Raw genomic sequence first — 57,671 nt, 5'->3', positions numbered from 1 at the left:
AATGTAATTTCTCTGGCAGGCAAGGCTTGATTTGTGGATACATTTCATAAACCATGTATTCTGTACGGACCATAGCGGCATAGATACGCTCAACGATTTCTTTTAGAAATGCTGCATTGCGGTCGTTAGTTGTAATAACTCGCTCCCAGTCCCACTGGTCAACATATAGAGAGTGTAAGTTACCCATTTCTTCGTCAGGACGAATGGCGTTCATGTCAGTGTAGATACCATATCCTGCTTCGATATTGTAATCTGCCAATGTCATTCTTTTCCATTTGGCTAATGAATGTACCACTTCTGCCTGCATATCTCCCATGTCTTTTATGGGGAAAGATACCGGGCGTTCAATCCCATTTAAGTCGTCATTGATCCCCATTCCTTTAAGTACAAAGAGTGGAGCAGTAACGCGGCGCAAACGAAGTTCAGATGAAAGATTCATCTGAAAAAACTCCTTGATTTGCTTAATGCCAAGCTCTGTTTGTTTCAAATCAAGTATGGGTTTGTAATTCTGTGGTTTTATAAGGTAACTCATAAGTTGACTATTAAAAATTGCAGGCAAAGATAGGAATAATATTCATATATTGTCTTTGATATAGTTAAATTCTTAGCAAAATGATTGTTGTTTAGCGAAATGCCTTTCCAAAATAATATATTGTGTGCTTGCTTTTTGAGGAAGTAAGGAAAAAATAGCAAATCATTAGGAGCATGCAGAGTTTTTTCTTAATTTTGCAACTGCTTTTCGAAGTGATATAACTTTGAATATACATCTGCACCTGTAGTTCAATGGATAGAATGGAGGTTTCCGGTACCTCAGATAAGAGTTCGATTCTCTTCGGGTGTACAAATGATAAATCGCAAGTATCTGGTATAGATTCTTGCGATTTGTGTTTATGATGCTTACTTCCGGAAGAATCATCTATTCTTTAAGGACCTTATAAAGTTCTTCCCATGCATTGCAAAATGCTTGCATTGATGGAAACAACAGGTTGGCACCGGCATCAAGCAAGACTTTATCATCCAATGGCCCTGTATTGACTGCTATGGTGAATATTCCCGCTGCAACTCCGGCTTCTACTCCTAGTGGTGCATTTTCAACAACAATAGCCTCATTGGGCTTTAGATTGCCTTTCTCCAATGCCATGAGATATGGTTCGGGGTTTGGCTTACCATATTTGACATCGAATGCCGTAACCATAAGGTTCTGCTTGAATGTATGTGGGAAGTTATTTTCAAGTCGGTCGAGTAAAGAAGTTTGCCCGGAACCGGTTACTACCATAGGTGTTAGCCCACTTGCTTTTACTTTTTCCAGTGTACCCTTTGCTCCCGACATTGGCTTTGCTTCAGGAAAACTGTTAAATGCAATTGTCTTTTCCTTGTATATTGCTTCGATCTCTTCCTGGCTTGCTTCTCTGTTTTGTTCCCGGTGGCATACGATATTGATTGTGCTGGCTCCGGTTCTTCCCTCATGCAGGTATGCCTCCTCACGGCTTAGCGGCATTTGATGTTCGCACATCACTTTATGCCAGGCTTCTGCATGGTAGGGCATAGAATCAAACAGAACGCCATCCATATCAAATAAAACGGCTTTTAAGTTGATTTTGTTATAATGATGGGTATGGAGATAATTGTTGATTGAATCCTTATACATGGTTTAAGTGTGCTAAAATGAGCGGCAAAGTTACATAATATTGCCGTAAGTTGTCCTGTAGCGGCTTTATTTTTTGTGTATTTGCAGATTATATGTATTTTTGTGGCACAAGAATCTATATGCTCATGAAGAAATATTCATTACTATCTTTATTGCTATGTTTTCTATTTGCTTGTTCTGATGATAAAACGGACATGCCGCGGATAGAGTTATCGAACCTCTTTTTGAATGGAGAAGATAAAGATTACTCCCGTAACCTGAAAGATATACTTCCGCTAAGTGCAGGAGATTATATAAATGTTTCTTTTAGATTGTATGGTAATGAGGCCGATTTAGCTTCGTTTGTAGTAGGGAACGAGGATAGCAATATTAATGCTAGGATATCTTCTTATCCGGAGAATGAAGTTGCCAGTGATTTCTTGCCAACTGACGACGAGATGTTACGATATAAAGATGGTATCAGGAGTACTTGGGTGGAAGTAACATTGAGGGTGAGGTCTGCAAAAGAAGAGGAAGTAAGACCTGCTTTTTACTTGAACTCTAAAGCACCCGATTGTGAAGGAGCTGTTTACTATCTGGATTTAACTACTACTGCAAAGCCTCGGGCAAGCGAGGAAGAATAATATAAACGAAGTAATAATAAATAAATATCCCCAAAGTTTCAGAGAGAACTTTGGGGATATTCTTTTATTTTCAATCAATATAAAACTGGCATTGGCACCTTGCCGGTTGCCGGTTATAGTCTTGATTGGATAGCTTTTGATTCTTCTTCGTATCCGGGTTTGTTGAGTAGTGCAAACATATTCTTTTTGTATGCTTCTACACCTGGTTGGTCGAATGGGTTTACTCCAAGAATATAGCCACTGATACCACAACCTATTTCGAAGAAATAAAGTAGTTGTCCGATATTATATTCGTTTAATTCGGGGATAACGATGCGGATGTTAGGAACGCCTCCATCAATGTGAGCGATTTGGGTTCCAAGCTCGGCCATTTTGTTTACTTCATCTACATGCTTGCCTGCCAGGAAGTTTAATCCATCTAGGTTAGCTTCATCAGAAGGAACGGAAAGACTATAGTTTGTTTTTTCTACAGAAATGACAGTTTCGAAGATTGTGCGCTCACCTTCCTGTATCCATTGTCCCATAGAGTGCAGGTCGGTAGAGAAATCTACGGCAGCAGGGAAAATACCTTTGTTTTCTTTTCCTTCCGATTCTCCGTAAAGTTGTTTCCACCATTCGCTAACATAGTGAAGTTTAGGATTATAATTGACCATGATCTCGATCTTCTTGCCGTTCTTGTAAAGCTCATTACGAGTTGCAGCATAGATCATAGCAGGGTTTTGAGCAAATGGTACATCTACTGCACAGGTTTTTTCCATATCGGTTGCACCGGCTACAAATTTAGTAATATCGAATCCAGCAATGGCGATAGGCAACAAACCTACAGGAGTCAGAACAGAGAAACGTCCACCTACATTATCAGGGATGATGAATGATTTATACCCTTCATTATCTGCAGTAATACGTGCTGCTCCTTTTTTGGCATCCGTAATGGCTACGATTACTTTCTTGGCCATTTCTTTGCCTCTTTGGTCCTCGCATTGTTTTTTCAACAAGCGGAAAGCAAGAGCCGTTTCAGTTGTTGTTCCTGATTTGGAAATATTGATAACACCGAATTTCTTGTCTTTCAGGAATCCGGTTAGTTCATACAAATAGTCTTCGCCAATGTTATGTCCGGCATATACGATAACCGGGTTCTTTTTATCGTTCTGTAACCAAGTGAAGCTATTAGAAAGTGCTTCAATAACAGCACGTGCGCCCAGGTAGCTTCCTCCGATACCGGCAACAACTACGACTTCGCAGTTTTCTCTTAGCGTATTAGCAGTTGATTGAATATCAGCAAGAAAATCCGCGCTGATGGAAGACGGAAGGTGTAACCATCCTAGGAAATCGTTGCCTTTTCCTGTGCCGTTTTCCAAAGCTTCTCTTGCAACTTTAGCTTTTGCTTCGTACGCTGCTACAGCTTCTTTGGATATGAATCCGAAAGTCTTTTCAATGTTTAGGGTAATCATACTTATATTTGTTTTAAAGGTTGGTGACAATGTACCGCAAGGAAACCTCGTTGCGGCACGTTGTCGCTATCTAAATGAGTCTGTAAGCAATTTAATCTCGATCATAGGTGATATGCGTTCATACAGAATGTTGTACATGGCATCCAGTATTGGCATATTTACGTGGTGATGCTTATTTAGTTCTTTAATACATTTGGTTCCGAAATAACCTTCCGCAATCATTTCCATTTCTATTTGTGCACTTTTCACGGAATATCCTTTTCCGATCATTGTGCCAAATGTACGGTTGCGGCTAAAGTTCGAGTAAGCGGTGACCAGTAGGTCGCCCAGATAAACAGAATCGTCTACGTTTCTGTCGATTGGATGTACGGTGTTCAGGAAGCGGTTCATTTCCTGAATCGCATTTGATATGAGTACAGCCTGAAAGTTGTCTCCGTATTTTAGCCCGCTACAGATACCTGCTGCGATGGCATATACATTCTTTAGGACGGAACCATACTCAATCCCGGCAACGTCATCGCTGATAGATGTCTTTACATAGCTACTGCTTAACCTGCGTGCCATGATTCGTGCCTTATCTTTGTCAGGGCAGGCTATGGTGAGGTAGGAGAGACGTTCCAGTGCCACTTCTTCCGCGTGGCAGGGTCCACCTAGTACAGCTATATTGTTAGGATCAACCCCATAAACTTTGGCGAAGTAATCGGATACGATCAGATTCTCGTCGGGTACGATACCTTTGATTGCTGTAATTATGAATTTATCTTTTAATTTTAACTTGAGCTTTTTGAGATGAGCTTTCAGGTATGGGGAAGGTGTGGCAAAGATCAGTGTATCCGAATCTTTTACGATGTCGTTTATGTTGGAGCTGAAATTGATTCGTTTGGTATCAAACCGCACACCTGTAAGGTATGACGGGTTGTGTCCCAATCGTTTAAATTCTGCTATGCGATCGTCTCGACGCATATACCAGTTTATCGTATCTTCCTGGGCCAGAACCATTTTTGCAATGGCGGTGGCCCAGCTTCCTCCTCCCATTATGGCTATCTTACCGGGTAGTTTCATGTCAACAGAACTAAGGCGTTAAGCGTTGAGTTTCTTGATCCATTCAGCTACATCGTTAACCGACAGGCTGCTTAATTCTAATTTGTATTTTTTGTTGATACCCGAGATATCCTGGTGTAGTTTTTGTGGATTTACATCCTTCATTTCTTCTACTAGGTTATATCCGACTTTTTGTATTGCGGGTACCCATTCTTCGGGTACACCTATTTCTTGGTATTTGCTTGCAGGGTCTTTCTTAACGGTTTTTTCCGGGCGCATTTGCGGGAAGAACAGTACTTCCTGAATGGTGGTTTGTCCCGTCATAAGCATGGTCAGACGGTCCATGCCGATACCCATTCCCGATGTCGGAGGCATTCCGTATTCCAACGAACGTACAAAGTCCATATCAATGAACATGGCTTCATCATCGCCTTTTTCGCTTAAGCGAAGCTGATCCTGGAAGCGTTCCAACTGGTCGATTGGGTCGTTCAATTCGGAATATGCATTACACAGCTCTTTACCGTTTACCATAAGTTCAAAACGCTCTGTCAAATCCGGATTGCTGCGATGGCGTTTGGTCAACGGAGACATTTCAATTGGATAATCGGTGATAAAGGTGGGTTGTATGTAGTTTCCTTCGCAGAATTCACCGAATATTTCATCAATGAGTTTTCCTTTTCCCATTGTGTCGTCAATCTCCATGTTCAGCTTCTTACAGATTTCACGGATTTCATCTTCGTTCTTTCCTGTGAGGTCATGTCCTGTAAATTCTTTGATGGAGTCGAGCATGGTAACCCGTTTGTATGGAGCCTTGAAGTTAATCAGGTTGTCGCCAACTTTAACTTCGGTGGTGCCATTTACGTCAAGGCAAACTTTCTCAATCATTTTTTCCGTAAAGTCCATCATCCAGTTGTAGTCTTTGTAGGCTACGTAGATTTCCATAACGGTGAACTCCGGATTGTGTGTGCGGTCCATGCCTTCGTTACGGAAGTTCTTTGAGAATTCGTAAACTCCCTCAAAACCGCCTACAATAAGGCGTTTTAGATAAAGTTCATTGGCAATGCGAAGATATAAAGGTATATCCAGTGCATTGTGATGTGTAATGAACGGACGAGCTGCCGCTCCACCCGGTATGGATTGTAGAACGGGTGTTTCTACTTCAATATAGCCTTGGGCATTGAACATTTCGCGCATGGAGTTATACACCTTTGTGCGTTTAATGAATGTTTCTTTGATACCTTCATTTACGGCAAGGTCTACGTAGCGCTGGCGGTAACGAAGTTCTGGGTCTTCGAATGAATCATAAGCCACACCATCTTTGTATTTAACGATAGGAAGCGGTTTGATTGATTTGGCCAGTACGGTAAGTTCTTTGGCATGAACGCTGATTTCGCCCATTTGTGTACGGAACACAAATCCTTTGATACCAACGAAATCACCTAAGTCGAGCAAACGTTTAAACGCCGTATTGTATAATTCTTTATCTTCTCCCGGACAAATGTCGTCGCGGGTGATATACACTTGTATACGTCCTTCAGAATCTTGTAATTCGATGAAAGATGCCTTACCCATGACACGGCGGCTCATTATTCTTCCGGCGATAGATACCTGGCGAGGCTCTTCTTCGTCCTTGAATTCGGCTTTTATGTCGGTTGAATAGGCGTTAGTTACATATTCTGCTGCAGGATATGGGTCGATACCCATAGCGCGAAGTTCATTCATGCTGTTGCGGCGAATGATTTCTTGCTCACTTAATTCTAATATGTTCATTTTGTAGCGTATTTACACAATTCGGGGCAAAAATACGAAACATTTCCTTAACTTTGCATACTTTTAATAAAAATAGGTATGTCAGGACAGAAAATACCCACGGCGTTGGGTACAGAAAAGATTGGTAAACTCTTAATGCAATACGCCATTCCGGCTATTATCGCAATGACAGCCTCCTCTCTTTATAATATGGTCGATAGTATTTTTATCGGGCATGGAGTGGGCACATTGGCTATTTCAGGACTAGCATTAACATTTCCTTTGATGAATTTAGCTGCGGCTTTCGGCTCACTGGTAGGAGTAGGGGCGGCTACGTTGGTTTCGGTAAAGCTGGGACAGAAGGATTATGATACGGCGAAGCGTGTACTGGGGAATGTGGTCATACTCAATGTGGTGATTGGGATTGTATTCTCTGTGGTTACATTGCTTTTTCTTGATCCGATACTTTATTACTTTGGTGCCAGTGAAGATACAATTGGTTATGCCCGCGATTATATTAAGATTATATTAATAGGGAATGTCGTAACGCATCTATATTTGGGTTTAAATAGCGTACTGCGTTCTGCCGGTCATCCCCGGCAGGCTATGGTGGCAACTATTGCAACGGTTGTAATTAATACGGCGCTTGATCCGATCTTTATTTATTGGTTTGATTGGGGAATCCGCGGTGCGGCTATTGCTACGGTGGTGGCGCAGGTTTTGGCTTTGTTGTGGCTGATCCGGTTGTTTATGAATAAGAATGAGCTGATTCATTTCCATAAAGGAATATTCCGGTTGAAGAAGAGTATCGTGACGGCTTCCTTATCTATAGGTATGTCGCCTTTTATGATGAATCTGGCGGCTACGGTGGTGGTTCTTCTTATTAATCAGGGGCTAAAGGAGCATGGTGGCGACTTGGCTATCGGGGCTTATGGAATTGTTAACCGTTTGGTATTCCTGTTCCTGATGATTGTGATGGGGCTTAACCAGGGTATGCAACCCATTGCCGGATATAATTTCGGTGCCCAGCTGTATCCTCGTGTTACGCAGGTGTTGAAACTTACGATTTATATCGCCACGGGAATTACTACGGTTGGCTTTCTGATGGGGATGCTGATTCCCCGGTTGGCGGTATCCATATTTACCTCGGATGCAGAAATGATTGATCTGGCTTCGAGAGGGCTGCGGATTGTTGTTATGTTCTTTCCTTTTGTTGGTTTTCAGATGGTTACTTCCAATTTCTTTCAAAGTATCGGAATGGCAAAGAAGGCGATATTCCTTTCGCTTACCCGTCAGGTGTTGTTTCTGATTCCTTGTTTGTTGATTCTTCCGGATATATTGGGTGCAACGGGCGTATGGATGAGCATGCCCATTGCCGATTTGGTGGCGACTATTACAGCGGCTATCATGTTATGGCGTCAGTTCCGCGTTTTTAAGTTGAAAATTGAAAGTTGAAAGTTGAAAGTTACCATGCCGCATCGTAACTTTCAACTTAATTAATTATATTTGGTTACTGAAACAAACAAATAAGGATAATGAACGATAAATATGTGATCAATATTGGCCGTCAGTTGGGGAGCGGCGGTAGGGAGATCGGAGAGAAACTGGCCGTACGCCTGGGAATTTCTTTTTATGATAAAGAATTAATCAATCTGGCTTCCAAAGAGAGCGGACTTAGTGAGGAGCTTTTTGAGAAAGCCGATGAGAAACCCTCGCAAACCATCATTGGCGGATTGTTTGGTGCCCGCTTTTCATTGTTTACAGATAGCTCCTTGCCTTATACGAATTATTTGAGCAACGATGCGTTGTTCAAAATCCAAAGCGACGTGATCCGTAAGCTGGCAGCAGAAAAATCGTGTTTGTTCGTTGGCCGTTGTGCCGATTATATTTTGCGTGAGAACCCCCGTTGCGTCAATGTATTTGTGACGGCCTCTCTGGAAGAACGGATAAAACGTTTGTCTGCATCGGGCGATTTAACCAAAGAACAAGCCGAAGAACTGATTGCTAAGACGGATAAAAAACGTTCCGAATATTATAACTACTATAGCTATAAAACCTGGGGAGCCGCATCTACTTATCATTTGTGTATTGACTCTTCCGTATTGGGCATTGAAGAAACTGTGTTATTCATTGAACAGTTTGTCAAAAGGAAGTTAAATCTGTTTCATTCTTAATATTTTATTCTTTTCAGAACTATGTCCGGTTTAAGGCGAATGTGTTATTCCTTTCGTCTGTCACACGGAAATTGCAGTGCTTTTATTTGACATATTAGTGCGTGTTTTCTTTCTAATTAATAGGATGAAGAAAAAAGGCATGAAAACTTGAAAAAACGCCCCTGGAGGGCGTATGGCGCCACTTCTTACTCATCTGTTTTTTTTGATGCGATAAAAAATAATTTTTGATGCATCAAAAAAATATTTTCGTCGAATCAAAAATTTATTTTTGTCGCATCAAAATTCCAGGGGATATTAATCTGGAAAAATAAAACAGTATAAAATCTGTATAAATCCATTTTAGTAAATAGGTTCGTGATGCATGATAAGGATGACCGACGCATATATGGATTATGTGTTATCAATAAGATAACCCGTCGTGCGAAAAATCCCTAAAAAAGGATATTGGTTTTAAGTAATTCTGTATATTTGCAGGGTTTACGTATAACATATAGAAAGAATTAAAGAAAAAAATCATTATATAAACTGATTTTAATTTTAAATAAACTATGGCAGACAGTAAAGAAAAACTCTTCTCGGATTTTCCTTCCGTTTCGACCGAAAAGTGGATGGAGAAAGTAGTGGCCGACCTCAAAGGGGCTGACTATGAGAAGAAACTCGTTTGGAAAACAAACGAAGGATTTAAGGTAAAACCTTTCTACCGCATGGAAGACATCGAAAGCCTGGCTACGACCAACGCGCTTCCCGGAGAATATCCTTACCTGAGAGGCACAAGAAAGAATAATAACTGGATGATTCGCCAGGAAATTCGGGTGGAAGATGCTAAAACAGCAAACGCTAAAGCATTGGATATTCTGAATAAAGGAGTCGATTCTCTTTCTTTCCACGTGAAAGCAAAAGAACTTAGCCCCGAGTTTATTGAAACGTTGTTGAACGACGTTCATGCAGGAGCTATTGAATTGAACTTCTCAACCTGTCAGGGTCATGTAGTGAAGTTGGCCGAATTATTGGTGGAATATTTCAATAAGAAAGACTACGACTTCAAAGAACTACGCGGTTCAATAAACTTCGACTATTTCAACAAAATGCTGACCAAGGGTAAGGAAAAAGGTGATATGGTGCAAACTGCCAAAGCATTGCTTGAAGCCATCCAACCCCTTCCTTTATACCGTGTGTTAAATGTAAACGCATTAACCTTGAACAATGCCGGAGCATATATCTCGCAAGAACTTGGCTACGCATTGGCTTGGGGAAATGAATATATGGAGCAACTCACCGATGCAGGTATACCTGCCGGATTCATTGCTAAAAGACTGAAATTCAACTTCGGTATCAGCTCTAACTACTTCATGGAAATCGCGAAATTCCGCGCCGCACGTATGCTATGGGCCAATATCGTTTCCATGTACAAACCCGAAAGCCTTTCCGACTGCGAAAACAGAGGACCAAACGGAGAGTGCCGTTGCGCAGGACGCATGCACATCCATGCCGAAACCTCTTCTTACAACCTGACTTTGTTCGATGCACACGTAAACCTGCTTCGTACCCAAACCGAAGCAATGAGCGCGGCTTTGGCTGGTGTAAACTCAATGACGGTTACTCCATTCGATAAAGCCTATCAAACTCCCGATGAATTCTCGGAACGTATGGCACGCAACCAACAACTGCTGTTGAAAGAAGAATCTCATTTCGACAAAGTGGTTGACCCCGCTGCCGGATCATATTATATCGAAAACCTGACTGTTTCCATCGCTCAACAAGCCTGGGAAATCTTCCTTAAAGTACAAGAAGCAGGTGGTTTCTATGCTGCATTGAAAGCCGGAAGCGTACAACAAGATATCAACGAAACCGGTAAAAACCGTCATAAGGCTGTGGCTCAACGCCGCGAGATTCTGCTGGGTACCAACCAATACCCTAACTTTACAGAATTGGCAGGCGATAAAAGACCAGTTGAAAAGGCCTGTTGCTGTGGTGGCGATCACGATAAATGTGAAAAGGATGTGGAAACATTAAACTTTGACCGTGAAGCCAGCCAGTTCGAAGCCTTACGTCTGGAAACAGAGGCGTCGGGCAAGCGTCCTAAAGCATTTATGCTGACCATCGGTAACCTGGCCATGCGTCAGGCTCGTGCTCAATTCTCTTGTAACTTCTTCGCATGTGCCGGATATGAAGTGATTGATAATCTGGGATTCCCAACCGTTGAAGCCGGAGTTGAAGCCGCAATGGCTGCAAAAGCAGACATCGTAGTGCTTTGCTCGAGCGACGATGAGTATGCCGAATATGCTATTCCCGCATTCAAGGCTTTGGCCGGCCGCGCTATCTTCGTAGTAGCCGGTATGCCTGCAAATGCCGATGAACTGAAAGCTGCCGGTATTGAGAACTTCGTCAACGTTCGCTCTAATGTGTTGGATACATTGAAAGCTTACAATGCACAATTATTGAGTTGAAAATTGAAAGTTGAAAATTGAAAGTTACCATGCGGCATCGCAACTTTCAACTTTCAATTTTCAACTTTCAACTAAATAAAAAAACAATGAAACCAAATTTTAATAATTTAGATATATTCGCCGGACTTCAGCCTGTAAACGGTGCTGAATGGCAAAAGGCAAATAATGTCACAGCAGGCTGGGAAACCCCGGAACATATTGCTGTGAAACCGATTTATACCAAAGAAGACCTCGAAGGCATGGAGCATCTGAACTATGCAGCCGGTATTCCTCCTTTTCTTCGCGGACCATATTCCGTGATGTACACCCTTCGCCCATGGACCATCCGTCAGTATGCCGGATTCTCTACTGCCGAAGAATCAAATGCATTCTACCGCCGTAACCTGGCTTCCGGTCAGAAAGGACTTTCGGTTGCGTTCGACTTGGCTACGCACCGTGGCTATGACCCCGACCACGAACGTGTAGTTGGCGACGTAGGTAAAGCCGGTGTATCCATCTGCTCGCTCGAAAACATGAAAGTGTTGTTTGATGGTATTCCATTGAATAAAATGTCAGTGTCTATGACCATGAACGGTGCCGTACTTCCTGTATTGGCATTCTATATCAACGCCGGTCTGGAACAAGGCGCACAACTGGAAGAACTTTCCGGTACTATCCAGAATGATATCCTTAAAGAATTCATGGTGCGTAATACATACATTTATCCGCCAGCATTCTCGATGAAGATCATCTCTGATATTTTCGAGTATACCTCTCAAAAGATGCCTAAGTTTAACTCCATCTCTATCTCAGGCTACCATATGCAAGAAGCTGGTGCTACGGCAGATATTGAGCTGGCTTATACATTGGCCGACGGATTGGAATATCTTCGTGCAGGTACTGCTGCCGGAATCGACATCGACGCTTTCGCCCCTCGTTTGTCATTCTTCTGGGCCATCGGTATGAACCACTTTATGGAGATTGCTAAGATGCGTGCTGCCCGTCTGTTATGGGCTAAGATCGTGAAGCAATTCAACCCGAAGAACCCGAAATCACTGGCATTGCGTACACACTCGCAAACATCTGGTTGGTCGCTTACCGAGCAAGACCCATTTAATAATGTAGGCCGCACTTGTATCGAAGCAATGGCTGCTGCACTGGGACACACTCAGTCGCTCCATACCAACGCGTTGGATGAAGCTATCGCACTTCCTACCGATTTCTCGGCACGTATTGCCCGTAATACACAGATTTATATTCAGGAGGAAACCTATATCACTAAGAACGTTGACCCATGGGGTGGTTCTTACTATGTAGAGTCTTTGACGAAAGAGATTGCCGACAGAGCCTGGGAACTTATTCAGGAAGTTGAAAAACTGGGTGGTATGGCGAAAGCTATCGAAACCGGTGTTCCTAAAATGCGTATCGAAGAGGCTGCTGCCCGTACACAGGCACGTATCGACTCTGGCTCTCAGACTATCGTAGGCGTGAACAAATACCGTCTGGAAAAAGAAGATCCGATTGATATTCTTGAAATTGACAATACGGCTGTTCGTAAAGAACAAATCGAACGCCTGAAAGAACTCAAAGAAGGTCGCGATGAGGCTAAAGTACAGGCTGCCTTGGAAGCTATCACCAAATGCGTGGAAACCAAAGAAGGCAACTTGTTGGAACTTGCAGTAGAAGCCGCTCGCGTACGTGCTACATTGGGCGAAATCTCTTACGCATGCGAAAAGATCGTTGGACGTTATAAAGCAGTAATCAGAACAATTTCAGGCGTGTATTCAGCAGAAAGTAAAAATGATGCGGACTTCAAACGTGCTACAGAATTGGCAGAGAAGTTTGCGAAGAAAGAGGGCCGTCAACCTCGTATCATGGTAGCTAAAATGGGACAGGATGGTCATGACCGCGGTGCAAAAGTTGTTGCCACAGGTTATGCCGACTGTGGATTCGACGTAGATATGGGACCATTGTTCCAGACGCCTGCCGAAGCAGCCCGTCAGGCCGTAGAGAATGACGTAAACGTGGTAGGTGTTTCTTCACTTGCTGCCGGTCATAAAACGCTTGTGCCACAGATTATCGACGAGTTGAAGAAACTTGGACGTGAAGATATCGTAGTCATCGCCGGTGGTGTAATCCCTGCTCAAGACTATGACTTCCTGTACAAAGCTGGTGTAGCAGCTATCTTTGGCCCTGGTACCCCGGTAGCCAAAGCAGCCTGCCAAATCCTCGAAATCCTTCTCGACGACTAGCAGCGAGGCGCTGCACCCAGGTTTCCCTGCGGAAAGCAGGGTGGCGGCAAGGTGCCGCTGCCAGGTTAATAATAAAAAAGAAGTCTGTCTGAAAAGAGTTATCCTTTTACTGTAGGAGCGGTTCGCGAACCGCCCAAGTCCCAGGGAGTCATTCTCTGCGTGCTATCGGGCGATTCGCGAATCGCCCCTACAGTAAATCTTTAACCTTTGGGACAGGCTCTTTTTATTTAAAATGTTCTATATCACTTGTGAAAATACAAGGATTGTTCTATTTTTGTCATTTCCAATAAATCTAATACTCTAAGGACAAATGCAAGAGAAAACTCCGGATAGGCTCTATATAAAATTGGTGGGTATATTTTTAATTCCACTTATCGCCATAACGGCTTATTCCTTTGTAGGAGAATTTACCTTGGGAGATTTTACACTGCAACAGGCCAAAATCGCTTCACACTTCAAGCCGAAAGCCGACGAACCTGATATTTCACTGATTGATTCCACTTTATTATCCGTAAGCGATACCGCTGTTGTAGATACAACTGCACAACGCATCTTGTTACTTGGCGATTCGATGGTCGAAGGATTAAGCAAGCGTATGCGGAACTATGCTGCTGAGAATGGGCATGAACTGCTGAATGTGATCTGGTACAGCTCATCCACTAAAATATGGGCGCAATATGATACATTGAGCCATTACATCCGTCAGTTTGATCCTACATATATAATGCTTTGTTTGGGGGGGAACGAACTCTCTGTCCGCGATCTTGATAAACGTGATGAAGCCATCCAAACCATTATTTCTAAGATCGGCGACCGCCCCTTTATATGGATTGGCCCGCCGAACTGGAAACAAGATACAGGCATTAATGAACTGATAAAGAAAAACGCAGGTGCAGGCCGCTATTATCCTTCCAAACGATTAACTTATAAAAGGAAAGAGGATGGTGCACACCCCGTTCAGGAATCTTCCAACCAATGGATGGATAGCGTGGCCGTATGGGTAGCCGATAGTGCCGCTTATCGAATCCGGATGGTTCCGCCACAAAGTACCGAACAGAAAGGACGGACTGTAATTTTATCTCCTCTGAAATAAATCTTCTCAAATGAACTATACAATGAACGACATATGGAGCGGGTTAAAATCGCTGTTGGCACACAACGTTGGTGAGCCACTACTCTTTTCATCGGGTACGTTCTGGGTAATGTTCATTGCATTTATCCTATTATATGCTGTAGTACAACAACGAAAAGTGCAGATGATGCTGTACGTAACAGCATTCAGCCTTTTCTTCTATTACCTGTGCAACGGCATGGCTTGCCTATTGCTGCTCTTTACAGCAATAACCGACTGGATGTTGGCACAACGTATTGCTCAGTCAACAGAGAAAAAACAAAAGAAACTGTATCTCACGCTGTCTATCTGCCTGAGCGTGGGCATACTGGTATATCTGAAATATTCAAATTTCCTGATAGATACCTGGAACAATCTGTTTTCCGAAAACTTCCGGTTGCTGGATTTATTCCTTCCCGTGGGTATATCGTTTTATACATTCCAATCCATCAGCTATGTGGTCGATGTATACCGTGGTAAGGTAGAGCCAACGAAATCTTTCTTACAGTATATCTTTTACCTGTCTTTCTTTCCGCTTATCCTGGCGGGGCCTATCATGCGTGCCGGAAACTTTTTCCCACAAATACAAGAAGGTAAGCGGATAACCAAAGCCATGATCTACGGCGGACTGTGGCTTGTGATACTTGGTGTCATGAAGAAAGCAATACTCGCCGACTATATTGCCGAATATAATAGTTGGGTGTTTGATGCTCCTTTACAATATTCCGGCTTTGAAGGAGCAATGGCAGTATTAGGTTATGCCGCACAGATATATTGCGACTTTTCGGGGTATAGTGATATGAGTATTGGTATGGCGTCCATTATGGGATTCAACCTGGGCGAGAATTTCAACTTCCCTTATCAGGCGCGTAACCTGAGCGATTTCTGGCGGAGGTGGCATATCTCCCTTTCTACCTGGATGCGCGATTATATTTATATACCGCTTGGCGGAAATCGTTGCAGTGCCTGGCGGTCATACCTGAATAATATGCTGACTATGCTCATTGCCGGTTTATGGCACGGGGCATCGTGGATGTTTGTGATCTGGGGAGCCGGACATGGCTTGGGACTCATTATTCAGAAAATGAATAAACCCTGGCTGGACAAGTTGCCGGATAATTTCCTGGTACGTTTCTGCTCATGGTTGCTGACCTTTATTTTTGTTTCGATTCTGTGGGTATTCTTCCGTTCGTCCAGTATGGAGCAAGGCATTGCACTGCTTACGCGTATCGGAACGGACTTTGATATAGCGTATGCTATTCCTTTCCTGAAAGCACGCTCAACCTGGTGTTTATTTATTGGTCTGATATTTCTATGGCACACCATTAATAATCGTGCATACGAGCGGATAAAAGACATTTTTATTCGTCTGCCTTGGTGGGTAAAAGTATTGATGTTTACAGTTGTAATCCAATTAGTGCTTCAATATCAAACAGATAGTGTACAACCATTCATTTATTTTAAGTTTTGATATATTAAAACTTTTGGAATTATTGCATGTTCTTTCTTAGCTTTGAACATATTTATTCATTCAAAACTAAGGTATGATTATGAATATATCCGAATTAATATCAAAATTAGCGTTTGAACTCCAATCAGAAGGGAGTGAACGCACTCGCGGATATTCTATGCATATGAGGAAAAATAAAAAGAAGCTTTACTCTCCGCATAGTCTCCATTTATAATGAAAAAAACATGTAAACAATCCTCATAACGCCTCTGTATGTTCTTGAATAACAAGGAAGATCACTCCCAAAAGAAATACTACCTATCTGACAAAATAGAACAAAAGTTTTTTTGTAATATAAATTAAATTTATAAAACGAAAGCAAGTAGAATATTTGCATTTACTTTCTACAAAGATTTGCATATACTCTACAAACGGATAAAACAGCTTTCATTTATTGTAATGATATTTATCCTATCTTGATAATGAGTGTTTTTTCTACTATTTAGCCATAAATTTGCGTATTTGAATCTAAATACTTATGTTTGTGCTCGAAAATGTCTCTCATTCCCTAGATGAGGGACATGAACTAAAGCAAACGACAACTTGTAGTAGAGACCCATATGCTAACTGAGATTACTCAGATTATCATTACCATGCCTTATATATGGGATGGTTTTATTACGTCTATTGATCATACCTTTCCGGTATCTTCTTTTCAGCCACGTATTTTATGGGATAATTCCACTACTTATTCACCAGGAGGTAAATGAGAAGGAATCTTCTGCATATTAATTCAGTTTCGGCCGGCACTCTGTTGCTTCCGGTTGTGACTTCTTGTGTAGGTTTGAGAGTATTACAAATAAGTTGATGATATTAAGAGATTTCTTTCGGCAGCGGCCGGAGGAAATAAATGCCGAGCGTCGCAATTGGCATTATAACGGCGACCGTACGTTTCAGGATCTATCCGGTTGTTAACCGGAACCTTGCAAAAGGCATATATTCCCCTGTATGTTAAAGAATACTCTGGGATGCTACGGTCGCTTTTATGAAGATATGATTGAAATAAGATATATATAACCGTTGGGTTATAAAAGAAACTTCACTGTCCAAGTCAGCATGGACAGAGTCGTGTTAGCGTGAGGCGTCCATGATGTGAATCACGATTGTCGCTAAAGTTGTTTATATGACTCCCCTAAACCAAGCGAGGTTAAGGGGAGTTTTTTTCTGAGAAAATACTACCTTTGTGTTTCATTAAGAAATAAAGAATGATAGTTTGTATAGCCGAAAAGCCCTCTGTGGCACGCGATATAGCCGATATACTTGGCGCCAGAACCAGAAAAGAAGGATATTATGAAGGAAACGGGTATCAGGTGACCTGGACATTCGGACATCTGTGTACCCTGAAAGAACCTCATGAATATACTCCGGGTTGGAAATGGTGGAGCTTGAGTAGTCTGCCCATGATTCCCCCACGCTTTGGAATTAAGTTGATTGAGAATCCCACGTATGAAAAGCAGTTCCACATTATTGAAGGCTTGATGAAACAAGCCACTGAGATCATAAATTGTGGTGATGCCGGCCAGGAGGGGGAGCTTATACAACGTTGGGTAATGCAGAAAGCCGGAGCGACTTGTCCGGTGAAACGTCTTTGGATATCTTCATTGACTGAGGAGGCCATAAAGGAAGGTTTTGCCAAACTGAAAGACCAATCGGATTTTCAACCTCTATATGAAGCCGGTCTTTCGCGGGCCATAGGCGACTGGTTGCTGGGTATGAATGCCACTCGGCTTTATACAGTGAAGTATGGGCAAAATAAGCAAGTGCTCTCTATCGGGCGGGTACAAACACCCACACTGGCACTTATCGTGAATCGACAATTGGAAATCGAGAACTTTAAGCCCGAACCTTATTGGGAATTAAAGACAATTTATAGAGAAACGACGTTCTCTGCCACAAAAGGACGGTTTACCTCAAAGGAGGAAGGAATGGAATTTCTGGATACAGTGCGACAATCGGACTTTACCGTGACGGATGTTTCGGCAAAGAAAGGGGTAGAGTATGCCCCTCGCTTGTTCGACCTGACTTCACTACAGGTAGAGTGCAATAAGAAATTCGGTTATTCAGCCGATGAAACACTGAAACTAATCCAGTCTCTATATGAAAAGAAAGTGACCACTTACCCCCGTGTAGATACCACTTACCTGAGTGATGATATGTATCCTAAATGTCCGGCCATACTGAAAGGAATAAAGGATTATGAGGCGCTGACTGCTCCACTTGAAGGTGCTAAACTACCTAAATCAAAGAAGGTATTCGACAACTCGAAAGTAACCGATCACCATGCCATCATTCCTACCGGAGTTCATCCGCAGAACCTGACGGATATGGAGCGCAGGGTGTTCGACCTGGTTGCCCGTAGATTTATCGCTGCATTCTATCCGGATTGTAAAATTTCTACCACTACGGTTTTGGGCGAGGTGGATAGGATTGAATTTAAAGTAACCGGTAAACAAATCCTTGAACCGGGGTGGCGAGTTGTGTTTGCCAAAGAACAGGTAGAAGAAAAGGAAGAGAAAGAGGGCGACGAAGAACGGGTGCTTCCTACTTTTGTAAAAGGAGAAAGTGGGCCACACATTCCGGACTTGAACGAAAAATGGACGCAACCACCTAAAGTTTATACGGAAGCGACTCTATTACGTGCCATGGAAACTGCCGGCAAGTTGGTCGATAATGACGAGTTGCGTGATGCATTGAAAGAAAACGGTATCGGTCGCCCGTCTACCCGTGCTGCAATTATTGAAACCTTATTCAAACGCAACTATATCCGTAAAGAGCGAAAGAACCTGATAGCTACTCCAACAGGCGTTGAACTGATTGGGCTAATACGCGAAGAACTCCTGAAATCCGCAGAACTGACCGGTATCTGGGAGAAGAAACTACGTGAGATAGAGAAGAAAACTTATAATGCCGGGCAGTTTCTGGAAGAGCTGAAGCAGATGGTTTCAGAAGTGGTAAACAGTGTACTGTCAGACAATTCCAATCGCCGGATCACCATACAGCAGAACACTGCACAGGAATTGGAAGAACTGGCAAAGAAAAAAGTCGCGAGGCGCGATGGCCAGAAAAAAAAGGCTACAGCACCAAAGCCAAAGAAGGAGGCAGCGGCTCCGAAACCGGGAATCGCACCGGAGGCCAATCAAGAGGATAAACTGGTGGGTACTCCCTGTCCGCTGTGTGGGAAAGGAACGATTATTAAAGGAAAAACAGCATACGGGTGTTCGGAGTGGAGGAACGGATGTACATACAGAGCTTCCTTCCCCGACGCAGATTCATAATAAGCATTTAAATATTTCGCTCTATGGACTCAACGACTACTACTATTAAACGCCAGGCAAGAGGCGTGATTTTTCGAATTATTCTGTTTGTATTGGTGTATATCCTGCTAATTGCATTAGGAGTGGCACTGATTTACCTCTCTGTACTCGGGGCTATATATGGAGGGGCGGTTATCTTGGCTCTGGGCATTAGTCAGTTGGGAGTAATATTGGCTCTTGTGATTGTAGGCATACTGGGCTTTGCATTTATGTTCGGATTATATCTGATTAAATTTCTGTTTTCCGGTACCAAAAACGAGAATCCCGGGCGTCGTCAGATAAAGGAGAGTGAATGTCCGGCATTGTTTCAGGCTATTCGTGAAGTAGCAGAATCCACAGCATGCCCGATGCCTAAGAAGGTTTTTCTTTCGCCTCATGTAAATGCTTGTGTGTTCTATAATACAAGCTTCTGGAGTATTATTTTCCCGGTGAAGAAAAATCTGGAGATAGGTTTAGGGCTGTTTACTTGTATGAATGTAGATGAACTGAAAAGTATTCTGGCACATGAGTTTGGCCATTTCTCGCAGAATAGTATGAAGGTGGGAAGCGGCGTTTATGTAGCAAATACGGTGATCTACAATCTGGCCTATACAGAAGATAAATGGGATAGATTTGTAGAAGGCTGGTGCCGTGTTGATATAAATATATTGGCTCTTTTTGGCGCACTGACCAGGGGATTTACAAATTGGGTGAAACGGCAGTTACATGGAATGTATGGGTTTGTAAACCGGGCCTACATGAAATTATCGCGTAGCATGGAGTATGATGCTGATGCTATTGCCTGCCGGTACATCGGTAAGAAGGTGTTTTCATCGGCTTTGCGCAAAATAGATTATTTGTCTTATTCCAGTAACTTTACGAACGGAATGATAGCCGAATTGGCTGCCAAAGGAGAGAAGCCTGATAATGTATTTCAATTATATGATGTGATGACGAAATTGTTGGCCGAAAGGGAGGATATTCGTTTCGGGCATGAATTGCTTATGACATCGGGAGTTAGCTACGGATATCCTGAATCGCGGGTGAAAATAGAAAACGTGTGGGATACTCATCCTTCGATGGACGACAGGATAGCTTTTGCATCGGGTGAGGTGAAGAGAGAGACGGATTTACGGTCGTCATGGGTTCTGCTTCCAGAAGAAATGATCAGGGAGGTATCGGATTCATTCCAGTTGCAATTCCAACAACAGGATGTCGAAGTTGGGCATGTATTGACAAATGATGAACTAAAGTTGCGCAGTGAATCGTATTATGAAGAAAACTCAATTCCCCGTCCATATTATGTGTTTTTGAATAGACATGTGTTCATGCCCGAAGTTACTTCGTTTGTTTCTACTGCCGTCGATAATCCTTTTACTCCTGAAAACTTTGAGTTGATCAAAGAGCATGTAATAGCATCGGGCGATATGGTGACCATGGAGGCTATTGTTGCGAAGGAAATCGAAGTGGAGCATGTGTATTATCAGGGTAAGGAATATGATGTGAAGAAAATGCCGGTTGATGAACATCGGGTGTATATGGAATCACTGGAAGCTAAAGTAAAAGCTATTGATCAACAGGTATATAAATATGCGGTTGTCACTTCACCGGATGAGAAAGAAGCTGATGAAGTACGTTTTTTATATGATGCTATGGCTTTTTCCGAAAAGCACAAAGACGAGTATGGTATAGAAATCCTCAATCAGATAAATGCTGTTTGCTATCATCTGAACCGGGGGATTACGCGTACAGAAGAAGAGTGGATAGATATCAAGAAATTTATCTTTAATCTGGAGATTCAAATACAGCAAATGATGAAAAAAGGGAACTGGGATATGATTGCATACGCCACTAACTCCTCGGAAGAACAACTGAATATGTTACAAGAGTTTTCCGGGAAAGAAAACTCCCATTATGTAAGGTCGGACTTGGATGTTCAATATGTGAATAACATTTTCTATCATGGAAATATGTATATAAGTTTGCTGGATGTGCTGAACTGGAAGGCAAAAAGCCGGTTGGGGAAAATATTGAAAGAGCGTGAATAGAGTGTTACTTGCCACTCTCGCCAACTCTTCATTTAAGCCATCACACCGAATGGGGTGACATGTGAATAACCGCGGGTGAGCGAAGCGTAACCCGCGGTTATTCACATATAAGCCCTGCGGGCTATTCACTCGACATCTCTCATCTGCTTCATACCGTTTTGATGTAAATGATTAACCGTAGGGGCGGTTCGCGAACCGCCCGAAAATGGCTTACTGTACATGCTGTGCATTGGGCGATTCGCGAATCGCCCCTACAGTGAGTTATTTGCTAATTAATATGCCTGATGGAATTCCACAACCGCTTCAATCCCCTTGCGGAAAATATCCAGATTGAAATTCTCATTAGGCGAATGTATTGCATCAGATTCCAGTCCGAATCCCATAAGTACGGTCTTTATGCCAAGTACTTTTTCAAAAGTAGAGATAATCGGAATACTACCTCCCCGGCGTACTGCTAGCGGTTTCTTACCGAAAGCGATTTCAAACCCTTTTTCGGCGGCTTTGTAAGCTGGTAGTGTGATTGGACAAACATAACCCTCGCCGCCATGCATAGGAGTTACTTTGACTTGTACGGTTTCCGGAGCTATGGAAACAATATAATCGGCAAACATGTTGGAGATGGTATGATGATCCTGATGAGGCACCAAACGGCAGGATACTTTAGCATAGGCTTTCGAAGGGAGTACGGTTTTTGAGCCCTCTCCGGTATAGCCACCCCAGATACCACATACATCAAATGACGGACGGCAGCTATTACGCTCCAGTGTAGAATATCCTTTTTCTCCGAAAAGCGCTTTAACACCAATCGCTTTCTTGTACTTTTCTTCGTCGAAAGGTATGTTAGCTATCATATCGCGTTCCGCTTTGGACACTTCCTCTACATCATCATAGAATCCAGATATAGTAATGCATCCATCGCCATCAACTACTTTGTCAATCATTCCGCAAAGTACATTGATCGGGTTGGCTACGGCACCACCAAAATGTCCGGAGTGCAGGTCGCGGTTAGGACCTGTAACTTCTATTTCCCAGTAAGCCAATCCGCGAAGTCCGGTGGTAAGTGAAGGAAGGTCGGCACCCAACATGCTGGTATCGCTTACCAGAATAACATCTGCTTTCAGCAGTTCTTTGTGTTCCTCGCAGAATGCTTCCAGGCTGGGAGAACCGATTTCTTCTTCACCTTCAAAAATGAATTTTACGTTATTCTTTAGTAGGTTGTGTCGCACCAGATATTCGAATGCTTTTACCTGTATAAAAGCCTGTCCCTTATCGTCATCTGCTCCACGAGCCCAGATATGACCGTCACGAATCTCCGGTTCGAAAGGTTGGCTCTTCCATAGTTCCAATGGCTCGGCAGGCATCACATCATAATGAGCATACACCAATACAGTTTTGGCAGAAGGGTCTACGATCTTTTTTCCAAAGACAATCGGATTTCCGGCAGATGGCATAATCTCAACTTCGTCGGCTCCTGCTTGCAGCAAAAGCTCCTTCCATCTTTCGGCACAGAGGGTCATGTCACTCTTATGCTCAGGCAATGCACTAATACTCGGTATGCGGATAAGGCTGAACAAATCGTTCATCATAGCCGCTTCATTTTCTGCAATGTATTGTTGAATCTTGTTCATAATATTTTGATTTATAATTTAACTACAAAATGAAACCTGGCTGCGGCACCTTGCAGCTTATAACTGGGTTGTTCTATCTATTAAATAAAAGTCAAGCAAGGTCATGGCAGCCATGGCTTCAACGATAGGTACGGCACGGGGCAGTACACAAGGGTCATGTCGTCCGCGGGCTTTTAAAGTCGTATCCGTACCATCAGCATTTACAGTGTGCTGCTCCATCAGTATAGTAGGTACAGGCTTGAAGGCTACCCGGAAATAAATATCCTGCCCGTTGCTGATTCCACCTTGAATTCCGCCCGAATGATTGGTTCGCGTTTCAATGCTGCCTTTATTATTATAAAAGATATCGTTCTGTTCAGAACCCTTTTGCTTTAATCCCTTGAAACCATCGCCATACTCGAATGCTTTGGCGGCATTAATGCTAAGCATAGCACCACCCAGTGCAGCATGCAGCTTTCCGAACACAGGCTGACCTATTCCGATAGGGCATCCTTTAACAACACAAGTGATTACACCACCTATGGTATCGCCATCCTTTTTGATCTGGGCAATGTACTCTTCCATTTCTTTAGCCTTCTCCTGATCCGGAGAGCGTACCACATTGTCCTCGATCTTACTCAAATCGTAATCCGTATAATTACCTTCAAGTTTAATAGGCCCAACCTGCGAAGTGTAAGCAAAGATTTGAATACCAAGCTGCTTCAGTGCGATTTTAGCTAAAGCCCCACCTACCACACGCGAAATGGTTTCGCGGGCAGAAGAACGCCCACCTCCCCGGTGGTCGCGGATGCCGTATTTGGTCTGGTAAGTAAAGTCGGCATGCGAAGGACGGTAAATCTCCTTCATATTATTGTAATCGTTAGAAAGCTGATTCATATTCCGGACGATAAAGCCAATAGGCGCTCCCGTTGATTTTCCCTCAAAGATCCCTGAGAGGAATTCTACCCGGTCGCCCTCTTTACGATTAGTCGTAATGGCCGATTGTCCCGGTCGCCTGCGGTCTAACTCCTGCTGAACATATTCTATGTCGATAACTATTCCCGAAGGAAAACCATCAATAACACCACCGATTCCTTTTCCGTGCGATTCGCCGAAACTGGTGAGCCTGAATATATTGCCAAATGAATTGAACATAGTTTTTTTAATTTATAATTAAGAATTTAGAATTAATAATTCTGTAGGTACATGCAAATATAATACTCACAAATTGATTTTACGTTATCTCATCGCATGAATTCTTAATTCTTAATTCTTAATTCTAAATTAAATCTTACTACCTTTGCATTGTAATTATTGGTTATATATACATATGTCTAAATTTCCCCTTTCCGGAATGACCCTTTCGGAGTTACAGTCAATTGTGAAGAATCTGGATATGCCCGGCTTTACAGCCAAGCAAATCACTTCCTGGTTGTACGACAAGAAAGTTTCTTCCATTGACGAAATGACAAACCTCTCATTGAAACATCGCGAACTCCTGAAAAAAGAGTATGAAGTTGGTGTTTCGGCTCCTGTCGAGGCTATGTGTTCTGTCGACGGAACCATAAAATATCTGTACCGCGTGGCCGGAGATTATTTTGTGGAAGCAGTATATATTCCTGATGATGACCGTGCAACCCTCTGCATCTCCTCACAAGTGGGTTGTAAGATGAACTGCAAATTCTGTATGACTGGGAAGCAGGGATTCTCGGCTAATCTTACCGCCAATGAAATCTTGAATCAGATCCATGCTTTGCCCGAACGGGACAAACTAACCAATATCGTTTTAATGGGAATGGGTGAGCCGCTCGATAACCTGGACGAAGTATTAAAGGTACTGGAAATCCTGACCGCCTCTTATGGCTACGGATGGAGTCCTAAGCGAATCACCCTTTCTACCATTGGCCTGCGTAAAGGATTGCAACGATTTATAGAAGAAAGCGACTGCCATCTGGCTGTAAGTCTGCATTCTCCTTTATCGTCTCTTCGTGCCGACCTCATGCCCGCCGAACGTGCTTTTGCAGCGAAAGATATCGTAGAACTATTGCGTAATTACGATTTTAGTAAGCAGCGCCGCCTTTCGTTTGAGTATATCATGTTCAAAGGCGTGAATGATTCGCAGGTATATGCAAAGGAACTCGTGAAACTTTTGCGTGGCTTGGATTGCCGCATCAATCTCATTCGTTTTCATGCTATACCGGGTGTAGACCTGGAAGGTGCGGATATGGAGACAATGCTGGCTTTCCGCGATTATCTGACATCACATGGCCTATTTACAACGATAAGAGCTTCGCGCGGTGAGGATATTTTTGCAGCCTGTGGCATGCTGTCGACTGCTAAACAGCAGGAAACAAGTATAGATTAACATAATTTGTAAGCTTGATTGAAGATATTTTACGAGGATTACGTAGATTTGTGAAAAACATAAAACTCTATCTGTTATGAAAAGAAGTTTATTATACCTAGGTTTGGCTATCTTGGCTTTAGCAACATTTTCCTCTTGTGGTAAAGGTAAAGGCAGTAGTAAGAGCCCTTTTATGAATACATCGAGTGGTCGTCCTTACGAAATAATAGTGGTAGTGGACCTTGGACTATGGGAGCGTCCGGCAGGAAGAGCCTTGTATTCGGCTCTGGAAATGGATGTACCGGGGTTGCCTCAGGCGGAGCGTTCCTTTAAAATCATGTACACAGCTCCAAGCAATTTTGATATGACGTTGAAGTTGATACGTAATATCGTCATTGTGGATATACAAGATATATACACCCAGGCTAAATTCAATTATGCCACCGATGTATATGCAGAACCGCAAACGGTATTGACCATTCAGGCGCCTAATGAAAAAGAGATGGAGACTTTTGTAGAAGAAAACAGAGAAGTAATTGTTGATTTCTTCACCCGTGCAGAAATGAATCGCCAGATCAGACTGTTGGAAAAAACGCATAGCGACTATATCTCAACTAAAGTTGCCAGTATGTTCGATTGTGAAGTATGGGTGCTTGGCGATTTGACTAGCACAAAGACAGGGGAGGACTTCCTATGGGCATCTACCAATGCAGCGACTTCGGATATGAACTTCGTTATTTATTCTTATCCTTATACCGATAACCGTACGTTCACACGTGATTTCTATATGCATAAACGCGACTCGGTAATGAAAGCAAATATTCCCGGAGCAAAAGAAGGAATGTACATGTCGACCGATACTACGACGGTAGAAACGAAGGCTATTAATGTACAAGGTGAATATGCCCTTGAAGCCAGAGGCTTATGGCGTATGAAAGGTGACTTCATGGGAGGACCTTTTGTTTCGCATACCCGCCTGGATAAAGCCAACAACCGCGTTGTTACCGTCGAGATATTTGTTTATTCACCCGATAAATTGAAAAGAAATCTGGTACGCTTGATGGAAGCGTCATTATATACATTGAAGTTCCCAAGCCAGCAGGTACAAAATCAGTTGAAAGTTGAAAATTGAAAGTTGAAAGTTGGCTATGCAGTTATAGTCCACTTTCAACTTTCCACTTTCAACTTTCAACTTTCAACTATTAAAATATGGAAGATAAAATAAGAATTGGTATTACCCAGGGAGATATTAACGGAGTAGGTTATGAAGTCATTCTGAAAACATTTGCCGAGCCGGCTATGTTGGAGCTTTGTACTCCTATCATTTATGGCTCTCCCAAGGTTGCTGCATATCATCGCAAGTCACTGGATTTGCCTACGAATTTTAGTATTATAAACACTGCGTCGGAAGCGGCCTACAATAAGCTTAGCGTACTGAACTGTACAAACGATGAAGTAAAAGTAGAGTTCTCCAAGCCCGATACTGAAGCGGGAAAGGCGGCATTGGATGCATTGGAAAGAGCCTTGGCCGACTATCGGGAAGGTTTGATTGATGTATTGGTTACTGCGCCGATCAATAAACATACCATCCAGTCGGAAACGTTCTCTTTCCCGGGACATACCGAGTATATCGAAGAAAGAATAGGAGGAGGAAATAAATCGTTAATGATATTAATGAAAGACGATTTCCGTGTGGCTTTAGTAACCGGGCATATTCCGATTCATAAAGTAGCTCCTACTATTACTAAAGAATTGATCCAGGAAAAACTTGAGATATTCAACCGCTCTTTGAAGCGCGACTTTGGCATCGGCAGTCCCCGGATTGCTGTATTATCATTAAATCCACATGCAGGAGATGAAGGATTGATCGGTACCGAGGAGCAGGAAATTATTATTCCGGCTTTGAAGGATATGTCAGCAAAAGGCATACTGTGCTATGGCCCCTATCCTGCCGATGGCTTTATGGGATCGGGCAATTTTGCTAATTTCGATGGAATATTGGCTATGTACCATGATCAGGGACTTGTTCCATTCAAAACCCTGGCTATGGAAGATGGCGTGAATTATACTGCCGGATTGCCTGTTATCCGTACTTCTCCCGCTCATGGCACGGCTTATGATATCGCGGGGAAAGGGCTTGCATCCGAAGATTCTTTCCGCCAGGCTATTTATGTAGCTATGGATGTGTTCCGTAACCGTCGGCGTGATGATACTGCACATGCCAATCCTTTGCGTAAACAGTATTATGAGAAACGCGATGATAGTGATAAGTTGAAACTGGATACAGTAGATGACGACGTATAAATGACAAGTAAAGAGATACAACAAGTAAAACTCAGATTTGGTATAATAGGTAATACGGAGACGCTAGCGCGTGCCATTGATATAGCCATTCAGGTTGCTCCTACGGATCTCTCGGTACTGATTACCGGAGAGAGTGGGGTGGGAAAAGAGAGTTTTCCACAGATTATTCACCAATACAGTCGCCGTAAACATGGACAATATATTGCGGTGAACTGTGGGGCTATTCCTGAAGGAACCATTGATTCTGAACTATTCGGGCATGAGAAAGGTGCCTTTACCGGAGCAATCGGAGAACGAAAAGGCTACTTTGGCGAAGCCAATGGCGGTACGATATTCCTGGATGAGGTAGGGGAGTTGCCTTTACCTACCCAGGCGCGTTTATTGCGTGTTTTGGAAAGCGGGGAATTCATAAAGGTAGGTTCGTCTAAAGTTGAAAAGACTGATGTGCGTATCGTAGCTGCTACCAATGTGAACCTAAGCGAAGCCATTGCCAGCGGACGCTTTAGAGAAGATTTGTATTACAGGTTGAATACGATACCTATTCAGGTGCCGGCTTTACGTGAGCGTGGTACGGATGTGGTATTGTTGTTCCGTAAATTTGCATCGGATTTTGCAGAGAAATACAGAATGCCTGCCATCCAACTGACAGAGGATGCGAAGCAGGTATTGATTGGTTATTACTGGCCGGGAAATGTACGCCAGCTAAAGAATATCACAGAGCAGATTTCCATCATTGAAACCAATCGGGAGATTACTGCTGATATTTTAAAGACCTACCTTCCCCCCCAACCAGCAGCCCAGTTACCGGCTTTATGGGGTGGTCATGATCAGAAAGGGTTTGAAAATGAGCGCGAGTTCCTTTATAAACTCCTGTTCGATATGAAGAAAGAGGTGAACGAACTGCAAACCATGGTACATGACTTAATGTCGGAAAAGGGAACAGCGACCACCACAGTAGTAGCTCCTGCTCCACAGCCCGTTTCTACGATTAGCATACAGCGTGTGGAGCCGGTACACAACAGTAGTGTGGAAGACGATGATATTCAGGACACTGAAGAGTATATAGAAGAACCTCTTTCTTTGGATGAGGTAGAAAAGGAAACAATACAAAGAGCATTGGAAAAAAATAAAGGGAAGCGAAGAGCCGCTGCTAAAGATTTGAATATCTCGGAGCGTACGCTTTACCGAAAAATAAAGGAATATGGATTGGAGTAAGAAAATTGCCGGTATATTTTTAGCGGGTGTGTCGATGGTGGTGATGGTGAGTTGCGCAGTTTCTTATAGCTTTACCGGGGCCGGTTCGCTTGACTACTCGAAATATAAAACGATCTCAATAACCGATTTCCCGATTAAATCGGATTATGTATATGCTCCGTTGGGTACTCGTTTCAATGAGGAACTTAAGGATATATTTATTCGTCAGACCCGTTTGAAGCTGGTAAATGCAAATGCTGACCTGGAAATAGAAGGAGAAATCACCGGATATAACCAGTACAACGAAGCTGTTGCTGCCGATGGTTATGCTTCTAAAACGAAACTTACCATTACTGTGAATGTGCGGTTTACGGATAATGTTAATCATAATAACGACTTCGAAGGTAATGGTCAGCAGTTTTCTGCTTTCCGTACATATGATTCAAACCAGTTGCTTACTGCAGTGCAGGATGAATTGATAGCACAGATGGTAAAAGAAATCACTGATCAGATATTTATGGCTACTGTTGCTAACTGGTAAAGCATGAATGCATTGAGTCTGCAACGTTGGATTGCTCATCCGGAGGAACTGAATAAAGAAACTTTGTATGAGCTTCGTACATTATTGGCGCGGTATCCTTATAGCCAGTCGTTGAGGCTGTTGTTTCTGAAGAATCTTTATCTGCTGCATGATATTACTTTTGGTAGCGAACTGCGAAAGTCTGCATTTTATATTGCAGATCGCCGGGTTCTGTTTTACCTGATCGAAGGCGATAAGTATAAATTGCCTAAACATCATCAACCGGCAGTTACTTTGGTGCAAGAGAAACCTGTTGTACAGGAAGAACTGACCGAAGAGCCTGGTCTTGACCGTACATTATCACTGATAGATTCATTTCTTTCTACCATACCCGACCATGATTCGAGTGTAGATCAATTAGATTATGCCATTGACTATACCCCTTATTTGGTAGATAGCGGCTTGCCGCAACCTGGGTGTAGTGCCTCGCTGCCGGGGCTGAGAGGGCAGGAGTTGATTGATGGGTTTATTGCGAAAGCGGAGAGTGGGATGTCGATGAAGTTGAAACCACTTGATGAGGAGGAAGAGGAAAAGATCGAAGGCCCTTCTTTTGTTTATGCCGAAGAAGATGAAGAAGATACTTATTTTACGGAAACTTTAGCCAAAATTTACATAAAACAGCGAAGATATTCCAAGGCTCTTGAAATAATTAAAAAGCTAAGCTTGAAATATCCAAAAAAAAACGTTTACTTTGCAGACCAAATCCGTTTTTTGGAGAAATTGATTATTAACACTAAATCATAAGAATTAAAATGTACCTATTATTAATTATTCTAATTGTGATCGCAGCCTTATTGATGTGCTTCATCGTTTTGATACAAAACTCAAAGGGTGGTGGCTTAGCTTCAGGCTTTTCTTCATCCAATCAAATCATGGGTGTGCGTAAAACTACAGATTTCCTGGAAAAAGCAACCTGGGGATTAGCAGCATTCATCGTGGTGTTGAGTATCGCTACTGCTTATGTACTTCCTACTTCTACCGGTAGAGATGGAAATATCATCATGGAACAGGCTCAACAAGAAGAGCAAACAAATCCAATGAACCTTCCCGGATTTGCTACTCCAACCGAAACTGCAACTCCCGAGGCATCTACAGATTCTACAGGAAACTAATTAGAATAAGAAAAATATAAGAAAGGTCATAGATTCTTGATAACAGGAATTTATGACCTTTATTTTTTTGCCTGCTTATGTTATATTAATTACTTTTGGAGGTTAGAAATTAATGAAATAACTAAATCGTATAGAAATGAAGCAACTTCATCAAACTATGAGAGACTCGGCGGTACTTCGGTGGACTGCCCTGATATTAATAGCATCGACCATGTTCTTTGCTTATATGTTTGTAGATGTATTATCGCCCATACAAACATTGGTGCAAGAACAAATGGGCTGGTCGGCCAGTGTGTATGGCACATTTGCCGGTTCCGAGTACTTCCTGAATGTTTTTGTTTTCTTCCTGATTTTTGCCGGTATTATTCTCGATAAACTAGGCATTCGCTTTACAGCCATCCTTTCGGGAGTTGTTATGTTGGTTGGTGCCAGTATTAAACTATATGCTATCAGTCCATACTTTGCAGAAGGTAATGTTCTTTATGATTTCCTGAATTCATTCTGGACCTCTTTCCCGGCTACAGCGAAACTGGCTTGTGCCGGATTTGCTATTTTCGGTTGCGGAGTTGAAATGGCGGGGATCACGGTTTCCAAAGCAATCGTGAAGTGGTTTAATGGTAAGGAACTTGCTTTAGCGATGGGGTTGGAGATGGCCATAGCTCGTTTGGGTGTATTTGCTGTTTTCCGTTTGTCGCCTATTATGGCGTCATGGGGAAGTCCTGATGTTGTTCGCCCTGTAGCTATTTGCTGTGGATTACTCTGCATTGGTTTGCTTACGTTTATCGTTTATTCATTGATGGATAAAAAGTTGGATAAACAGTTGGGTGCCGATGCCGAAATGGAGCCGGAAGATCAGTTTAAGATCAGCGATCTTGGTATATTGTTTACCAGCAAGGTATTCCTGATTGTAGCTTTCCTGTGCGTCCTTTACTACTCTGCTATATTCCCATTCCAGAAGTTTGCAACCAGTATGTTAGAAAGTCGTTTGGGTATGGCTACCGATGACGCTTCTGCTTTATTCTCCTGGTTTCCGATCGGAGCGATGGTATTAACACCTTTGTTGGGGTGGTTTCTTGACAGAAAAGGCAAGGGGGCTACGATGTTGATACTGGGTGCTATACTAATGTTTGTTTGCCATACTGTATTTGCGTTATACCCATTGCAACCTGGTGATTCAAACAGCACGATAATAGCCTATGGCGCTATCATTTTGTTAGGGATATCTTTCTCTCTTGTACCTGCCGCTTTATGGCCATCGGTGCCTAAGTTGGTAGAAGAGAGGTATTTGGGTTCGGCTTATTCCGTTATTTTCTGGATTCAGAACATCGGGCTTTGGGCGTTTCCTGTTATTATCGGTAAGGTGTTGACATGGGCTAATCCTGATGCAAGTGCAGGCCAGTACGATTATACAGCGCCAATGCTTGTTTTTGCCAGTCTGGGCATACTTGCTTTCTTGCTGGGAATCTGGTTAAAGGCAGAAGATAAAATACACAACTACGGGTTGGAAGCACCTAATATTAAAAAGAAATAAAGGTTGAAGAATACAAAAATAAACCTTCTGGATGTAATCCCTTCCAGGGCTGAACACATCCTGACAGAAAATGAGGGAGAGCTATCGGTGATAGCTTTCCCTCGCTTTAAACGCGCATGGATACGCAAATACTTCTTGCCTAAGAATATGTCGCCTTATATTCGGGTCAGGCTGGAAGAACACGGGTCGGCAGTTTGGAATCTGATAGATGGTAAGCGTACCGTCAGGGAGATTATACAACTTCTGTCTGATTACTTCGGAAACGAAGAAAACTATGAACAGCGTGTGACGATTTATATTACTCAGCTTCGGAAGGACGGGTTTATTAGATATAGTATTCCTACTATATTACCGTAACGTTTCTATCATACCCCCCAAGGAGCGCTACCATACCACCCTGGTGTTGTTATCATACTAAGGAAGTGATGTTATCTGCAATTGAATAAGAACAGCTTCCGGATTCAATAAGAATTGCTTCTGGATTCCATAAGAACTCGGAGTCAATTCTATAGGAACTCAGAACCAACTCTTATAGAACTCAGCCCGAGTTCTATAAGAGTTTGGTGATCCTACTATATCTTTTTCTAAAACATGCAGAAAGTAGCACTCATTTCTCTGAAAGTCCTTGCCCATGGCCTATCCAAGGATGATACTTCTCGTTCTTTTTGCTAGCACTTGTATAGCACTTGGTAGCAGAACTTACTCCCTATCCACCTTAACTAATGCACCCGTTTCGGGATTAAATGTAACTTTGATTGTTGAATTCTTATTAAACAATGCAGGTGCCAGATATTCGACTATACCGAATTGTGTAACAGGCAGTTCTCCTTCAAACATTTTGTTCTTGTCTTTAAGAATCAATACGCTGGCTCTGCCTGGCACGTTATAAGCAATTCCCGATACATCTTTCTTTTTGGTTTCTTCCGGAATAGTTACAGTACGTAGGTTTTTCAGAGTAAGATAAACCGGTTCGCCGGCAAGGTCATTCGCTCCAAGAACGCCTAATTTGCGGGAAAAGCGCAGGATTACTTCATTATCCCATTCTCTGTTAGGAACTAACGTAATGGTGAAAACCTTTTCTTCTTTGTTCTTTATTCCAGTGAACAGTTCAAGCATAGCGCTTTCCTGCTCATCCAGACTGCTGAGCATTAGTTTGAGTTGTTCACCATCTTTCGGCATGTTATCTGCCTGACCGCGTACCAGTGCGTTACGGCTTTCGCGGATATTATATATCTCTTTGGCAGTCAGTTCAGCCATTTTAGCTGTAGAGTTAGCCATGAGTATTTCTTCTGTCAGGAAGTCTTTTGGATCAAGTCTTTTTTTAGCCGGAGTTACCTGTTCTTTCTTAGTTGCCGGTTTACTACTAATAGGAACATTGATTGATTTTATAAGCCCCTCTTCCGTTAGTTCCATAAGTGGAGCAACCGTTTTGTCCTTCATCTTCACAAAGTATGTGTTCTCATTATCGGGAACACCTACGGAAGAAGCAGTGATGCCATTTAGTTCCCAATATTGTTCCTCTTCTCCCGATACATCCGACAAGCGAAGATAACGGTCGGCATAGCGGCTGAACTCTCCGGGCAGGTAAGTAACCTTGGTTACCTTTATATCGACTTTTATTTCTGTTTTAGGAAGGGTATATACTACTCCGAAGTCTTTTCCGCGGGTAACGCCTTGTATAATTTCTGTCTGTGCGTAAGTAGCGGTTGTAAATAGTATGCTTACCAGTAATACAATTAATTTCCTCATATTCTATTGGTTTTGATCGTTTCTAAATTCTAATGAATTAATTTATTTAGTTCAACAGGGATTGGGTAAATCCCTTATTTAACTGATGTTGGTTATGAATTAATTTTTAACCGCAGAGTTACGCAGATTAACGCAGAGTTTAAGTTACGATGCCGCAGGGAAAACTTAAAACTCTGCGTTAATCTGCGAAACTCTGCGGTTAAAATCCCCTCATTTCCAATCCGTTTCTACATATTATAACTCACAAAGTTAGTGAAGATATTGAATAATGCAAGAAGCCAAAAGCAAGAAGTTAGAAGTAAGCCCAATGATATAATACCGCATGGTTGGAAAAAACCTTACTACTTACTTCTTACTTCTAGCTACTGATATGCCCCCCATGCAGTAGGTAAAAACTCGATAATATCACTAGCATTAAGACCTATCGTTCCATACTTCTGGCGGGCAAGATCTCCTGCCATACCATGTACATAAACTCCGATTTTGGCGGCATCTTCGCCTGTATATCCCTGTGCTAATAATGCCAGTATAATACCTGTCAGTACATCTCCGCTTCCGGCAGTAGCCATACCCACATTGCCCGTGGGGTTGAAATAACATTTGCCCTCGGGAGTAACGATAGTAGAGTAGTGGCCTTTCAATACAATATATGTATTGGAAAGTTGAGCCAGCGCACAAGCTTTGGCCAACCGTTCGTAAGAACTTTGACTTTTCCCGGTCAACCTGTCCAACTCCTTCGGATGAGGGGTGAGTATGGAGTTCTTGGGTAATGCAGTTAGTACGTGACGGTTCCTGGCCAGCAGATTGAGCGCATCGGCATCAAGTATTACCGGACATCGGTTCGTCTGTAGCTGGTCAATTAACGCAGCTTCGGTTTCCTGCGCCTTACCCAGTCCCGGACCGATTCCTACCGCATTATAATCGTTTGTATCTGTAGGATATGCAAAGCAATTCTCATGAATATCCGCTTCCACCATAACTTCAGGAACGGCAATCTGCAATATGTTGTTGTTCCGGGCGGGGGCGTGTACAGTCAGTAGACCTACCCCCGAACGCATACAGGCACGGGCAGCCAGTACAGATGCTCCCGCCATACCATACGAACCCGCAATCAACAACGCATGGCCGAAACTCCCTTTGTGAGAGAACTCTTTTCGTTGTTTAATGAGTGGACGTATGTCTCTCTCCTCGGTCAGGAAATAATCAGCCTCGGTTTCTTCGATTACTTCAGGGCTAATTCCGATGTCCAATAGCTTCCAGTGACCAACGTACTCGGCGTTCTCTGCAAACAGGAAAGAAAGTTTCGGAAGTTGCAGGCTGAAGGTATAATCGGCACGGACGATATGGTTCGGGATATTCGATGAGTTATCTTCTCCCATTAATCCCGAAGGAATGTCGATAGATACGACAGTTGCCGGTGAGGCATTGATGTATTTTACTACGGCAGCAAATCCCCCGGCAAGCGGTTTGTTCAGTCCCGAACCAAAAAGGCCATCTACAACCACATGGTCGGCAGTAAGATGAGGTGGAGTGAACTGTGTATTTACTTCCGTAAAGTTCACCTCGTCCATGGTTTCCAGAAGCTCTTTATTTGCCTGGCAGTCGGGTGATAATTCGCCTTTGGTGTTGAATAAAAAGACTTCGACTTTGTATCCCTTTTCTGCTAAAAGGCGGGCAACCGCCAGTGCATCGCCACCATTATTCCCCGGCCCCGCAAACAGGGTGACGGGTGTCGTGCTGTTCCATTGGCGGATAATAGCCTGGGTTATCGCTTTGGCTGCACGTTCCATCAGGTCAATGGAAGCTATAGGCTCATTCTCTATGGTATAAGCATCCAGTTCTTTGATCTGGTCACTTGGAAATATCTTCATAAACAGTATTCTTTTTTCGGCATACAAATATAACACTATTTCTGCGCTTCCGGTTTACCGGGATTAGATGTTCTTCATATTTATATAGAATAATTTCTTCGTGTTTTGTACCTTTGTGGGTAATTCTAAAGATTTGCTTATTGAATTCTAAAGATTTAACCGCAAAGTTACGCAGATTAACGCAGAGTTTTAATGGCTAAATTAATGCTTGGCGCAACTCTGCGTAACTCTGCGGTTAGAACAAAAAGAAAACATTTTAATAACTTATTAGCACCTTAATACATAATGAGCACATTGAAAGGGCACCCCAAGGGGCTTTATCTGGTTTTTGTAACGAGTACATCCGAACGGTTTAGTTATTATGGCATGCGTGCCATTTTCATCCTTTTCCTCACCCAGGCTTTGCTGTTTGACAGGGAAACGGCTTCCTCTATTTATGGCAGTTATACGGGGCTGGTTTACCTGACTCCCCTGATCGGAGGTTATATTGCCGATAAGTGGTGGGGTATCCGGCGTTCAATCTTCTGGGGAGCCGTGATGATGGGTATCGGGCAATTCCTGATGTTCCTTAGTGCTTCGATGCTGGACCAGGTAACCCTATCGCATGGATTGATGTATGCGGGTTTGACTTTCCTTATTATGGGCAACGGTTGTTTTAAACCCTCTGTTTCATCTTTGGTAGGGCAACTTTATGCACCCGGCGACAGGCGCATTGATACGGCATACACCATATTCTATATGGGAGTTAATGTAGGTGCATTCCTTGCTCCGATCGTATGCGGGTATTTTGGTGAGACGGGCAACCCCGAGGACTTCAGGTGGGGATTCCTTGTAGCAGCCGTTGTCATTCTACTTACACTGTTAATCTTTGAAACCCAGAAGAATAAATATATCGTTTCTCCTACCGGTGAACCTTTGGGACTTGTACCTACCAGGAAAACAGATGCCCAAACAGATAAACAAGAAGAACGTCCGGTGATGTCTAAGCAAAAGAAGATGCGCAACGCCTTTATTCTGGCACTGTTAGCAATCGGACTTGTTGCTTTATTCTATTACTTGTTTGAGGGCGATTGGATCGGAGTTGGTATATATACGGCTTGTATTATTTTCCCGGCTATGATCCTGCTCGATGGTTCATTGACTAAGATAGAACGCGATCGTATTATTGTGATTTACATCATTGCCTTCTTTGTGATCTTCTTTTGGTCAGCATTCGAACAGGCAGGTATGTCATTAACCTTGTTTGCCAACGAGCAGACCGACCGGAGCCTGTTCGGTTGGGAGATGCCTTCTTCCTGGTTTCAATCCTTTAACCCGCTGTTTGTAGTGCTTTTGGCGTTTATCATGCCTGCCATCTGGGACTTCTTGAACAAACGGAAAATGGAACCGGCCTCGCCAACCAAGCAAGCTATTGGTTTACTGTTGCTCTCATTCGGTTATTTGGTTATTTGCATGGGCGTGAAGGATGTGGAACCCGGTGTCAAGATGAATATGCTTTGGCTGGTTGGGCTTTACTTTATCCATACGATGGGTGAGATGGCCGTATCTCCTATCGGACTGTCGATGGTGAACCGGTTGACTCCCATTCGTTTTGCTTCGTTGATGATGGGCATCTGGTATTTGTCAATGGCTACGGCAAACAAATTTGCCGGTATGCTGAGCGGACTTTATCCTGAAGACGGCAAGGCGAAATCCATCTTTGGCTTCCAGATCGAAACCATGTCCGACTTCTTTATGATCTTCGTTGTCATGTCGGGAATCGCGGCTTTGATTCTGTTTCTTCTTTCAAAGAAATTGCAAAAGATGATGCATGGAGTAGAATAAAAATCGTACTTTTGCCCTAATTTTATGCAAAAATAATCAGTTATGGATACAATCAAGATTAAAGATAAGTCATTTGCTGTTTCTATTAAGCATGACGATATTCAAAAGGAAGTGATGCGTGTGGCTGGTGAAATCAATCGTGATCTGGCAGGTAAAAACCCACTCTTCCTGAGTGTACTGAACGGTGCGTTCATGTTCACGGCCGATCTGATGAAGCACATAACAATACCCTGCGAGGTTTCTTTCGTGAAGCTGGCTTCTTATCAGGGAGTGGCTTCGACGGGAACCATTAAGGAAGTAATCGGGATAAATGAAGATATAACCGACCGGACTGTAGTTATCGTAGAAGATATCGTAGATACCGGATTTACCATGCAACGTTTGTTGGAAACATTGGGCACCCGTGGCCCTCGTGAGATCCATATCGCTTCGTTGTTGGTGAAACCCGATAAGCTCGAAGTAGAGCTGGATATAAAATATGCAGCGATGCATATCCCCAATGATTTTATTGTAGGGTATGGATTGGATTATGATGGTTTCGGGAGAAACTATCCGGATATCTATACCATCGTAAATGACTAGAAACTAACTCACTAAATACAAAAAGATGCTTAACATTGTTATTTTTGGTGCTCCCGGTTCAGGAAAGGGAACACAAAGCGAACGTATGGTCGAAAAGTTCGGCCTGAATCACATTTCAACAGGTGATGTTTTGCGTGCTGAGATTAAGAATGGCACTGAACTGGGTAAGACTGCAAAAGAATTTATTGATCAGGGTCAGTTGATTCCCGATGAATTGATGATAGATATTCTGGCTAGTGTATTGGATGGCTTTAAAGATAGCAAAGGGGTAATCTTCGACGGATTTCCACGTACTATTGCACAGGCAGAAGAGTTGAAGAAGATGCTTGCTGCCAGAGGTCAGGAGGTGTCTATTATGCTCGACCTGAATGTGCCGGAAGAGGAACTGATGAAGCGTTTGATTAAACGTGGAAAAGATTCGGGACGTGCCGATGATAATGAAGAAACGATCAAGAAGCGTTTGTTGGTGTATAATACACAAACTTGTCCGCTGATCGAATGGTACAAAAACGAAGATAAGTATTTCCATATTGAGGGTCACGGACAGCTTGAGGAAATAACTGAGCAGATCGTTGAGGCAATTTCATCAGTAGCTAGAAGCTAGTAGTAAGTAGTAAGGCATGTCTAAAACGTTTGAGGGCTTAATCGTTTGGCAAAAAGCACATCAATATGTGCTTTCCATCTATCATATAACAAAAGGATTTCCTAAGGAGGAGGTCTTTGGATTAACAAATCAGATACGACGTGCTGCTGTTTCTATTACTGCTAATATTGCCGAAGGTTATATTCGGTTAGGGCATAAAAAGAAGTTGCGATTCTATAATATTTCTCAAGGCTCACTTGAGGAAACGAAAAACTTTATAATTCTTTCTAAAGATCTGGGATATATTTCATTGTCAGAAAAAGAAGAGCTATATGAAAGAGCCTCGGAGATTGGTAAAATGTTAAATTCATATAGCCAGTCTTTGATACAACAAATAAATAAACCTAGCTCCTAACTTCTGACTTCTAACTACTAATAATATGGCTGAATCGAATTTTGTTGATTACGTAAAAATATACTGTCGTTCCGGTAAGGGTGGCAGGGGTTCCACACACATGCATCGTGACAATCTCACGGCGAAGGGAGGACCGGACGGAGGCGACGGTGGTAGAGGAGGCCATGTAATATTGCGTGGTAACCGTAACTACTGGACACTGCTTCACCTGAAATACGAACGCCACGTCTTTGCCGGTAACGGAGAATCCGGTAGCAGCAGTCGCAGTTTCGGGAAAGACGGTGCGGATAGAATCATTGAAGTACCCTGCGGAACCGTTGTCTACAACGCTGAAACGGGTGAGTACCTTTGCGATGTAACAGAGCACGAACAGGAAGTCATCTTGCTGAAAGGCGGACGTGGCGGACTGGGCAACTGGCATTTCCGTACCGCTACCCGTCAGGCTCCCCGTTTTGCTCAACCGGGCGAACCGATGCAAGAGTTGACGGTTATTATGGAACTAAAACTTCTGGCCGACGTTGGGCTGGTGGGCTTCCCGAATGCCGGAAAGTCTACACTGCTTTCTGTGGTGTCGGCTGCAAAGCCCAAGATTGCCGATTATCCGTTTACAACGCTGGAACCTAACCTGGGCATTGTGTCCTATCGCGATGGACGATCCTTCGTGATGGCTGATATTCCGGGCATTATTGAAGGTGCCAGCGAAGGTCGTGGACTGGGATTACGCTTTCTACGCCATATCGAACGGAACTCTTTGCTCTTATTCATGGTCCCTGCCGATAGCGACGATATCCGCAAGGAATATGACATCTTATTAAATGAGTTGCGCACCTTCAACCCGGAGATGCTGGACAAGCAGCGCGTGCTGGCCATCACCAAGAGCGATATGCTGGACCAGGAACTTATGGATGAGATTGAACCCACACTGCCCGAGGGTATTCCTCATTTGTTCATCTCGTCGGTTACCGGATTGGGTGTGACGGCTCTGAAAGATATTCTCTGGGCGGAATTGAATAAAGAAAGCAATAAAATAGAATCGACCATTGTACATCGCCCCAAAGATGTTGGCCGTTTGCAGGATGAGCTTAAAGCTCAGGGCGAGGACGACGAAATCATCTACGAATATGAAGATGATGACGATTTGGATTACGAATACGAAGACGAATGAAAGTAAAAGAAGGAGGTAGAGTGTTGGAGTACAAGCTTTTTAAGATGTATTCCAACATTTCCGGTTTTACCACCACCCGTATGGGCGGCTATGGTACAGGGACGTACGAAGCCTTTAACTGCTCTCCGTTTTGTGGAGGTAAAGAAGCAGATGTCCGGTACAATCAGGCGCTTTTGCGTGGGGAGTTGCCTCAATCATTTGTGGAGTTTGTCATTCCCCGGCAAGTACATGGAACGAAAATCGCGCTGATAGATAATGCTTTTCTTTCTCTTTCGATGGAAGAGCAACAGGCGGAACTGGATGGCGTGGATGCGCTCATCACTGCCAAGCCCGGTTTCTGCATCTGTGTGTCTACTGCCGACTGTGTGCCTTTATTGATTTACGACCGCAAGAATCAAGTCGTTGCCGCCGTCCATTCCGGTTGGCGGGGTACGGTAGACGGCATTACCACCAAGACTTTGGAGAGGATGAAAGAACAATTCGGAACGTCCGGAAGGGATCTTTCGGTCATTATCGGGCCTTGCATCTCTCTCGAATCTTTTGAAGTGGGAGAGGAGGTTTATGCTGCTTTCGAAGAAAAGGGCTTTGATATGTCTGCCATTTCGATATGGAAACCGGAAAAGAAAAAGTATCATATTGACCTCACCGCGGCTATTACTGAACAATTATGTGCGTTTGGGGTTTATGAGGAGTATATAGAATGTGCGGATATCTGTACGTTTATCCGGCATGAAGAGTTCTTCTCAGCCCGCCGGCTGGGGATAAACTCCGGGCGAATGTTGTCGGGGATTATGTTGAATCAGTAGCTAGAAGCTAGAAGTTAGTAGCTAGGTTTTGCTTTTGCCTATGCAGATTCTATAAGCTAATTAGTGATAAAACCTAGCTCCTAACTTCTAGCTTCTAACTCCTAACTAATAATTATGTTTACCATTACCGTATCACCAGAAATAAAAGAAGCCTGTCCCGCATTTGCCGGGGTGGCTGTGTATGCCGAGGTCAAGAACTGCACGTATAACGATGGGTTGTGGGAAGAGATCAGAGCCTTTACCGAAGAGCTGACCGCTACTACTACGATGGATGATATTAAGCTACAGCCTGCCATTGCCGCTACCCGGCAGGCGTATAAGCGATGTGGTAAAGATCCGGGTCGTTACCGACCTTCGGCCGAGGCTTTGCGCCGCCGGTTAATGCGTGGAATACCTTTGTATCAGATCGACAATCTGGTTGATTTGATCAATCTGGTGTCCTTGCGTACCGGCTATTCGATTGGTGGTTTCGATGCTGATAAAATCCGGGGTACACATCTTGAACTAGGCATCGGCAAGGCTGATGAACCTTTTGAGGCCATTGGGCGTGGGGTGCTGAATATCGAAGGTCTGCCTGTTTACCGGGATGCAGTAGGCGGAATCGGCACGCCAACCAGTGATGAGGAACGTACGAAGATGGATTTAAATACCACTCATCTGCTGGCAGTTGTAAATGGTTACAGTGGTAAGGAAGGGCTAACGCAAGCCGCTGAGATGATACAGCAACTTATAAGAGACTATGCTGAGTCTGATGGCGGGACGGTCATCTATTTTGATTAGTCTTATTTCCTACCAGCTCTTTTCTTGGAATCTACTTTCTCATCCTTCAAGATCTACTTTCTCAATCTTCAAATGAAAGCTTCTTAAGTCTTGGTACATGTACATCTACCAAAACTCGAGAAAGTATCATTTAAGTTTTCTACTAGTAGCATTTAAGAAGCCTAACGGTTTCTTGTAACTTTAATAACGGTATATGATTGTGCATAAGGTAGTTACAAAGCAAACTTCAAGCAAACAGGTTTATCTACTGGGATATCTTTACCAATAGACGTTAGCAATCCGTTATCTGCATTTCTTTGATACACTTCGATTGCATTATTGTCCCTGCTTGCTACTAACAGGTATTTCCCGTTGGGTGTGATAATGAAGTTGCGCGGATGAATGCCGGTAAGTTGATAACCAGCTTTGGTTAGTGTACCATTCGTCTGGTTAATGCTGAATATGGCCAGCCCATCTGCTTGCAGGCGATTACTGGCATACAGGAACTTACCATCGGGGCTGACGTGTATATCTGCGCTGCCTTTTGCTCCTACTGTATCCGCTTGGATGGATTGGATTTCGGACAACTTACCATCCTTGTAATCAAATGCAATGACCGCACCCGAAAGTTCATTGATCAGGTACGCCTGTTTCCCGTTCGGTGAGAACGTAATGTGCCGCGGACCGGAACCCGGTGCAACCGGAAAAGCAGGCGGATTAGCCGCGTTCAGGAACTTCTCTCCATTTTCAATGTTGACTTGTGCGTTAATCTGAAATGTATAGATGTGATCTGTTCCCAGGTCATCGGCAAAAAGATATTTTCCATCCGGAGAAACCTGGACGCAGTGTAAGTGCGACTTCTCCTGGCGCTCTTTATCAGCACCCGAGCCACTAAACTGAATCACATCCGAAGCCGCTAGCAAAGAACCATCCTTGGCAAGGGGGAATACCGAGATGCTTCCTCCGCTATAATTTGCGGTAACCACATGTTGGTTGGTGGTAATGATATAACAGGGATCTGCCCCCATAGCAGGCACGCTGTTCAACTTTTGCAGCGTACCTTTCTCTTTGTCGAAATGAAAAGCCGTTACCGCTTCGTTGCCGTCACCATGTTCGCTTACCGCATAGACGAATTGATTATCGCCGGAGATGGTGAGGTAGGACGGATTGGTGATTTCAACGTCACTCAACGCCTTCGCTTCTCCTGTTTCCTGATCAAAGCGGAAGGTGTATATTCCTTTGCTGCTACCGGAGGTGTAGGTTCCGACTACCATTGTCAATTCGTTATCCATAGTTTCTGTGGTTTGTTGCGCCGCTTTCTTGTTGGTGCAAGAGGGGGAAAGGGCGAGTAATCCTGCGGTAAGGATATAAAGCGTTTTTCTTATCATAAATAAAGGGTGTTAAGTTACGTCGGTAAAGGTAAATATTCTAACTTAATATTACAATTGGTGTTTGGATATAATATAAATTAGTAGTTAATATACGGTGAATTGTAATCCATGGCTCAACCGGAACGGTTGTTAATCTTGGTAGCCCGTTGCTTTAGCATCGGGGTTATAAAGTTCCGTAGGTAAGCATGCCGAAGGTATGCTATCTTGATAACAGTCGATGTATTGCCAAATATTGCGTACCTTCGGCACGCACTTTGCTAGGATACGTTATCCTACCCGATGCTAAAGCAACGGGCTACCAAGATTAACAACCGTTCCGGTTGAGCCATGCGGTATACTTATTATGATGCAGAGGTTAGAGCACTGGATTTTAATACTGTTCCGGCTGAACCCCACGGCATAAATTATAACCTATTACTAACTCAAAGGACACTTGTACTTCTGAAACACATCCATCTACCGAATTGGTCAAACCGTATAAAATACCTACATTTGTCGAAAACAATCATCTATGACCTATGGCCGGAACATATTCACAATTACACGTACAATTAGTCTTTGCAGTCAAAGCACAACAGTCTTCATTAATCAAGAAAGAGTGGAAAGATGAAGTCGAGAAATATCTATGTGGAATAATTTCCAATCACAATTGCAAAGTCTTAGCTATTTATTGCAATCCCGACCATACACATATATTAATAGGGATACGTCCGACAACGCAAATCAGTGAGTTGGTTAGGGAAGTAAAAGGTTCATCATCTAGATTTATTCATGAAAGATTTGATAAAAGTCAATCTTTTCAATGGCAAAGCGGATATGGCGCATTTAGTTATTCTCCTTCGCATATAGATCAGGTATGCAGGTATATTATGAGTCAGGAGGAACATCATAACAGAAGATCGTTTAGAGAGGAGTATATGGATATACTCAATAAGATGGGGATAACATTCGAAGAACGGTTCGTTTTTGATTGGATGTTAGTGGAATAGATTGCATACCTTCGGCACGCACTTTGCTAGGATACGCTATCCTACCCGATGCTAAAGCAACGGGCTATCAAGATTAACAACCGTTCCGGTTGAGCCATGCGGCATACTTATTATGATGTAGAGGTTAGAGCATTGGATTTTAATGCTGTTCCAGCTGAGCCATGCGGCATAGATTGCTAGATTCAATCGCTTATTTAGGTTAAATCCTTGCTCATTTAAACTAGACTCTTGCTTATTTAGGTTAGATCAAGTACTCCCCTGAACTATATCTAACCACTAGCTTGAACTTGCTTTAGGATTACCATTCATACTTATTTACCGCTCGTACATATTATTCCCTCTACAATCAATGGCCACGATAACCGGCAGTTCTTTTACAACCAGTCGCCTGACGGCTTCTGTGCCCAGGTCTTCGTAGGCAATGATCTCGGCACTCTCCACACATTTCCCCATCAGGGCGGCTGCCCCGCCAATGGCTGCGAGGTATATACCTGTGTGTTTCGTGATCGCCTCTATCACCTCGGCACTACGGAATCCTTTACCTATCATCACTTTCAATCCCTGTTCGATAAGGTGGGGAGCATACAAATCCATTCGTCCGCTGGTGGTAGGGCCTACGGAACCAATCGGTTTTCCCGGTTTTGGGGGACAGGGACCAGCATAATAAATGGCGGCCCCTTCAAACTCGAAAGGCATGGCCCGGCCCGCATCCAACGATTCGCACATGCGTTTGTGGGCAGCATCTCTTGCTGTATACACCACTCCTGAAAGATAAATCATATCGCCGGCTTTCAGACTTTTAATTACATCGTCGGTGAAAGGAAGATGTATGATTGTTTTTGTTTCCATACGTTTATATTATTGTAGAACACAGAGGCACAGAGTTTTAAAAAAGAAGGTGGCATTTGGTAGCAGGAGTTTAACCATAGAACTCTGTGCCTCCATGTCTCTGTGTTCAGTTCTTTGTTTAGATATAACCTTCGGCATGCCGAGTGGCGTGGCACCCGATATTAACAGAAACAGGTAATCCGGCAATATGCGTGGCATAAGTCAGGATATTCACACTCAATGCCGTTGTTGTGCCACCGAATCCGGCGGGACCGATGTTTAAGTTATTAACGGATTGTAGAAGTTCTGCTTCCAGATCGGCAAGCACTGGGTCCGGATTCTTTTCTCCTACCGGGCGGAGCAATGCTTTCTTACTCAGATAAGCACTCTTTTCCATAGTACCGCCTATTCCTACACCCACAATAATGGGTGGACAAGGATTTGCCCCCGCCTCGCGCACGGTTTGGATCACAAAATCTTTTACCCCTTGCAGTCCCTGACTGGGTTTCAGCATTTTCAATCCACTCATGTTTTCACTGCCGAAACCTTTAGGAGCAACGATGATGTGAAGTTGATCGCCCGGTACAATATCATAATGAATAATGCCCGGCGTATTATCTTTCGTATTCACCCGGTCCAATGGGTCGCGCACAACAGATTTACGCAAGTAGCCCTTTTCATATCCCCGACGTATGCCTTCATTTATTGCATCTTCCAGCGAGCCACCTGTAATGTGTACATCCTGGCCTATGGTCAGGAAGACCACGGTCATGCCCGTATCCTGGCAGATAGGTGCCGTCTCGTCACGGGCTATCCGGGCATTTTCCATCAGCGTATTCAGTATGTTTTTGCCTAAAGGAGACTTTTCTGTAGCGTGACAGGCTTTCAGGCAATTATATATGTCATCAGTCAGATGGCAATTGGCTTCAATGCAGAGTTTCTCTACCAGCTTGGTTATGCTGTCAGTGCTAACTTGTCGGATGGTCATATCTTTTTTCTTTGAAGGAAATGAACGGTATTCAGATTGTCAATAGCTATGTTCTCGTTATTGCTCAATACGCCTACCAGACAGTAGGTGTTTGTTTTCGGGTCGGGGATAAAGCGCTTGATGAGTGTAAACTCTTCTACTTCCGAAGTATTGAGCACATGAAGACGTGGAAAGTTACATGCCACTTTCCGTTCGCCGATAAGGATGTGGTCTTCGTCGCAATAACAAATGTCAAGCCCCTTGGCTATTTCTTCCTTTATGCGTGTGTTAAGTAATTCGAAATCCAGGTCGACTTCCTTAGTAAACTTCAGTATGAAACCGTTCCTCATATCGGAGGGGTAAACAATCTTCCGGTCTACACCGAACTCGGAGGTAAGTATCATAATGGTGATATCCTCAATGGAGTGCGCTACTTTGCGGTAGTGCAGGGAACTGGACACAATGTTGTAAATGCTCTGCGGCTGAGGTCCGAAGATGCTGGGGCGGGTTACGATAATCTCTTCGCCTATCCCCACCAGAATATCGGCATTGATGCCCAGGGCGGGATAAAGCAGGTTGAAATGTTCTACGATGACGCGGCGCTTGTGATCGAGCGCATTCTTTACAAAGTCGACAATCTCGAACATCTGGGTAAAGGCAGTCTGGAACCTCATGTCAATATGATAGGTGGTAGACTGCTGCACGTCTTCGAACAAATCGCGCACCTGCATGATCTTGCGCGGATTGAGCATATCATCGTCGTTGGATAGCTCCAGCCCGGGAAACATCCCCCGGATGAGGGATGACTTACCCGAACCGGCGTCTCCTACAATACCTATCAGCCTGTCGGTATAGGTAAGGTGGCGTTGGGCGATCTGCTCTCCCAGAAACAACAACCGTTCCCGTCCGTGCGGGGCGAAGTACTGCGAGAAAACTGAATATTCTTGTATCCGGTTGTACATTTTTATAGCTTGATTTTATACCCCAGTAAAGGAGAATGTTGTTGAGCACCATATACATCTGTTTCGCCCAAAGCCCCCGAAGGGATAGGACGTACGATCGTTATTTTTACAGCCTTCGCCGGGTCAAAATAAACGAGCTTGATGATGTCCGACTCCGGAATATTGTACAATGCCGCAAAGTCCGGTTCATTGATAGCATTAGCCGCCTTTACTTTGTTGTAAGTCTCGAAGTCTTTGAAGATCACATCGAATGTCAATTCGTACGGGCCGGAGTTTTTGCTTCTGATTACCGAAGCTATGTCTCTTAATGTGTATTCCATAACTTTTTTTATTTACCGTTTTTAAAATACATGTATTCCACCGGGAAATATTCCGAGGGGTTGTCCACCCGCATCAGATGGTACACGTTGAACTCATACACTTCGCCCACCTTGCAGTCGGATGGGGAGAATGGGAAAGCCAGGTTCCCGGCTGTTGATATACGTCCCTCGTATCCAAAGTGCAACATCGTGCTACGGGCAAAACCGCAGATGGTATCTGCACGCTCTTGTGTGTTGGCAACGGCTTCGATGACGATGCACAGTTCGTGTGCCGTACGGTTGTCGGCACCGGGGAAAAGCCCCATTACGCCATTCCTGCCATATATCTTGAAGTCGAGGAAGAAATCGGTGATGCCGTAGGCCTTGAAATTATCTTTCACGCGGGCCTTAACGCTGTCAACGATATCGTCTATCTTCTCTATCATCACGGGGTCTTTCACTCCGGCTACGGAGATGGTGCGGTAACCCACTTTCTTCACGCCTTCCAACTTTACGAAATATTGTTCGGTAGGAACGAATTTGCTTCCTGTCACTTTCACCGTGTTATCCGTCAACTGTGTAAAGGTAGCACCGTAAAGGTCGATCGCCCCGCCGGGACCGGGAAGCATATACGGATTGGTTTTCTCGTAAAGCGTATGGGCGGCTACGGAAAGGGTGGTACACTTACGCAAAGGCGATAACGGTTCGAGAACAAAATCCTTTTTGTGGAGGTAGCCGAACATACAATCGCTACCGCTTCCGGGAGTTGCAGCGATGGATGCACATTCGAGTATCTTCCCCAGATGTATGGCTAGTCCCTTGTCGAAACCTTCTTTGATGGCCAATGCAGCAAAGACCGAAGGGTCGTAGGAACGTCCCGCCAGGATCACGTTTGCACCTTGCTCCAGTGCATCAATAAATGGTTCTTCTCCCATCTGGGCAACGATGCGTACGCAATCGTCTACCTCTTCGGCAGTGATTTGCTTGGCTGGGAAAAGGGGCTCGATATCACCATCGGCAAGCTTCTGCTTAATTAGTTCCTTGTCCAGCTCGGACTGGATAACGGCAAGCTTGAAGGTGAGTTTCTTCTCTTCTGCTATCTGTTTGATGATTTCGAGGTTGAAGGCTACGTGAGGCCGTCCGCCGCTACCGCCACCTGTACCGATGATAACAGGTATACCTGCTTCGATGGCAGCGGGGATCATGATTTCGAGATCTCTTTTTACGGAGTTGAAGTCGGTGAAAGACTTCCCGGCTCCCAAGTAGTAAGGTCCGGGATCGGTTGAACCGGCGTCGACAGCTATGACATGCGGTTTACGCTTCATTCCTTCTATAAAGGAATCCATGGGGAATCCGTAGCCAAGGATGGCGGTTGGGGATAGTATTCTTATTTCTTCCATATTTTTGAATTAAAGTGATTATAATATTGTAGGGGCGGTTCGCGAACCGCCCGAAAATGGTTCCCTGTGCTTTCTGTGCATTGGGCGGTTCGCGAACCGCCCCTACAGTACTGCTTTTAAAGCAAGAATGCGTTGCATTTCATTGAATATGAGCATATATCCTTCGTCTACTCCCATACCCGGTTTAGCCAGATACTGAACAGGAGAGGTAGCCATAGCGATATGGGCACATACCTCCGCAGAGCGATTGGTTTCATTACAAGTACCTCCCAGGTAAGCTCCGATTCCGTTTTCCTTGCAGAACAGAACCGCTTCGATGGAGTTATTAATACCACCAAGGTCGGGTGTTTTAATTTGAATCATATGTCCGGCCCTGCGCAAGGTGAAATCCTGTATGTCTTCGAGGGTATTGCACCACTCATCTGCTACGATCTCAGCCTTGGAGCCTTTCTTTTCAAGGAACTCACGGATAATGCGCAGGCCTTCTATCTGGGCTTCTTTCTCGCCCATATCCACCGGACCTTCTACGCGAAGAGCAAAAGGAGCGGCAAGCTTTTCCAGTCCGGCAATATAATCGGCAATTTTCTCAAAATCGTTATTGAAAACAATTCCCAGTGTGCCGTATACATCAATATGGATAACGGGCTGATAGCTTTCATACGGTTTGAACTGAAGGATACGGTTACGCAGCCATTCAATATATGCTTCTATCTTTTCTCCTTTCAGCCCGGTTTTTTCTTCCACATGGTTGAATAGGGCATGGGGTAGTACCTGAGCGCCTTTCATAATCATCTTGTCGGCGTTTGTGTAACGGTCATCGCCCGATTGGGTGAAGATCGGAATCATGCTGTCGGATACATTCGTACCATATTCCTCGGCTATGACCTGGGCCATCAGTTTCGATTTACTTTTGGCAACCGCATCCAGGCAGGCTTGCGTTACACCGTAACGGATAGCGGTATGGTATATTTTACCGGTTGAGGGACTCTTTGTTGTATCTACCAATGCAGCAAGTTCCTTGAAACTGCTGATTTCCCTACCTATATATATAGGAGCGATTTCTTTTTCTATCAGCGGAATAAAGTCTTTAGCCAGAAATAACGGGTCGCGCCCTGCCGCACCTGAGTATTGCACAGCAGCACAATCTCCATGAGCCACGGCTCCATTCTCCAGAATAAAAAGTACGGAGATAGATTCACCCGCCTGACGCACCGCGGTGAAACCTTCTGTTACGGGTTTGCCAATATAAAATGCACCATCGTGCCGGGCACCTGCTTTAATCGCTTTCTGATCATCAAAGAAAAATCCTGTTTTTCCCTGAGCGCATACCACATTAACTATTTTCATTATCATTCTTAATTTTAAATTCTTAATTACTTCCCGCTGGGTCTACCTACAAGGAAACCCTTCCCGATGGCATATACATCGTCCACTACCATCTGGAAACTAACAGGGCGTTTCTCGAATGCCGCACGCTCTTCCAGTTTGGAGCGGTGGAATGCTTTCAGCTCGGGAGTGAGGGGAATATTACCTGAATCAAGTAAACGAACGGCGCCCGAATTATCACGTGCAGGCATCAGTTTACCAGCATTATACTTGCTGGGAGCGAAAGGAATATCAATTACCCCGGCTTCGAAGGCGGCGATGGTGCCTTGTACATAATCTCCTTTGCCCAGTTCTTCTACCTTATTGAGGATGCATTCTACCTCTTCTTTAATGATCTGACTTTCGGATACTACGGCCGGTATCTCAACAAAGGATTGGTCTTTGAGCATGGAAGTAAGTTGCTTGGTTGCTTTTAGACCTGCGGCATTAGCTTCTTTGGTAGGGACGCCCATCGCTTCGTGTGGTGTTTTTACGATAACCTTTGTGGCTTTGGCAAGGACAGCCGCAGCTGCTCCCCAGGAAATGACGGCAAAGGATTTGGCCTCGTCCTGAGGGAATCCGCCCATCCATTGATGGAATACGGTAGTTACCCGTACGTCGGTGAAGCCGAATTTATCCAGGTATTTCCGGGTCAGGTGATTCAGGGCACGTATGGCGGCAACATCCTGAATAAGATTTCCACATTGTCCGTAACCCACGGTAATGTCTTTTACCCCTTGTGTGGCGGCAAGCAGTGCTTCGATAATAGCCACCGAATTGGAAATACACGGTGGAACCAATGTGCCTGTAAGTGGGCCGAACGGTTCGCGGTTGATCGATACGCCCGCTTCCTCGTAAAGTCCAACCAAACGGTCGGCATATTGCCAATGGGCAATGGTGCTTTTTAATGAGTGGCTTTTGGAGTAGGGGATATTATAGGATATACCTCCACCTTCATAAGAGGTAAACCCGCCTGCAATGGTGATTTCGGTAAGCAATCGCGCATCAGGAGTTCCGTGGCGTACTTGTACAGGTGTTTGTAGGGCGGATGTTACGGCACGGCAAATGTCTACTCCGTAATTTACCGCCGGAAAACCGTTGAGCATGGAACGCCCGCTTTCTTTGCTCTTTTCAATGCCTATTTCAGCTTCTTTATATCTGTTCAGGCGGGTGTAACTGTCGATTGTGCTTGGCAGCAGATCGGCTTCGCCTTCCGTTTCGAGATATTGCAGAAGTTTGATGTGTTCCGTATAAAGGGCTACACCGGCACGGGGCTGTATCAGGGTGATTCCCTCGGCCTTGGCTTTTGCCAGTTTATCGCCGAAGCGTTTTGAAGCAGCAATACCGTGTTGGTATTCTACAGCTTTTTCAAAATCAACGGCTTTACCCGTAGGCCATTGTTGAAGAACCTGTTCGCGTTCCTGAAAGAACTCGTCACGGGTAAGTTTTTTGTTTTTAAGTTCCATTGTTCTTTTATAATCTATGTTTATTATATGCTCGTTTTTATGTTATATGATCTCTTTCTTCATGAGATGTAATGCCAGTTCGGGGTCAATGCTACTGATCAATCCCATAGAAGCGAAGATATACCTCCTGTCGAACAGGAATTCCGGTTGTCGCGGCTTCAGTATATATGGCTTCTGCGGATTGTATATAGCCCCTTTCAGAATATCGGGTGGATGATAGCTATGGATAATCGCTCCTCCTATACCTATTATATATACTACTTCCGAAAGATCCTTTCCGGTTTGGGAAAATATCTCGCCTAAAGGTGTGTAGGAACTTTCCAGATAACCACAATGTCTTTCAATGGCAATTTCTACCGCTTTTTGTGCAAAAGCAGCATCTATACGCTGTTCATCCGGACAGGTGGCAATGGTGTCGGGGTTGGCTATACATTTCTCTACCCAGGCTGTGATTTCGGACTTCCCGACTCCAAGTTCGTGTGCCATTGCATCTGTGTCAGAAGCCTCGAGGAGTGGAAGCAAGCTGTACCTCATCCCTAAATCTCCTTCGACTGTTCGCTTACTGAAAGGTTCGGGGAGTCCCTTGACCAATACGCTACTCATAGATGGCTTTCCATCCGACATGGAGTAGATATCAGTGGTAGCTCCGCCAAGATCAACCGCCATAAAATCGCCGATTCCGCGTGTCTTCGATGTGCCTTTACTTAATAGCTCGCACCCTGCCATTACCGCCAGTGGAGTGGGAATGACGTCGGTAGAGGCCATTGCCTGAACTCCGGAGAGTCCTTTGGCATCTATAATTTTCTGGATGAATACTTCGCGAATACGTGTTCGGGCGGGTTCAATATCCAACTTGTTGAAGGTAGGCATTACATTATCTGTAATGATGTAATCTTTGCCCTGCGTTTCAAATATGTCTTTGATTTGGTGTGAAGCACTTTTATTTCCGGCTACGATGACAGTGAAGTTCCGATCAATCTCGCATAGGCGATGGGAGTTAGCGATAATCACTTCCTTATTTCCACCATCGGTTCCACCGCAAAGAAGAATAATATCGGGATTAATATTGTAGATTTCTTCCTGTTCTTTGTGGGATATTTCGAACGAATAGGTTTTGATGACTTTAGCCCCTGCACTCGATGCGGCTAAACGGGCGGCTTTGGCAGTAAGTTCGGGTACAAGTCCGAGGGCAACCATTTTTAATCCGCCTCCTGCACTACTGCAACATAAGAGGCGATCGTAGTTGAATGCTCCTATTTTACTTTCGAGTGTACGCAGTGCGGAGTTAAAACCATAAATAATATCTGAATCGATGGTTGTAAATGCACTTGCCGTACCGAGTATTACGGCGTCTGTGGCATTGATGGCTGTGAGTTTGGTATATGTACTACCAAAATCTACCGTAAGGATATTCATGGCTCAGGGTGGGATGTCTTACGATAAACCCAATATTTCTTTCAAGTCGGCTATGGTTGTTTCTATTGTGGTTCCGGGCGGGTATGCTTTGGTAAATCCCATATCTTTGAACCGTTTTTCTACCTCTACAAAATCTTGCTTTCCCACTACCAAGTTGCCGCCGGCAAGTAAGGGGATATTTTTCAATCCGGCTTCATCGCATTTCTCGCGAAGACCCTGGCAATCAATTTCGCCATGTCCGTAGAGTGAGGAAACCAGAATAACATCTGCATTGGTTTCTAATGCTGCTGCGATGTATTCTTCCTGAGATACCATGACGCCAAGGTTTACGATGTTAAACCCTTCTTTTTCTAATGCGTATGCTATAATCTTGTTCCCAACAGCATGCACATCTGCACCGATTACTCCGGTTACAATTGTTTTCTTTTCCATGTGTTTTCCTAAATGTTATTTAGTTGGTTATTTATCGAATTCTATTAATATTCGATCTATAAACAATCAAAGGTCTATCTTTTTGTTTGTATAAATTAGATATTAAAGCATTGTTACAAAATAGCTCTGTTTAAAAAGAAAATGCTTCAAGAAGGAATCTTCTTAAAACATTTTTCTCGACTGTGTTGTAACGACACAAATGTAGTTTATAATTTGAATATAAAAAGGTTTTTGAATGAAATAATTCTTAAATAAGAAAACATTTTGAAAGTTTGATTTGTGGATTTTGTGTTTTGTTTGCGTTTTGATTGCGTTTTATTGGTTTGGTTTCTCTTTATTTTGTATCAATGTGCTATTTTGATTTGTGTTTCGTGCTGAACTGTGTTCATAAAGAAAGAAAGGGAATCTCCGTCATTGGATATTTTCTTTTCCTTTAAGTAAAGTTATCTGATGTTTCCTCTTTACTTCGTTCATGTACTCCTTATTCATAGTGGTAATGAGTATAAAAAAGCTACAGAATATAGTATGGCCTACACATCGGAGCAATCCTGTTTTTTAAAATATATATTCCTTTTTTTGGGAGTCCATAAATAAGTGCTATATTTGCAGAATAATTATAATACTAAACATTATGGATGAACATCACGAACGTGAGAAAATAGGTCTTGTACTTTCTTCTTTGAGACAAGAGAAAGGCATTTCTATAAATGTTGTAACTAAGCTTTCCGGGCTAAAGTTTGAACAGGTTAAAATAATAGAAGAAGGGCATAGCGGTTATACGATTGGCTCTTTGATTAGGTATCTTGATGCGATTAAGGTTAAGGTCAAATTCTCTCATGTAATAAGTAAAGTGCTGCATTTTATTGAACTGAATAAAGATCGTAATGATCCTGTAGGTGATGTGTGCACAGACTTGCTTCGGGATAATGATTTTTATGACTGCGAAACAGATACTCAGAGACTATCTTATATAAGAGGATTGATAGACTTGCACTCAGATGCTGTAGACGAAGCGATTAGACGCTTTTTAAAAGAGTATGCCATATTTAAGGGAAAACTAAAGTAATATAGACCTCGCTTCGATGAAGCTTTTTCTTCTCAGGTATATCCCCCCAGCTTAATAGCTATAATTAGACCTAGTATGGTTTGGGAATACCTGAAAGAGAAGAAAAATAATCTAGTCGTTGGTTGTGTGAGGCAAACTATGTATCTTTGCACAAAAGAATACAAGGAGTAATTAGGAGAAAAGATATATTTTGTCTCTCAATTGTTCTTCGATAATTTAAAGTCGTTTGTATTCTTTTGATTTTCAACTTGTTATAGAATCTTGGGGTTGACTGGATTTGACAGCGGGTAGAAATGGTAAGTAAGCATGCAGTGCGTCAGTGATTTGCACTTAAATCTCAGTTACTAAAATTTTATCTGGCAATAACAATTATGCTCTTGCTGCTTAATCGAATCATAGTAGATTAGCTTTATCCCGGCACTAGGTGCTGAGACGAGACATCACTCGGAAACTCTTGCTCCGAAATATTCCGGTTCAGTGGTGCAGTTAAGTCGGAGATAGTCTGCGGTGGCCTCGCGCCAAGGATGAAACCTTAGAGGATAAGGTATGGATTGATGGCTTTGGTTCTGCCCATACACGAAAATGAAGGCAAAGATAAGCATGTAGAAAGCTTATGGTTTCCTCGTTTGGACGAGGGTTCGATTCCCTCCAGCTCCACGATAAGAAAATGAAAATTGATGAAGAATCCTGTAATTGACTGAATTACAGGATTCTTCTTTTTTTAAGAAAGAAATAAAAAGAAAATAAAGGATCAATTAAAAAAGTAGGGGCCAAGTAGAAAACTAGGTTGAATACTTAAATAATCTCTTTGTTTTAGTCTTAAAAAAGGTCGGTGCCATCCCAGTGAGATGCCCTAGGCAAACCACTGGGATGCCTAGGGCATCCCAACCACATAGTAACGATACAATAATTAGCAACCTACCTTTCAGATTGACCCAAAAGTAGTAGGTTGAACAGTTAAATTACAATTAGCAACTAACTTTCTTCTTGATTCACTTCAGTTTCATTCATACTGAGAAAGTTTCTCGTTCCTCATAAGGTTATTTCTCATTACCCGTGAGCCTATTTCTCATTCCCGTTGAAGGTATTTCTCATTGACGATATTTCTGTTTCTCAAAAAAATGACACTTCTGATACTTCAGTGATACTTTTATAGAAAATTCCATTGATCCCATCAGACTGTACCCCAGGTAGTTAATACCCCGAGTGTTACTTTTGATACTTTTTTAGCCAAAAAAATGTTCTGAACGGTGGTTGATCCAATTACTGTTTAATTAGCTTAAACGGTTTATGATCAATCATATATCCAATCCCAAAAAACATATATTGTGCTTTACTGAACTTTTGCGAGCGGATGGTGAAGGAACCATATAAATTATCCCAAAACGGAACTTTTACGTTGAATGCCTGATAAAGGCGGCTGTCGACCTTCTTTCCTTTAATCACCTCATAACCCACTATCCCCGATACGGAATACTTAGGCATAACGATATCTCCCCGTACCGAAAGCCCCAACGCCAACCGATCGCCGAACTTACCATCTTTAAACTCCGCGATATCAACCCCCTTTGGCGTTTCGCCCACCTTTCGGGCACTGAAACCAGCACTCTCATCGTACGTAAGGTCAATCCCTGTTCCATATCTGTACTTATAAGTAGGCATGTGCAGTAGGGCATAGCTGGCACTTGCAACAAAGAAATTCTTATTAATATATGGCGATGACAGCCCGGTTTCTTCCATATCAAACTTCCTCTGGCGGACGGTTGTATTAAATGTAATGTCCGATATCAACCGGCTTTGATCATACAACGGGGCGCGCAACGTAGGATTGAATTCATTGACAATGCGTTCACGGTCGAAATAATACGTCAACCCCACGAAAGCTGTCGCCGTATTTATTCCCGTATTCGGCATTTTGGTTGCCCCGTTAGATACATGATTAAGCGTTGCCCCCAGACTTATATCCCATTCCTTGTTCAAAACATAATTGAAATACAGATTGGCCGCAAAATAAATATTAGCCCGTTTACCAATACATTCATTCCGTGGATTAGTAACCGGATCATACTCCTTCCAGTTGAACGATGCCCCAAAATTCCACTCATACTTCAACGAAGACCTGGCCGAGAAAGACCGTAGCGTTGCCCCCTGAAATAAATATGCCGTAATCGGGTGTCCCGTATACTTACTGCTGAAATCATGGAATCCCATTCCAATTCCATAATAAGGCATGCCATAAACAATATCCTTCCATCTATTTCCCAGTGATGTTACCCCTACACGTATATCCGTGTATTGTACATAACCTGTCGGGACTTTACTGTCTTCCGTCAATGATTTTCCACCAAAATATTTGGCACTGACAAACACCGGACGTTTAAACAGATAAGACCTGGGGTGATCCATCAATAAATTATGATGTAGTATGGAATCCCGTTTCGTGGTATCAGCTGCGTAAACCCGCTTATTGTTATACCCTGCATTCTTATCATTAATCGTATGAGCCGATGCAGTTGCAAAAGTCAGAAACAATAATATTATACTAGTTAAAGTCTTGATTTTCATTCACAGTAGGTTTATTCTATGGTTAAAATATATGCAAATTAAATAAATATCCGGCAGTATTGAAACTTTATTTGATAAAAGAGTTTTCCGTTTTGACCACATCCCCTTATATGATGATAAGTGGACGGCTTGAAATAAAAAAGTCAAAGTTTCCATGTTATTTCATATTTACCACTTATCTTTATATCACGAAACCATTTCTAATACGAATGAATATACCGTTTTCTTCTGCCCTTCGATCCATTCTATTATTATGTATGGGAATGATTGCTCCTGTGCTCTGCTATTCTGCCGACTGGAATAACTTTATCATCAACTATAACAAGAATCTCTATGGTAAAGGTTCACAAACCTGGCAAATAAATACTTATGATGAAAGCTGGATCTATTTTGCCAATCAAAGTGGTATGTTGCAATACGATGGCAATAGCTGGAGCGTTTTCCCCCTGAATAATGACTCCGATGTGCGTTCCGTCCTGCCATCCAATACCCAGAAGCGTATTTATGTAGGCGGCATCAGCGAATTTGGATACTTCGAACCCGGCGAGAACGGGCATCTGATCTACGTTTGCCTTTCCGACTCCCTTTCCGAAGAAGAACGGGCTATCGGAAATATATGGGGAATCCATGAAGCCGACAACATCCTTTATATACAAGGAGATAACCGCGTCATTAAATACCTGAACGGCAAGTTCACCTCTATAGATGCCGGATGCAAGATCGACTGCTCCGATATGGTAAAAGGCGTCCTGTATGTAGGCACCGACAACGGA

General features: G+C 43.3%; 48 protein-coding genes, 1 tRNA gene and 1 other RNA gene (2 of these 50 cut by a window edge). 30 read left to right on the top strand and 20 right to left on the bottom strand.

Annotation, left to right across the window (positions count from 1 at the left end; all coding sequences use genetic code 11):
* Nucleotides 1-532 carry the 5' portion of an aspartate--ammonia ligase gene (gene asnA, locus D0T87_RS03965; RefSeq protein ID WP_163172994.1) on the bottom strand. The gene continues 506 nt to the left of window position 1, outside the view, so 532 of the gene's 1,038 nt are visible here — the first part of the coding sequence; the start codon lies at nucleotides 530-532; its stop codon lies beyond the left edge, outside the window.
* Nucleotides 533-769: 237 nt separating this feature from the next.
* Between asnA and D0T87_RS03960 the strand changes: the two genes are divergently transcribed.
* Nucleotides 770-841 (top strand) — tRNA-Arg (locus tag D0T87_RS03960).
* Nucleotides 842-916: 75 nt separating this feature from the next.
* Here D0T87_RS03960 and D0T87_RS03955 read toward each other — a convergent pair.
* A complete protein-coding gene (locus tag D0T87_RS03955; RefSeq protein WP_163172991.1) occupies nucleotides 917-1,648 on the bottom strand; it encodes an HAD-IA family hydrolase in 732 nt (243 codons plus the stop codon).
* Nucleotides 1,649-1,773: 125 nt separating this feature from the next.
* Between D0T87_RS03955 and D0T87_RS03950 the strand changes: the two genes are divergently transcribed.
* Nucleotides 1,774-2,271: a DUF5035 family protein gene (locus D0T87_RS03950; protein WP_163172989.1), complete on the top strand. Its 498-nt coding sequence runs from the start codon at nucleotides 1,774-1,776 to the stop codon at nucleotides 2,269-2,271.
* Between the two features lie 113 nt (nucleotides 2,272-2,384).
* Here D0T87_RS03950 and D0T87_RS03945 read toward each other — a convergent pair whose 3' ends face one another.
* The 3 genes from D0T87_RS03945 to lysS form a co-directional block, all read right to left on the bottom strand.
* Nucleotides 2,385-3,722, bottom strand: a complete 1,338-nt coding sequence (locus tag D0T87_RS03945) for a glucose-6-phosphate isomerase (protein ID WP_163172987.1) — start codon at nucleotides 3,720-3,722, stop codon at nucleotides 2,385-2,387.
* A 66-nt stretch (nucleotides 3,723-3,788) separates the two neighbouring features.
* The gene (locus D0T87_RS03940) at nucleotides 3,789-4,784 is read right to left on the bottom strand and encodes an NAD(P)H-dependent glycerol-3-phosphate dehydrogenase (RefSeq protein WP_163172985.1); all 996 of its coding nucleotides are present in this window, start codon (nucleotides 4,782-4,784) and stop codon (nucleotides 3,789-3,791) included.
* Between the two features lie 18 nt (nucleotides 4,785-4,802).
* The gene (gene lysS / locus D0T87_RS03935; protein WP_163172983.1) at nucleotides 4,803-6,533 is read right to left on the bottom strand and encodes a lysine--tRNA ligase; all 1,731 of its coding nucleotides are present in this window, start codon (nucleotides 6,531-6,533) and stop codon (nucleotides 4,803-4,805) included.
* Nucleotides 6,534-6,611: 78 nt separating this feature from the next.
* Between lysS and D0T87_RS03930 the strand changes: the two genes are divergently transcribed.
* From D0T87_RS03930 to D0T87_RS03895, 8 genes are all read left to right on the top strand, one after another.
* A complete protein-coding gene (locus D0T87_RS03930) occupies nucleotides 6,612-7,967 on the top strand; it encodes an MATE family efflux transporter (RefSeq protein ID WP_163172981.1) in 1,356 nt (451 codons plus the stop codon).
* A gap of 80 nt (nucleotides 7,968-8,047) precedes the next feature.
* Nucleotides 8,048-8,686, top strand: a complete 639-nt coding sequence (locus D0T87_RS03925) for an AAA family ATPase (RefSeq protein ID WP_163172979.1) — start codon at nucleotides 8,048-8,050, stop codon at nucleotides 8,684-8,686.
* 548 nt (nucleotides 8,687-9,234) lie between these two features.
* Nucleotides 9,235-11,133, top strand: coding sequence for a methylmalonyl-CoA mutase small subunit (mutA, locus tag D0T87_RS03920; RefSeq protein WP_163172977.1), 1,899 nt, complete (start codon nucleotides 9,235-9,237; stop codon nucleotides 11,131-11,133).
* A gap of 86 nt (nucleotides 11,134-11,219) precedes the next feature.
* Nucleotides 11,220-13,364 (top strand): methylmalonyl-CoA mutase, encoded by a 2,145-nt coding sequence (scpA, locus tag D0T87_RS03915; RefSeq protein ID WP_163172975.1) that lies wholly within the window; start codon nucleotides 11,220-11,222, stop codon nucleotides 13,362-13,364.
* Nucleotides 13,365-13,674: 310 nt separating this feature from the next.
* On the top strand, nucleotides 13,675-14,457 hold the full coding sequence (locus D0T87_RS03910) for an SGNH/GDSL hydrolase family protein (protein WP_163172973.1): 783 nt from the start codon (nucleotides 13,675-13,677) through the stop codon (nucleotides 14,455-14,457).
* A 22-nt stretch (nucleotides 14,458-14,479) separates the two neighbouring features.
* A complete protein-coding gene (locus tag D0T87_RS03905; RefSeq protein ID WP_203558604.1) occupies nucleotides 14,480-15,946 on the top strand; it encodes an MBOAT family protein in 1,467 nt (488 codons plus the stop codon).
* A 1,244-nt stretch (nucleotides 15,947-17,190) separates the two neighbouring features.
* Nucleotides 17,191-19,260, top strand: a complete 2,070-nt coding sequence (locus tag D0T87_RS03900) for a DNA topoisomerase 3 (RefSeq protein WP_163172969.1) — start codon at nucleotides 17,191-17,193, stop codon at nucleotides 19,258-19,260.
* Nucleotides 19,261-19,283: 23 nt separating this feature from the next.
* On the top strand, nucleotides 19,284-21,326 hold the full coding sequence (locus D0T87_RS03895; protein WP_163172967.1) for a M48 family metallopeptidase: 2,043 nt from the start codon (nucleotides 19,284-19,286) through the stop codon (nucleotides 21,324-21,326).
* Nucleotides 21,327-21,598: 272 nt separating this feature from the next.
* Here D0T87_RS03895 and D0T87_RS03890 read toward each other — a convergent pair whose 3' ends face one another.
* On the bottom strand, nucleotides 21,599-22,954 hold the full coding sequence (locus tag D0T87_RS03890) for a dipeptidase (RefSeq protein WP_163172965.1): 1,356 nt from the start codon (nucleotides 22,952-22,954) through the stop codon (nucleotides 21,599-21,601).
* Between the two features lie 57 nt (nucleotides 22,955-23,011).
* The gene (gene aroC / locus D0T87_RS03885; protein ID WP_163172963.1) at nucleotides 23,012-24,088 is read right to left on the bottom strand and encodes a chorismate synthase; all 1,077 of its coding nucleotides are present in this window, start codon (nucleotides 24,086-24,088) and stop codon (nucleotides 23,012-23,014) included.
* A gap of 175 nt (nucleotides 24,089-24,263) precedes the next feature.
* Between aroC and rlmN the strand changes: the two genes are divergently transcribed.
* The 9 genes from rlmN to D0T87_RS03840 all read left to right on the top strand — a co-directional run bounded on the left by rlmN (nucleotide 24,264) and on the right by D0T87_RS03840 (nucleotide 32,355).
* Nucleotides 24,264-25,298, top strand: coding sequence for a 23S rRNA (adenine(2503)-C(2))-methyltransferase RlmN (rlmN, locus tag D0T87_RS03880; RefSeq protein WP_163172961.1), 1,035 nt, complete (start codon nucleotides 24,264-24,266; stop codon nucleotides 25,296-25,298).
* Nucleotides 25,299-25,374: 76 nt separating this feature from the next.
* Nucleotides 25,375-26,409: a DUF4837 family protein gene (locus tag D0T87_RS03875; RefSeq protein WP_163172959.1), complete on the top strand. Its 1,035-nt coding sequence runs from the start codon at nucleotides 25,375-25,377 to the stop codon at nucleotides 26,407-26,409.
* A gap of 77 nt (nucleotides 26,410-26,486) precedes the next feature.
* A complete protein-coding gene (pdxA, locus tag D0T87_RS03870) occupies nucleotides 26,487-27,581 on the top strand; it encodes a 4-hydroxythreonine-4-phosphate dehydrogenase PdxA (RefSeq protein WP_163172958.1) in 1,095 nt (364 codons plus the stop codon).
* Nucleotides 27,582-28,796: a sigma-54-dependent Fis family transcriptional regulator gene (locus D0T87_RS03865; protein ID WP_163172957.1), complete on the top strand. Its 1,215-nt coding sequence runs from the start codon at nucleotides 27,582-27,584 to the stop codon at nucleotides 28,794-28,796. It abuts the gene before it with no gap.
* Nucleotides 28,783-29,316 (top strand): LptE family protein, encoded by a 534-nt coding sequence (locus D0T87_RS03860; RefSeq protein ID WP_163172956.1) that lies wholly within the window; start codon nucleotides 28,783-28,785, stop codon nucleotides 29,314-29,316. The genes D0T87_RS03865 and D0T87_RS03860 overlap by 14 nt, the downstream gene beginning before the upstream one ends.
* Before the next feature lie 3 nt (nucleotides 29,317-29,319).
* On the top strand, nucleotides 29,320-30,099 hold the full coding sequence (locus D0T87_RS03855; RefSeq protein WP_163172955.1) for a tetratricopeptide repeat protein: 780 nt from the start codon (nucleotides 29,320-29,322) through the stop codon (nucleotides 30,097-30,099).
* An 8-nt stretch (nucleotides 30,100-30,107) separates the two neighbouring features.
* Nucleotides 30,108-30,467, top strand: coding sequence for a preprotein translocase subunit SecG (gene secG, locus D0T87_RS03850; protein WP_163172954.1), 360 nt, complete (start codon nucleotides 30,108-30,110; stop codon nucleotides 30,465-30,467).
* Nucleotides 30,468-30,603: 136 nt separating this feature from the next.
* On the top strand, nucleotides 30,604-31,998 hold the full coding sequence (locus tag D0T87_RS03845) for an MFS transporter (protein ID WP_203558603.1): 1,395 nt from the start codon (nucleotides 30,604-30,606) through the stop codon (nucleotides 31,996-31,998).
* Between the two features lie 3 nt (nucleotides 31,999-32,001).
* A complete protein-coding gene (locus tag D0T87_RS03840) occupies nucleotides 32,002-32,355 on the top strand; it encodes a PqqD family protein (protein WP_163172953.1) in 354 nt (117 codons plus the stop codon).
* A 342-nt stretch (nucleotides 32,356-32,697) separates the two neighbouring features.
* Here the strand turns inward: D0T87_RS03840 and D0T87_RS03835 are convergent, their stop codons facing one another.
* The gene (locus D0T87_RS03835) at nucleotides 32,698-33,747 is read right to left on the bottom strand and encodes a DUF4831 family protein (RefSeq protein WP_163172952.1); all 1,050 of its coding nucleotides are present in this window, start codon (nucleotides 33,745-33,747) and stop codon (nucleotides 32,698-32,700) included.
* Nucleotides 33,748-34,109: 362 nt separating this feature from the next.
* Nucleotides 34,110-35,618 (bottom strand): NAD(P)H-hydrate dehydratase, encoded by a 1,509-nt coding sequence (locus D0T87_RS03830; RefSeq protein ID WP_163172951.1) that lies wholly within the window; start codon nucleotides 35,616-35,618, stop codon nucleotides 34,110-34,112.
* Nucleotides 35,619-35,903: 285 nt separating this feature from the next.
* Between D0T87_RS03830 and D0T87_RS03825 the strand changes: the two genes are divergently transcribed.
* The 7 genes from D0T87_RS03825 (at nucleotide 35,904) to D0T87_RS03795 (ending at nucleotide 41,773) form a co-directional block, all read left to right on the top strand.
* Nucleotides 35,904-37,442, top strand: coding sequence for a peptide MFS transporter (locus tag D0T87_RS03825; RefSeq protein ID WP_163172950.1), 1,539 nt, complete (start codon nucleotides 35,904-35,906; stop codon nucleotides 37,440-37,442).
* A 42-nt stretch (nucleotides 37,443-37,484) separates the two neighbouring features.
* Complete coding sequence (gene hpt / locus D0T87_RS03820; protein ID WP_163172949.1) at nucleotides 37,485-38,024, top strand: hypoxanthine phosphoribosyltransferase; 540 nt, start codon at nucleotides 37,485-37,487, stop codon at nucleotides 38,022-38,024.
* Between the two features lie 25 nt (nucleotides 38,025-38,049).
* Nucleotides 38,050-38,628, top strand: coding sequence for an adenylate kinase (locus tag D0T87_RS03815; protein WP_163172948.1), 579 nt, complete (start codon nucleotides 38,050-38,052; stop codon nucleotides 38,626-38,628).
* A gap of 16 nt (nucleotides 38,629-38,644) precedes the next feature.
* The gene (locus D0T87_RS03810; protein ID WP_163172947.1) at nucleotides 38,645-39,022 is read left to right on the top strand and encodes a four helix bundle protein; all 378 of its coding nucleotides are present in this window, start codon (nucleotides 38,645-38,647) and stop codon (nucleotides 39,020-39,022) included.
* Between the two features lie 25 nt (nucleotides 39,023-39,047).
* The gene (gene obgE / locus D0T87_RS03805) at nucleotides 39,048-40,187 is read left to right on the top strand and encodes a GTPase ObgE (protein ID WP_163172946.1); all 1,140 of its coding nucleotides are present in this window, start codon (nucleotides 39,048-39,050) and stop codon (nucleotides 40,185-40,187) included.
* On the top strand, nucleotides 40,184-40,993 hold the full coding sequence (gene pgeF / locus D0T87_RS03800; protein WP_163172945.1) for a peptidoglycan editing factor PgeF: 810 nt from the start codon (nucleotides 40,184-40,186) through the stop codon (nucleotides 40,991-40,993). Before obgE ends, pgeF begins: the two co-directional genes overlap by 4 nt.
* Nucleotides 40,994-41,107: 114 nt before the next feature.
* Complete coding sequence (locus D0T87_RS03795; protein WP_163172944.1) at nucleotides 41,108-41,773, top strand: B3/4 domain-containing protein; 666 nt, start codon at nucleotides 41,108-41,110, stop codon at nucleotides 41,771-41,773.
* A gap of 212 nt (nucleotides 41,774-41,985) precedes the next feature.
* Here D0T87_RS03795 and D0T87_RS03790 read toward each other — a convergent pair whose 3' ends face one another.
* On the bottom strand, nucleotides 41,986-43,140 hold the full coding sequence (locus tag D0T87_RS03790; protein ID WP_163172943.1) for a lactonase family protein: 1,155 nt from the start codon (nucleotides 43,138-43,140) through the stop codon (nucleotides 41,986-41,988).
* Nucleotides 43,141-43,661: 521 nt separating this feature from the next.
* Between D0T87_RS03790 and tnpA the strand changes: the two genes are divergently transcribed.
* A complete protein-coding gene (tnpA, locus tag D0T87_RS25035) occupies nucleotides 43,662-44,132 on the top strand; it encodes an IS200/IS605 family transposase (RefSeq protein WP_163172942.1) in 471 nt (156 codons plus the stop codon).
* Nucleotides 44,133-44,447: 315 nt separating this feature from the next.
* Here tnpA and D0T87_RS03780 read toward each other — a convergent pair whose 3' ends face one another.
* From D0T87_RS03780 to glmS, 9 genes are all read right to left on the bottom strand, one after another.
* The gene (locus D0T87_RS03780) at nucleotides 44,448-44,981 is read right to left on the bottom strand and encodes a Fe-S-containing hydro-lyase (RefSeq protein WP_163172941.1); all 534 of its coding nucleotides are present in this window, start codon (nucleotides 44,979-44,981) and stop codon (nucleotides 44,448-44,450) included.
* A gap of 118 nt (nucleotides 44,982-45,099) precedes the next feature.
* Nucleotides 45,100-45,948, bottom strand: a complete 849-nt coding sequence (locus D0T87_RS03775; protein WP_203558602.1) for a fumarate hydratase — start codon at nucleotides 45,946-45,948, stop codon at nucleotides 45,100-45,102.
* The gene (locus D0T87_RS03770; protein WP_163172940.1) at nucleotides 45,945-46,889 is read right to left on the bottom strand and encodes an alanine-tRNA synthetase second additional domain-containing protein; all 945 of its coding nucleotides are present in this window, start codon (nucleotides 46,887-46,889) and stop codon (nucleotides 45,945-45,947) included. The genes D0T87_RS03775 and D0T87_RS03770 overlap by 4 nt, the downstream gene beginning before the upstream one ends.
* A 2-nt stretch (nucleotides 46,890-46,891) precedes the next feature.
* Nucleotides 46,892-47,209 carry a DUF4387 domain-containing protein gene (locus D0T87_RS03765; protein ID WP_163172939.1) on the bottom strand — a complete coding sequence of 106 codons (318 nt, stop codon included), beginning with the start codon at nucleotides 47,207-47,209 and terminating at the stop codon, nucleotides 46,892-46,894.
* Between the two features lie 8 nt (nucleotides 47,210-47,217).
* Nucleotides 47,218-48,588, bottom strand: a complete 1,371-nt coding sequence (locus tag D0T87_RS03760; protein ID WP_163172938.1) for an acyclic terpene utilization AtuA family protein — start codon at nucleotides 48,586-48,588, stop codon at nucleotides 47,218-47,220.
* 102 nt (nucleotides 48,589-48,690) lie between these two features.
* Nucleotides 48,691-49,935, bottom strand: coding sequence for a methylaspartate ammonia-lyase (locus tag D0T87_RS03755; protein WP_163172937.1), 1,245 nt, complete (start codon nucleotides 49,933-49,935; stop codon nucleotides 48,691-48,693).
* 26 nt (nucleotides 49,936-49,961) lie between these two features.
* Entirely contained in the window at nucleotides 49,962-51,419 is a 1,458-nt protein-coding gene (locus tag D0T87_RS03750) for a methylaspartate mutase subunit E (protein WP_163172936.1), read from the bottom strand.
* Nucleotides 51,420-51,461: 42 nt separating this feature from the next.
* Entirely contained in the window at nucleotides 51,462-52,835 is a 1,374-nt protein-coding gene (gene glmL, locus D0T87_RS03745) for a methylaspartate mutase accessory protein GlmL (protein WP_163172935.1), read from the bottom strand.
* Between the two features lie 18 nt (nucleotides 52,836-52,853).
* Nucleotides 52,854-53,267 carry a methylaspartate mutase subunit S gene (glmS, locus tag D0T87_RS03740; protein WP_163172934.1) on the bottom strand — a complete coding sequence of 138 codons (414 nt, stop codon included), beginning with the start codon at nucleotides 53,265-53,267 and terminating at the stop codon, nucleotides 52,854-52,856.
* Nucleotides 53,268-53,898: 631 nt separating this feature from the next.
* On the opposite strand from glmS, the gene D0T87_RS03735 reads away from it, so the two are divergent.
* Complete coding sequence (locus tag D0T87_RS03735) at nucleotides 53,899-54,333, top strand: hypothetical protein (protein ID WP_163172933.1); 435 nt, start codon at nucleotides 53,899-53,901, stop codon at nucleotides 54,331-54,333.
* A gap of 263 nt (nucleotides 54,334-54,596) precedes the next feature.
* Nucleotides 54,597-54,993, top strand: a transfer-messenger RNA (tmRNA) gene (ssrA, locus tag D0T87_RS03730).
* 603 nt (nucleotides 54,994-55,596) lie between these two features.
* Here the strand turns inward: ssrA and D0T87_RS03725 are convergent.
* The gene (locus D0T87_RS03725) at nucleotides 55,597-56,898 is read right to left on the bottom strand and encodes an acyloxyacyl hydrolase (RefSeq protein ID WP_163172932.1); all 1,302 of its coding nucleotides are present in this window, start codon (nucleotides 56,896-56,898) and stop codon (nucleotides 55,597-55,599) included.
* 209 nt (nucleotides 56,899-57,107) lie between these two features.
* On the opposite strand from D0T87_RS03725, the gene D0T87_RS03720 reads away from it, so the two are divergent.
* Nucleotides 57,108-57,671, top strand: the beginning of a protein-coding gene (locus D0T87_RS03720; protein ID WP_370526817.1) for a transcriptional regulator. 2,337 nt of this gene lie beyond the right edge of the window; 564 of the gene's 2,901 nt are visible here — the first part of the coding sequence; it begins with the start codon at nucleotides 57,108-57,110; its stop codon lies off the right edge, out of view.

Origin of the sequence: Bacteroides sp. 51 (assembly GCF_010500965.1) — a bacterium.
Classification (GTDB): Bacteria; Bacteroidota; Bacteroidia; order Bacteroidales; family Bacteroidaceae; genus Bacteroides.
This window is presented reverse-complemented; position numbering and strand designations above follow the sequence as displayed.

Bases quoted from the DNA above. Each gene is read 5' to 3' on its own strand.
- D0T87_RS03955 (WP_163172991.1), bottom strand. From the start codon at position 1,648: ATGTATAAGGATTCAATCAACAATTATCTCCATACCCATCATTATAAC.
- D0T87_RS03950 (WP_163172989.1), top strand. From the start codon at position 1,774: ATGAAGAAATATTCATTACTATCTTTATTGCTATGTTTTCTATTTGCT.
- D0T87_RS03945 (WP_163172987.1), bottom strand. From the start codon at position 3,722: ATGATTACCCTAAACATTGAAAAGACTTTCGGATTCATATCCAAAGAA.
- D0T87_RS03940 (WP_163172985.1), bottom strand. From the start codon at position 4,784: ATGAAACTACCCGGTAAGATAGCCATAATGGGAGGAGGAAGCTGGGCC.
- lysS (WP_163172983.1), bottom strand. From the start codon at position 6,533: ATGAACATATTAGAATTAAGTGAGCAAGAAATCATTCGCCGCAACAGC.
- D0T87_RS03930 (WP_163172981.1), top strand. From the start codon at position 6,612: ATGTCAGGACAGAAAATACCCACGGCGTTGGGTACAGAAAAGATTGGT.
- D0T87_RS03925 (WP_163172979.1), top strand. From the start codon at position 8,048: ATGAACGATAAATATGTGATCAATATTGGCCGTCAGTTGGGGAGCGGC.
- mutA (WP_163172977.1), top strand. From the start codon at position 9,235: ATGGCAGACAGTAAAGAAAAACTCTTCTCGGATTTTCCTTCCGTTTCG.
- scpA (WP_163172975.1), top strand. From the start codon at position 11,220: ATGAAACCAAATTTTAATAATTTAGATATATTCGCCGGACTTCAGCCT.
- D0T87_RS03910 (WP_163172973.1), top strand. From the start codon at position 13,675: ATGCAAGAGAAAACTCCGGATAGGCTCTATATAAAATTGGTGGGTATA.
- D0T87_RS03905 (WP_203558604.1), top strand. From the start codon at position 14,480: ATGAACGACATATGGAGCGGGTTAAAATCGCTGTTGGCACACAACGTT.
- D0T87_RS03900 (WP_163172969.1), top strand. From the start codon at position 17,191: ATGATAGTTTGTATAGCCGAAAAGCCCTCTGTGGCACGCGATATAGCC.
- D0T87_RS03895 (WP_163172967.1), top strand. From the start codon at position 19,284: ATGGACTCAACGACTACTACTATTAAACGCCAGGCAAGAGGCGTGATT.
- D0T87_RS03890 (WP_163172965.1), bottom strand. From the start codon at position 22,954: ATGAACAAGATTCAACAATACATTGCAGAAAATGAAGCGGCTATGATG.
- aroC (WP_163172963.1), bottom strand. From the start codon at position 24,088: ATGTTCAATTCATTTGGCAATATATTCAGGCTCACCAGTTTCGGCGAA.
- rlmN (WP_163172961.1), top strand. From the start codon at position 24,264: ATGTCTAAATTTCCCCTTTCCGGAATGACCCTTTCGGAGTTACAGTCA.
- D0T87_RS03875 (WP_163172959.1), top strand. From the start codon at position 25,375: ATGAAAAGAAGTTTATTATACCTAGGTTTGGCTATCTTGGCTTTAGCA.
- pdxA (WP_163172958.1), top strand. From the start codon at position 26,487: ATGGAAGATAAAATAAGAATTGGTATTACCCAGGGAGATATTAACGGA.
- D0T87_RS03865 (WP_163172957.1), top strand. From the start codon at position 27,582: ATGACAAGTAAAGAGATACAACAAGTAAAACTCAGATTTGGTATAATA.
- D0T87_RS03860 (WP_163172956.1), top strand. From the start codon at position 28,783: ATGGATTGGAGTAAGAAAATTGCCGGTATATTTTTAGCGGGTGTGTCG.
- D0T87_RS03855 (WP_163172955.1), top strand. From the start codon at position 29,320: ATGAATGCATTGAGTCTGCAACGTTGGATTGCTCATCCGGAGGAACTG.
- secG (WP_163172954.1), top strand. From the start codon at position 30,108: ATGTACCTATTATTAATTATTCTAATTGTGATCGCAGCCTTATTGATG.
- D0T87_RS03845 (WP_203558603.1), top strand. From the start codon at position 30,604: ATGAAGCAACTTCATCAAACTATGAGAGACTCGGCGGTACTTCGGTGG.
- D0T87_RS03835 (WP_163172952.1), bottom strand. From the start codon at position 33,747: ATGAGGAAATTAATTGTATTACTGGTAAGCATACTATTTACAACCGCT.
- D0T87_RS03830 (WP_163172951.1), bottom strand. From the start codon at position 35,618: ATGAAGATATTTCCAAGTGACCAGATCAAAGAACTGGATGCTTATACC.
- D0T87_RS03825 (WP_163172950.1), top strand. From the start codon at position 35,904: ATGAGCACATTGAAAGGGCACCCCAAGGGGCTTTATCTGGTTTTTGTA.
- hpt (WP_163172949.1), top strand. From the start codon at position 37,485: ATGGATACAATCAAGATTAAAGATAAGTCATTTGCTGTTTCTATTAAG.
- D0T87_RS03815 (WP_163172948.1), top strand. From the start codon at position 38,050: ATGCTTAACATTGTTATTTTTGGTGCTCCCGGTTCAGGAAAGGGAACA.
- D0T87_RS03810 (WP_163172947.1), top strand. From the start codon at position 38,645: ATGTCTAAAACGTTTGAGGGCTTAATCGTTTGGCAAAAAGCACATCAA.
- obgE (WP_163172946.1), top strand. From the start codon at position 39,048: ATGGCTGAATCGAATTTTGTTGATTACGTAAAAATATACTGTCGTTCC.
- pgeF (WP_163172945.1), top strand. From the start codon at position 40,184: ATGAAAGTAAAAGAAGGAGGTAGAGTGTTGGAGTACAAGCTTTTTAAG.
- D0T87_RS03795 (WP_163172944.1), top strand. From the start codon at position 41,108: ATGTTTACCATTACCGTATCACCAGAAATAAAAGAAGCCTGTCCCGCA.
- D0T87_RS03790 (WP_163172943.1), bottom strand. From the start codon at position 43,140: ATGATAAGAAAAACGCTTTATATCCTTACCGCAGGATTACTCGCCCTT.
- tnpA (WP_163172942.1), top strand. From the start codon at position 43,662: ATGGCCGGAACATATTCACAATTACACGTACAATTAGTCTTTGCAGTC.
- D0T87_RS03780 (WP_163172941.1), bottom strand. From the start codon at position 44,981: ATGGAAACAAAAACAATCATACATCTTCCTTTCACCGACGATGTAATT.
- D0T87_RS03775 (WP_203558602.1), bottom strand. From the start codon at position 45,948: ATGACCATCCGACAAGTTAGCACTGACAGCATAACCAAGCTGGTAGAG.
- D0T87_RS03770 (WP_163172940.1), bottom strand. From the start codon at position 46,889: ATGTACAACCGGATACAAGAATATTCAGTTTTCTCGCAGTACTTCGCC.
- D0T87_RS03765 (WP_163172939.1), bottom strand. From the start codon at position 47,209: ATGGAATACACATTAAGAGACATAGCTTCGGTAATCAGAAGCAAAAAC.
- D0T87_RS03760 (WP_163172938.1), bottom strand. From the start codon at position 48,588: ATGGAAGAAATAAGAATACTATCCCCAACCGCCATCCTTGGCTACGGA.
- D0T87_RS03755 (WP_163172937.1), bottom strand. From the start codon at position 49,935: ATGAAAATAGTTAATGTGGTATGCGCTCAGGGAAAAACAGGATTTTTC.
- D0T87_RS03750 (WP_163172936.1), bottom strand. From the start codon at position 51,419: ATGGAACTTAAAAACAAAAAACTTACCCGTGACGAGTTCTTTCAGGAA.
- glmL (WP_163172935.1), bottom strand. From the start codon at position 52,835: ATGAATATCCTTACGGTAGATTTTGGTAGTACATATACCAAACTCACA.
- glmS (WP_163172934.1), bottom strand. From the start codon at position 53,267: ATGGAAAAGAAAACAATTGTAACCGGAGTAATCGGTGCAGATGTGCAT.
- D0T87_RS03735 (WP_163172933.1), top strand. From the start codon at position 53,899: ATGGATGAACATCACGAACGTGAGAAAATAGGTCTTGTACTTTCTTCT.
- D0T87_RS03725 (WP_163172932.1), bottom strand. From the start codon at position 56,898: ATGAAAATCAAGACTTTAACTAGTATAATATTATTGTTTCTGACTTTT.